Annotated in this window: 46 protein-coding genes and 4 pseudogenes; 13 read left to right on the forward strand and 37 right to left on the reverse strand. The window is 67.3% G+C overall.

What is annotated here, in order from left to right:
* The 3 genes and pseudogenes from ACGFYP_RS33500 to ACGFYP_RS33510 all read left to right on the forward strand — a co-directional run.
* The coding region (locus ACGFYP_RS33500; protein ID WP_393501696.1) for a hypothetical protein at nucleotides 1-318 on the forward strand (318 nt) is incomplete at its 5' end.
* Between the two features lie 146 nt (nucleotides 319-464).
* Nucleotides 465-566, forward strand: a pseudogene (locus ACGFYP_RS33505) (transposase); the annotation flags it as partial.
* Between the two features lie 50 nt (nucleotides 567-616).
* Entirely contained in the window at nucleotides 617-817 is a 201-nt protein-coding gene (locus tag ACGFYP_RS33510) for a hypothetical protein (RefSeq protein ID WP_393501831.1), read from the forward strand.
* An 838-nt stretch (nucleotides 818-1,655) separates the two neighbouring features.
* On the opposite strand, the gene ACGFYP_RS33515 is transcribed toward ACGFYP_RS33510, so the two are convergent.
* Together ACGFYP_RS33515 and ACGFYP_RS33520 are read right to left on the reverse strand one after the other, a co-directional pair.
* Complete coding sequence (locus ACGFYP_RS33515; RefSeq protein WP_393501698.1) at nucleotides 1,656-2,264, reverse strand: GNAT family N-acetyltransferase; 609 nt, start codon at nucleotides 2,262-2,264, stop codon at nucleotides 1,656-1,658.
* 377 nt (nucleotides 2,265-2,641) lie between these two features.
* Nucleotides 2,642-2,878 carry a hypothetical protein gene (locus ACGFYP_RS33520; protein ID WP_393501701.1) on the reverse strand — a complete coding sequence of 79 codons (237 nt, stop codon included), beginning with the start codon at nucleotides 2,876-2,878 and terminating at the stop codon, nucleotides 2,642-2,644.
* Nucleotides 2,879-3,321: 443 nt separating this feature from the next.
* Between ACGFYP_RS33520 and ACGFYP_RS33525 the strand changes: the two genes are divergently transcribed.
* Complete coding sequence (locus tag ACGFYP_RS33525; protein ID WP_393501703.1) at nucleotides 3,322-3,525, forward strand: hypothetical protein; 204 nt, start codon at nucleotides 3,322-3,324, stop codon at nucleotides 3,523-3,525.
* 742 nt (nucleotides 3,526-4,267) lie between these two features.
* On the opposite strand, the gene ACGFYP_RS33530 is transcribed toward ACGFYP_RS33525, so the two are convergent.
* The 4 genes from ACGFYP_RS33530 to ACGFYP_RS33545 all read right to left on the reverse strand — a co-directional run bounded on the left by ACGFYP_RS33530 (nucleotide 4,268) and on the right by ACGFYP_RS33545 (nucleotide 8,443).
* Nucleotides 4,268-4,396, reverse strand: a complete 129-nt coding sequence (locus ACGFYP_RS33530; RefSeq protein WP_393501705.1) for a hypothetical protein — start codon at nucleotides 4,394-4,396, stop codon at nucleotides 4,268-4,270.
* A gap of 39 nt (nucleotides 4,397-4,435) precedes the next feature.
* On the reverse strand, nucleotides 4,436-4,894 hold the full coding sequence (locus tag ACGFYP_RS33535; RefSeq protein WP_393501707.1) for a hypothetical protein: 459 nt from the start codon (nucleotides 4,892-4,894) through the stop codon (nucleotides 4,436-4,438).
* 86 nt (nucleotides 4,895-4,980) lie between these two features.
* Entirely contained in the window at nucleotides 4,981-7,104 is a 2,124-nt protein-coding gene (locus ACGFYP_RS33540) for an FG-GAP-like repeat-containing protein (RefSeq protein ID WP_393501709.1), read from the reverse strand.
* 22 nt (nucleotides 7,105-7,126) lie between these two features.
* The gene (locus ACGFYP_RS33545) at nucleotides 7,127-8,443 is read right to left on the reverse strand and encodes a hypothetical protein (protein ID WP_393501711.1); all 1,317 of its coding nucleotides are present in this window, start codon (nucleotides 8,441-8,443) and stop codon (nucleotides 7,127-7,129) included.
* 1,321 nt (nucleotides 8,444-9,764) lie between these two features.
* On the opposite strand from ACGFYP_RS33545, the gene ACGFYP_RS33550 reads away from it, so the two are divergent.
* Nucleotides 9,765-10,298 (forward strand): hypothetical protein, encoded by a 534-nt coding sequence (locus ACGFYP_RS33550; RefSeq protein ID WP_393501713.1) that lies wholly within the window; start codon nucleotides 9,765-9,767, stop codon nucleotides 10,296-10,298.
* A 12-nt stretch (nucleotides 10,299-10,310) separates the two neighbouring features.
* On the opposite strand, the gene ACGFYP_RS33555 is transcribed toward ACGFYP_RS33550, so the two are convergent.
* The 4 genes and pseudogenes from ACGFYP_RS33555 to ACGFYP_RS33570 all read right to left on the reverse strand — a co-directional run.
* Entirely contained in the window at nucleotides 10,311-10,493 is a 183-nt protein-coding gene (locus ACGFYP_RS33555; protein WP_393501819.1) for a DUF6233 domain-containing protein, read from the reverse strand.
* A 25-nt stretch (nucleotides 10,494-10,518) separates the two neighbouring features.
* Nucleotides 10,519-10,623, reverse strand: coding sequence for a DUF6221 family protein (locus ACGFYP_RS33560; RefSeq protein WP_393501715.1), 105 nt, complete (start codon nucleotides 10,621-10,623; stop codon nucleotides 10,519-10,521).
* Nucleotides 10,620-10,775, reverse strand: coding sequence for a hypothetical protein (locus tag ACGFYP_RS33565; RefSeq protein WP_393501717.1), 156 nt, complete (start codon nucleotides 10,773-10,775; stop codon nucleotides 10,620-10,622). Before ACGFYP_RS33565 ends, ACGFYP_RS33560 begins: the two co-directional genes overlap by 4 nt.
* Before the next feature lie 33 nt (nucleotides 10,776-10,808).
* Nucleotides 10,809-10,994, reverse strand: a pseudogene (locus tag ACGFYP_RS33570) (transposase); the annotation flags it as partial.
* A gap of 521 nt (nucleotides 10,995-11,515) precedes the next feature.
* Between ACGFYP_RS33570 and ACGFYP_RS33575 the strand changes: the two are divergent.
* Nucleotides 11,516-12,123: pseudogene (locus tag ACGFYP_RS33575) on the forward strand (IS5 family transposase); the annotation flags it as partial.
* On the opposite strand, the gene ACGFYP_RS33580 reads toward ACGFYP_RS33575, so the two are convergent.
* Complete coding sequence (locus ACGFYP_RS33580; RefSeq protein ID WP_393501720.1) at nucleotides 12,023-13,063, reverse strand: MerR family transcriptional regulator; 1,041 nt, start codon at nucleotides 13,061-13,063, stop codon at nucleotides 12,023-12,025. The pseudogene ACGFYP_RS33575 and the gene ACGFYP_RS33580 overlap by 101 nt on opposite strands.
* Before the next feature lie 140 nt (nucleotides 13,064-13,203).
* Here ACGFYP_RS33580 and ACGFYP_RS33585 point away from each other — a divergent pair, with 140 nt between their 5' ends.
* On the forward strand, nucleotides 13,204-13,473 hold the full coding sequence (locus ACGFYP_RS33585) for a hypothetical protein (RefSeq protein WP_393501722.1): 270 nt from the start codon (nucleotides 13,204-13,206) through the stop codon (nucleotides 13,471-13,473).
* Between the two features lie 220 nt (nucleotides 13,474-13,693).
* Here ACGFYP_RS33585 and ACGFYP_RS33590 read toward each other — a convergent pair whose 3' ends face one another.
* The 3 genes from ACGFYP_RS33590 to ACGFYP_RS33600 all read right to left on the reverse strand — a co-directional run bounded on the left by ACGFYP_RS33590 (nucleotide 13,694) and on the right by ACGFYP_RS33600 (nucleotide 15,842).
* Entirely contained in the window at nucleotides 13,694-14,350 is a 657-nt protein-coding gene (locus tag ACGFYP_RS33590) for a DUF4328 domain-containing protein (protein WP_393501724.1), read from the reverse strand.
* A 102-nt stretch (nucleotides 14,351-14,452) separates the two neighbouring features.
* The gene (locus ACGFYP_RS33595; protein ID WP_393501821.1) at nucleotides 14,453-14,968 is read right to left on the reverse strand and encodes a Ku protein; all 516 of its coding nucleotides are present in this window, start codon (nucleotides 14,966-14,968) and stop codon (nucleotides 14,453-14,455) included.
* On the reverse strand, nucleotides 14,940-15,842 hold the full coding sequence (locus ACGFYP_RS33600; RefSeq protein WP_393501726.1) for a hypothetical protein: 903 nt from the start codon (nucleotides 15,840-15,842) through the stop codon (nucleotides 14,940-14,942). The genes ACGFYP_RS33595 and ACGFYP_RS33600 overlap by 29 nt, the downstream gene beginning before the upstream one ends.
* 454 nt (nucleotides 15,843-16,296) lie before the next feature.
* Between ACGFYP_RS33600 and ACGFYP_RS33605 the strand changes: the two genes are divergently transcribed.
* On the forward strand, nucleotides 16,297-16,866 hold the full coding sequence (locus ACGFYP_RS33605; protein ID WP_356549879.1) for a suppressor of fused domain protein: 570 nt from the start codon (nucleotides 16,297-16,299) through the stop codon (nucleotides 16,864-16,866).
* Nucleotides 16,867-16,889: 23 nt separating this feature from the next.
* Here ACGFYP_RS33605 and ACGFYP_RS33610 read toward each other — a convergent pair whose 3' ends face one another.
* The 6 genes from ACGFYP_RS33610 to ACGFYP_RS33635 all read right to left on the reverse strand — a co-directional run bounded on the left by ACGFYP_RS33610 (nucleotide 16,890) and on the right by ACGFYP_RS33635 (nucleotide 27,395).
* Complete coding sequence (locus tag ACGFYP_RS33610) at nucleotides 16,890-17,534, reverse strand: transposase (protein WP_393501729.1); 645 nt, start codon at nucleotides 17,532-17,534, stop codon at nucleotides 16,890-16,892.
* Nucleotides 17,535-17,681: 147 nt separating this feature from the next.
* Nucleotides 17,682-18,308: a hypothetical protein gene (locus ACGFYP_RS33615; protein WP_393501823.1), complete on the reverse strand. Its 627-nt coding sequence runs from the start codon at nucleotides 18,306-18,308 to the stop codon at nucleotides 17,682-17,684.
* Nucleotides 18,254-18,481, reverse strand: coding sequence for a hypothetical protein (locus tag ACGFYP_RS33620; protein WP_393501832.1), 228 nt, complete (start codon nucleotides 18,479-18,481; stop codon nucleotides 18,254-18,256). The genes ACGFYP_RS33615 and ACGFYP_RS33620 overlap by 55 nt, the downstream gene beginning before the upstream one ends.
* Before the next feature lie 291 nt (nucleotides 18,482-18,772).
* A complete protein-coding gene (locus ACGFYP_RS33625) occupies nucleotides 18,773-20,512 on the reverse strand; it encodes an FG-GAP repeat domain-containing protein (protein ID WP_393501731.1) in 1,740 nt (579 codons plus the stop codon).
* A 141-nt stretch (nucleotides 20,513-20,653) separates the two neighbouring features.
* The gene (locus ACGFYP_RS33630; protein ID WP_393501733.1) at nucleotides 20,654-22,813 is read right to left on the reverse strand and encodes an FG-GAP repeat domain-containing protein; all 2,160 of its coding nucleotides are present in this window, start codon (nucleotides 22,811-22,813) and stop codon (nucleotides 20,654-20,656) included.
* Between the two features lie 325 nt (nucleotides 22,814-23,138).
* Nucleotides 23,139-27,395, reverse strand: coding sequence for an FG-GAP-like repeat-containing protein (locus tag ACGFYP_RS33635; protein WP_393501735.1), 4,257 nt, complete (start codon nucleotides 27,393-27,395; stop codon nucleotides 23,139-23,141).
* Nucleotides 27,396-27,962: 567 nt separating this feature from the next.
* On the opposite strand from ACGFYP_RS33635, the gene ACGFYP_RS33640 reads away from it, so the two are divergent.
* Together ACGFYP_RS33640 and ACGFYP_RS33645 are read left to right on the forward strand one after the other, a co-directional pair.
* On the forward strand, nucleotides 27,963-34,739 hold the full coding sequence (locus ACGFYP_RS33640) for a polymorphic toxin-type HINT domain-containing protein (RefSeq protein WP_393501737.1): 6,777 nt from the start codon (nucleotides 27,963-27,965) through the stop codon (nucleotides 34,737-34,739).
* Nucleotides 34,684-35,130, forward strand: a complete 447-nt coding sequence (locus ACGFYP_RS33645; protein ID WP_393501739.1) for a DUF5958 family protein — start codon at nucleotides 34,684-34,686, stop codon at nucleotides 35,128-35,130. Before ACGFYP_RS33640 ends, ACGFYP_RS33645 begins: the two co-directional genes overlap by 56 nt.
* A 135-nt stretch (nucleotides 35,131-35,265) precedes the next feature.
* Here ACGFYP_RS33645 and ACGFYP_RS33650 read toward each other — a convergent pair.
* A pseudogene (locus ACGFYP_RS33650) lies at nucleotides 35,266-36,021 on the reverse strand (tyrosine-type recombinase/integrase); the annotation flags it as partial.
* A 57-nt stretch (nucleotides 36,022-36,078) separates the two neighbouring features.
* Here ACGFYP_RS33650 and ACGFYP_RS33655 point away from each other — a divergent pair.
* From ACGFYP_RS33655 to ACGFYP_RS33665, 3 genes are all read left to right on the forward strand, one after another.
* Nucleotides 36,079-37,230, forward strand: a complete 1,152-nt coding sequence (locus tag ACGFYP_RS33655; protein ID WP_393501741.1) for a HEAT repeat domain-containing protein — start codon at nucleotides 36,079-36,081, stop codon at nucleotides 37,228-37,230.
* Nucleotides 37,231-37,951: 721 nt separating this feature from the next.
* A complete protein-coding gene (locus ACGFYP_RS33660; protein ID WP_393501743.1) occupies nucleotides 37,952-38,500 on the forward strand; it encodes a competence protein CoiA in 549 nt (182 codons plus the stop codon).
* A 1,354-nt stretch (nucleotides 38,501-39,854) separates the two neighbouring features.
* The gene (locus ACGFYP_RS33665) at nucleotides 39,855-40,421 is read left to right on the forward strand and encodes a hypothetical protein (RefSeq protein WP_393501745.1); all 567 of its coding nucleotides are present in this window, start codon (nucleotides 39,855-39,857) and stop codon (nucleotides 40,419-40,421) included.
* 414 nt (nucleotides 40,422-40,835) lie between these two features.
* Here the strand turns inward: ACGFYP_RS33665 and ACGFYP_RS33670 are convergent, their stop codons facing one another.
* The 16 genes from ACGFYP_RS33670 to ACGFYP_RS33745 all read right to left on the reverse strand — a co-directional run bounded on the left by ACGFYP_RS33670 (nucleotide 40,836) and on the right by ACGFYP_RS33745 (nucleotide 57,033).
* Nucleotides 40,836-44,501 (reverse strand): LysM peptidoglycan-binding domain-containing protein, encoded by a 3,666-nt coding sequence (locus ACGFYP_RS33670; protein WP_393501747.1) that lies wholly within the window; start codon nucleotides 44,499-44,501, stop codon nucleotides 40,836-40,838.
* An 8-nt stretch (nucleotides 44,502-44,509) separates the two neighbouring features.
* Nucleotides 44,510-44,971: a TadE/TadG family type IV pilus assembly protein gene (locus tag ACGFYP_RS33675; protein WP_393501749.1), complete on the reverse strand. Its 462-nt coding sequence runs from the start codon at nucleotides 44,969-44,971 to the stop codon at nucleotides 44,510-44,512.
* The gene (locus ACGFYP_RS33680) at nucleotides 44,968-45,429 is read right to left on the reverse strand and encodes a TadE/TadG family type IV pilus assembly protein (protein ID WP_393501751.1); all 462 of its coding nucleotides are present in this window, start codon (nucleotides 45,427-45,429) and stop codon (nucleotides 44,968-44,970) included. The genes ACGFYP_RS33675 and ACGFYP_RS33680 overlap by 4 nt, the downstream gene beginning before the upstream one ends.
* Nucleotides 45,426-45,836, reverse strand: coding sequence for a TadE family protein (locus ACGFYP_RS33685; protein ID WP_393501753.1), 411 nt, complete (start codon nucleotides 45,834-45,836; stop codon nucleotides 45,426-45,428). The genes ACGFYP_RS33680 and ACGFYP_RS33685 overlap by 4 nt, the downstream gene beginning before the upstream one ends.
* A 54-nt stretch (nucleotides 45,837-45,890) precedes the next feature.
* Nucleotides 45,891-46,079, reverse strand: a complete 189-nt coding sequence (locus ACGFYP_RS33690; RefSeq protein ID WP_393501755.1) for a hypothetical protein — start codon at nucleotides 46,077-46,079, stop codon at nucleotides 45,891-45,893.
* A 15-nt stretch (nucleotides 46,080-46,094) separates the two neighbouring features.
* Nucleotides 46,095-46,991 (reverse strand): type II secretion system F family protein, encoded by an 897-nt coding sequence (locus tag ACGFYP_RS33695; RefSeq protein ID WP_393501757.1) that lies wholly within the window; start codon nucleotides 46,989-46,991, stop codon nucleotides 46,095-46,097.
* Nucleotides 46,988-47,908, reverse strand: coding sequence for a type II secretion system F family protein (locus tag ACGFYP_RS33700; protein WP_393501759.1), 921 nt, complete (start codon nucleotides 47,906-47,908; stop codon nucleotides 46,988-46,990). The genes ACGFYP_RS33695 and ACGFYP_RS33700 overlap by 4 nt, the downstream gene beginning before the upstream one ends.
* Nucleotides 47,905-49,269: a CpaF family protein gene (locus ACGFYP_RS33705; RefSeq protein WP_393501761.1), complete on the reverse strand. Its 1,365-nt coding sequence runs from the start codon at nucleotides 49,267-49,269 to the stop codon at nucleotides 47,905-47,907. The genes ACGFYP_RS33700 and ACGFYP_RS33705 overlap by 4 nt, the downstream gene beginning before the upstream one ends.
* Nucleotides 49,270-49,465: 196 nt before the next feature.
* Nucleotides 49,466-50,332, reverse strand: coding sequence for a hypothetical protein (locus ACGFYP_RS33710; RefSeq protein ID WP_393501763.1), 867 nt, complete (start codon nucleotides 50,330-50,332; stop codon nucleotides 49,466-49,468).
* 1 nt (nucleotide 50,333) lies between these two features.
* Nucleotides 50,334-51,020 carry an SAF domain-containing protein gene (locus ACGFYP_RS33715; RefSeq protein ID WP_393501765.1) on the reverse strand — a complete coding sequence of 229 codons (687 nt, stop codon included), beginning with the start codon at nucleotides 51,018-51,020 and terminating at the stop codon, nucleotides 50,334-50,336.
* Nucleotides 51,021-51,055: 35 nt separating this feature from the next.
* Entirely contained in the window at nucleotides 51,056-51,496 is a 441-nt protein-coding gene (locus ACGFYP_RS33720; RefSeq protein ID WP_393501825.1) for an ATP/GTP-binding protein, read from the reverse strand.
* A 437-nt stretch (nucleotides 51,497-51,933) separates the two neighbouring features.
* Entirely contained in the window at nucleotides 51,934-52,545 is a 612-nt protein-coding gene (locus ACGFYP_RS33725) for a hypothetical protein (RefSeq protein ID WP_393501767.1), read from the reverse strand.
* Between the two features lie 360 nt (nucleotides 52,546-52,905).
* A complete protein-coding gene (locus ACGFYP_RS33730) occupies nucleotides 52,906-53,880 on the reverse strand; it encodes a replication-relaxation family protein (protein ID WP_393501769.1) in 975 nt (324 codons plus the stop codon).
* Nucleotides 53,880-56,207, reverse strand: a complete 2,328-nt coding sequence (locus ACGFYP_RS33735) for a hypothetical protein (protein ID WP_393501770.1) — start codon at nucleotides 56,205-56,207, stop codon at nucleotides 53,880-53,882. The genes ACGFYP_RS33730 and ACGFYP_RS33735 overlap by 1 nt, the downstream gene beginning before the upstream one ends.
* Nucleotides 56,207-56,707 (reverse strand): hypothetical protein, encoded by a 501-nt coding sequence (locus tag ACGFYP_RS33740; protein ID WP_393501772.1) that lies wholly within the window; start codon nucleotides 56,705-56,707, stop codon nucleotides 56,207-56,209. The genes ACGFYP_RS33735 and ACGFYP_RS33740 overlap by 1 nt, the downstream gene beginning before the upstream one ends.
* Nucleotides 56,707-57,033 carry a hypothetical protein gene (locus ACGFYP_RS33745; protein ID WP_393501774.1) on the reverse strand — a complete coding sequence of 109 codons (327 nt, stop codon included), beginning with the start codon at nucleotides 57,031-57,033 and terminating at the stop codon, nucleotides 56,707-56,709. The genes ACGFYP_RS33740 and ACGFYP_RS33745 overlap by 1 nt, the downstream gene beginning before the upstream one ends.
* Nucleotides 57,034-57,671 lie beyond the last annotated feature (638 nt).

Genomic DNA, 57,671 nt, shown 5'->3' on the forward strand with positions numbered 1-57,671 from the left:
GTCCTTTTCCCCCTGAACTTGCCCCGTCGGCGTTCGGGGGCTGCTGTTCGCGGTTGGTCAGGCTGCGGTGTTGAGGGGGCGTCCGCCCCAGCGGACTTCCGAGGTGACCGGCTGGCTGACCGTCAGGGCGCCAGCCAGCCCCTCCACGGGTCAGCTCCGTGGGAGAAGGACGGCCCTGACCCGCAGGGTCTGCGGCACGGCGACTTCGCCCGCCGCGACGACCTGATCGAGAAGCTGGAGGCATACGTCATCAGGCACAACGAGACCGCCAAGCCCTACCGATGGACCTACGAAGGCACCCCGCTCAAGGCCACCTGATCAACACCCCTCCACGAACTTCCGCAGGGCAGCACTAGGTCGGGGTTTCTGTCCGTGTCTCCTGCCATGATGATCACGATGTGGGGCGTGGGGATCTTTCGGATCAGCAGTGGTCGGCGTTGGCGTCGTTGCTGCCTGCGGCCGGTGTGAGGCGCAGGCCCCCGGCCCCGGCGGCTGCTGTGGACGGCGTGCGGTGGCGGGTGCGGACCGGAGTCCCTTGGCGTGACCTGCCGCGTGAGTACGGGCCCTGGCAGACCGCGTGCGGCCTGTTCCGGCGCTGGCAGCGACAGGGGGTGTGGTGCCGTTTTCTGACGATGTTGCAGGCACGGCCGATGCAGCCGGTCCCTCCTGGTGTGCCTCCGTCGCCATGCTGGAGGCGGGCGGCTACGAGGTCGTCCGACGGGACACCAGCCGCCGTGAACACGAGGTGAGCGTCGAGACCACCATCGACCGGATTGCGGTCGACCTCGCCAATTGGCTGGCCGCCCGCGCTGACTAACACCTAATCGTCGTTATTGCTCCAGGGCCGCGGCGCACCCGACTCCCAGTGCTTCCCCGAGTGGCGGCGCGGCAGTGAGCAGAAGAAGCCGCCCTGCGGGAGCATGGTCCAGCTGTCCGGCCCAGGGTGCCGACAGGGAGGGAGCCGCTCTCCGTCCGGTCCCGTCGACATGGCGGCGAGTAGGTCGGCTGCGGTTTCCCTGGTGGCGTCGGGGCGCTGGCTGTGCTCCCTGATGGAGTGGGCGATCTGAGTGATGCGGCAGGGCCATGCCTCCATGCCTCCTCTCCAGTGGCTGTTGCAGGGGCACTGAAGCTCCCCCTCCGGAGGCTTGGGGCACGGGGTGGCTAGTTCCGCTATCGCGGCCCATCTCAACTGGGCGTCCATATACACATCCTCTTCCTGAATCGTGCTTCGAGACGAAGCGTCAGTAGAGTACGGCGGCCCGTCACTCCGCCGTGGACCGCACGTTCGGCATGGTCTGCCTGACGCCCGTCACCGGCGGCCAACTCCCGCCTCGCAGCCCTCGTCGCGGTGGGTGAACATCCCGTAGCCGACCTCGAGGGAGAGCGGGTGGCCGACCGGACGCTCCGCGCGGGCTTCCACGCAGCCCTAAGAAGCTGCCGAGCCGACCGGCTACGGGATGACCAACCTGCCCGGCACCACCCCGATCACCGACCCGGTCCGGTGCGCCAAGATATGCTGGCGCGTCGAGCACGACTACGCGAACGCAAACACGGCCTAGTGCTGCGACCGGGAAGGTTTGCCGGTTGTGTGGTCAGTGTCCTGTGACAGCGAGGGTTAAGCCCGTGTCACCGACGTTTGAGCGAGACCGGCGGCACTACCCTTGTAGCGAATCGAGGTCCAGGATCATGTCGAGCGACCGCACACCATCCGCCCCGGTGAAGGAGCCGGCAGAGTGGAAGCCGTTCTTCTGGTAGTAGCGGATGGCGCGTGGGTTGTCGGCGAGAACGCCGCCCCAGAGGATGATCCTCTTCCTGCCAAAGCGCCGTGCGACGTCCGTGACGAGCGGGAAGACCTGCGTTCCCACCCCCCTCCCCTGGTAGTCGTCAGCCAGGGTGGGGCCGAACCGGCAATCGGTCGGTGCAAGGTGGATGTCGGCCTCGCGATAGCGCGCTATGTCTTCAGGGTGGAGATCGAGGCTGAACTCGAGTAGGCCGACGATCCTGCGGGACGGCACTTCCTCAAGCACAAGCCTGAGCTTGTCGTAGCGCGCGATCGCGTCACACAGCTCCTGCGCGGTTGCGAGGTCGTATCCATCGAACGTGCTCAGCCGCCTCGATTCACGCGACAAGCCCGCGAGAAAATCTGCCAGACGGTCCGCGTCGGTGCGGACGAGAGGGCGGAATACCACGTCCGGAGCGTCATTCAGCGCCAGGCGGCGTGTCAGGATCAACGGATCGTCGGCAACCTGCGTCAGCGTAAGCACCCCGGCATCCCCCACTACTCAGGCAGGTCAGACTTCGCTGCACGAACCTACTGTTGATCAATCTTCGGCGGCAACCACATGAGGAATCGATGGCACCAGTCGGTCAGGCCGCGGTTGGGAGGGGTCTGCCGCCCCCTGCTCCGGACCTCCTGCTGGTCCCGCCGGGCGTTCTCGCGGGCCCTGCTCCGCGGCCTGCTGCCGGGCCCGTTTGTCTCGCGGGACTGCTGTGCCTTCATTGCAGGCAGGCAGGCAGGTGCAGGGCCCGCCGTGCCGACCGAGCTCGGGGCTGAGACGGTAACCGCCCAGATATCGATGGCGCGTCGTGTCGTTAACGCGGCCGGTTCACAGCCCCAGGTTGGGCCCTGTGGTCCACGGAGTCAGCGGCCTTTGGGGAAGTGCGGCGGTGCCCAGCCGGGGTACGTGGCGCCCCACACGGTTTCGATGTCGGTGGTGTTGAGGATGTCGATGTAGCCGCTGCGGCGGATGTCGTTGGAGGCGATCTTCCCGCCGCCGAGGTAGATCGCGACGTGCCCGGCTCGCTTTCCGGTGTCCCAGTACATCAAGGCTCCGGGTGGGGGAGTGCGGTCGCGGTCGTGGCGCATGGAGGCGGTCATCTGCCGGTAGTGGTCGATGGGCAGTGGGGGACATGGTGCCGCGGGACGAGATTTCAGCCCGAGCCGGCGAGCTGCTCGACGAGGACCTGGGGGTGACGCTCGCGATCGTCCAGGAACGTGTGGGCCTCTCCTATGCCGCGGCCGCGCGCGCTGCCGCGGCTGCGAGGAGAGCGGATCGCCGACCTGCTGCACGCCGAACCGGACCTGACCCCCGAGGACGCCGCTGCCCGCCTCGGCTACCCGACCGCGGTACAGCGCACGGCCCTCGCCAGCGCCGCCACCGAGCTGCGGGCACGACAGGTCCAGGGGTACCTGCAGCGCGTCGCCGACGTCCTGGTCGGCGCCGACCAGGCCGAACAGCAGGACGTTCGCGTGCAGCGCCTGGAGGCCGATGTGCTTGCCGCAGCTGTGCTGCTGAGCGGATCCGGGACCCCCGCCCTCGTGTGGACGAGCGCTACGGCTGGCGAACCGCCGTCAGCCGACGCCACCCGATCGGCAAGGAAACCGGCACCCCGCCCGAGGGCGATGGCATCCGTTACCTGAATGAGGACCAGCAGCCCGAGCCGGCCGAGCTGCTCGCCCCGCTCACCCACGCCCGGCGCGGCTCCAGGCAGCCCAAGACGATCCACCCGCCGGTGCTGTCCTGAACGGATGAACTGGCACCAGGGACGCCAAGGCCCCCTCAGCCACCAGCAGTTGCACCACTGTCAGCACCCGGTACACGTCCCCGGAGAGCGCACAAGTGGCTAGACCGACTACACCGCCGCGAACACGCCGAACCCGGCGTCTTGCGGTCGCGAAGAGCGTCTCTGTCGCGTGCGTGAGGACCAGGTGGGCCGCAGTGGGGATCGGCGCGTCGTGTGTACGGGCGGATCGGGGAGGGAGCGAACCGCACCGGTGCCCACCGCGATGTGCACCGGTGCGCCGTCGGCACCCGCACGGGGGCGGCGAGGGAGCGGGCCCGGACAATGAGGGGCGGCGGCTGCTCCTGAGAGAGCATGCCCTGGACCGCGCGGACGCGGGCGCGGCGAAGGTGCGCGTTCGACTGATAGAGCTCAGGCGGCCGCCAGCTCGGCACGGGTCCTGTGGATGAACTCGGTAACGGCGCGGTCGCTCTTCCACGGCGCCAGGGTGGTGAAGTCGCGGAGATAGCCGTGGGCCCTGGCCGAGGACACCGTACGGAGGACCTCGAGGGTTCGTGAGCCTGGCTGTGTACGCGACTTACGGGTCTGGCTCGCTTTCCGTGAAGGGACACGCTGGGTGACAGGTCTAGGGCGAGTCGGCCTTGGGGAAGTTGCCCGGAATTGGCCCGTACGGGGCGGCCCCAGCGGCACGGGCTGGGGCCGCCGACGTCCTCGGCGGGCACCAGCGTCGTATCGACGGCCGTGCTCACGGAATCTCCACCGCGGCCGTCTTCGAACGGGGCGAGGAGGCCAGCGTCCAGCGGGTGCGGTCGTAGCCCTCGGCGTCCTGCCACCCCGCCCAGAGCACGCAGACGAGATGGTTCCGAGCGGTCATCCCGCACCGCCGTGGGCGAGGGGAGAGCGAGCCGTCCCTCTATGCCGGCCACATTTGAAAGGTGTACTGCTCCGTTCCCTCACGGCCGTCCGACGGCGTGCTTGAGTCTGCCTCGGCGGCCATCTGGCTGGCTGCGTCTCGGCCGGAAAAAGAAATGCGTGACCTGTACGTCCCTTTCGGGATGGAGATGTCCCAGGCGCCCCGCGTCCGTTCCGAGATGACCAATAGACCGGTGGGAATTTCCATTGGCATTTCCTCATAGCCCTCGCAGTCGTCAAGGAGGGGCGGTTCTGCCGTCCAGGTTTCGATCACGAGTTCCACTTTGAATCGGGTCTGGGCGCAGACGACGCAGACTTCCAATCCGTTTCCCGCGGCTGCTCTGGCGCGCGCGGGTTTAATAAGCGCATCATCGCGAACGTCGAAATCTGCATCATACAGATCGAATCCTCCGTAATCAGGCATCACGAGGGTTCGGTAATTGCTCAGGCGCTGCGCCATCGCTTGCCTCCGACGGGACTGTGGACGGGTTGCCGTGGGCGGTCCGGGATATGCCGGCCCGGACCGCCATCAACAACGAGGAGATCCTAGCTGATCACAGTGATCGAACCCCAGCCGCCGGTTCCGACGATTGTCGATGGTCCGTTCACGGGGTTTCCATCGGCATCTCGGGCGCCGCTGTAGAAGAGGAGCTTCCCGTCACTGGTCGTGGCCCACAGATCCGGTAGGCCGTTGTTGTCGGCGTCGTCTCCGGAAGCGATGAGTGGACGACCGGCCGTGGTCCAGCCGGCGGTGCCGAATAGCGTGCGGTTGCCGAATGTGTTTGCCGCTCCTCGGTAGCGCCACAGTTTGCCGTCGGCGGTGTTACGGGCCAGGAGGTCGGCGGTCGTGTTGCCGTCGGTGTCGCCTGGTGCGGTCAACGTGTAGGTGCTCCAGCCGCTGCCGACCTTGGTGGCTGGTTTGACGCCCGGCCTCTTGGTGGGGTCGCCGGCATAGAGCCACAGGTTTCCGTTGTAGTTGGCGGCTAGGTCGGGGTAGGAGTCTCCGGTCAGGTCGCCCACCGATACGAGTTGGGCTGTGCTGGGGAGGATGCTGCCGAGCGCACCGTTGAGTCCGGTAGGGGAGCCGAGGGTGCCGTCGCCGCGGCCGGGGTAGATTCGGATTTCGCCCCCCACAAGAGCGACGACGTCCTCTTTTCCGTCCCCGGTCCAGTCGCCACGGTGGCTGATAGACGCTCCGCTCCAGCCGCCGGTTCCGATGGTGAGGCGGGTGCCGAAGGTTCCGTCGCCGCGACCCGGGTACATGTGCAGTTTTCCGGCGGAATCAACAGCGATCAGGTCTGCCTTGCCGTCACCGTTCATGTCGTTCGAGCGAGGCTGGGGGCTGGGATCTGGATTCCGCGGCGGGGGAAGCGAGGGGTCGCCGTCGACTGCCACGTAGAAAGCATCGTTATCGAGAACTCGGTTGAGGGTGTAGAACTGCGTGTTGAGTTCCCTACCGACCTTCTGATTGTCGTCTGCGTCTATCAGTCGAGCCGAGTATCGATTGTCTTTCTTTGAAGCCCCCTCGTAGGTGGAGGCGAAAGGGTATTCGTCACAGTTCAACTTTTTGCCGTCGTAGGGGCCCCACACGTCTACGCATGTGTCGTTGGCCGCTTTACGGTTCTTTTCGATGATGTCCGGGTCTAGGACTCGGTGAAGCGGTTCCTTCTCTCCTGGAATGACCTTCGGGTAGGTGGCCGGGAAGGTGCGTTCCGGGTGGTGGAGAGCGTCATAGATGTGCCGAGCTGTCTCCCAGCCCAGCGGGTCGTCGAGGCGCGGCCGGAAAGTCATCCGCGCCTCGGTGAAAACCGTTCCCTTGTACTTTCCGGCGACTGGGCCGGCGTAGTCGAAGCGGAAGTTGGAGCGGAAGGCGTTGACGTCCTGATAGGTCAGTGATGAACTTGGCGAAGAAACGCTGAGTGACGCCAGCGTGAGGGCATTGACGCGCTGTTGGTTCCCTTGGCTGTACAGAGGGCCCTTGTCGGGAGATGTGTACTTCAAGGTCCAAGCTGGCTGGGTGTGCCAGTCGCCTAGAAGGCCGTCCCGGTCATTCTGTTGGGGTCCGGTGACTTTAGGGTCGGGGTCGCTGTTGGCAGGGTCTACCGAATGCGAGAACGTTTGGTAGATGCGCCATTTGGTGGCATCTTCGTCATCGTCAGCTTGGACTCGGATGTCTTCGATGCTTGCGAGGTAGTCAACTCGCCGGTCCCCGTCGTAGGAGAACCCGAGGATCCATGCGTCGAACAACAGCCTGCCGATGGTCTTCTTTCCGTCGGTGCTGCGCAGGACGAGGTCATAGGGGCGGTGCATGCAGGTTTCGAATCTGCTCTTGATCCAGCCTGTCGCGCTCTTGGCTGCAGTTGCGTTTCCTTCCCGGGCGCATTCCGTCCGCAGGTCTGCGTCGTCAGCGGTGGCAGTGACGCTCTGTTTGGCCCTGGATGCGCCGGGCTCACTGCGGCTGCTCTGGTAGTCAGCGAGCGGTTGCGGCGTGCTGAGGTGTTCCAGTTGCTCCGAGGGGACGCTGCCGGCGTCGACGAACTGGTAGGTGTTCGGCTGGACGGGCTTGGGGGGTAGAGGTGCGCTGGCGTGAGCGTTCGTGGTCGCGGCGGCGAGCAGGACGGTCGCGGCCGTGAGCAGAGTTCTCCGCAGGAGGGTGAACCGGGCCATCATGATGGGAGCCCTTCTTAGGGGGTTACGCGAACGGTCGCTGGAGGCCAAGGGTGGCGTGCAGGAGTTGTCCGCTGGCCGGGTCATAGACGGCGGTGAGACCGCGGTACTGGGCGTCGCTCTTTCCTGCTCGGGCTTCGGCGGTGCTGGTGGCCACCCGCAGCGGGAGATTCGCCCCCCACGTCTGGCTCAGGTGGGTGCCGGCCATCTGGTCGTAGGCAGCCGTGGTAATCGTCCGGGTCTCAATCTGGTGCTCGGCGACGTGGAAGCGTGCTGCGGCCAGGCGCTTGACCTGGTCGGAGGCGAGTCGGACGCCTGCGGTCTTGGCGGCAGCCCGAGCGGAGGCGTTATTAGCGGAGGCGGCAGAACGCTGTGCCGCAGAGGCGTTCTGGTTGCACAGCAGCCGTGCCTGTACGCATCGCACGAGGCCGGGAACATCCCTGATGCACCGGGTTGGGTCGCTGGCCATGCATCGGGCCAGGGCCCTTTGGTCGACTCCGTTGAGGACCGCGGCATTCGGGATCGACAGGGGCGGCTGAGCCAGGCGGGCAGAGGAGGTACCTGCCGGCTTGGAGACCTGCCATGAGATGGCTTTCGGGCTCCCTGTCAGGGTGGCGTTGAAGCAGAACGGCGGGGGGTTGTTGCTGTCGCAGGTCGTTACTTGGGTGGAGACTTTGGCGCGGTCGAATCGCAACCACTGACCGTCCGGAGCGAGGTACTGGAACCGGTCTTCCATCTCCCCGATGGTGGTATTCCGGAGGTTGTTCGTTTCCAGCTGTACGCTGAACGAATCGGTGTACCCCTGGCTCTGCAGGGAGGTGCGGCCTACAGGGTTGAAGTCGTACAGCACGTCCCATTGGGTCGTCCGACCGGAGCGCAGCACCATGTAGCTGTGTTGGAGCCCGTCTGCACTGGCCGGTCCTCTTGCCGGGGCGATGGCGTGTTCCTGGTAGGTCTGTGCGCCATACTCCGCCCAGTACGGCTCGTAAGTGCGGCCCACCTGGCCTGCCTTGGTCGATCGCAGGCCCATCTCGATCCCGGTGCCGTCGACGGGCGTCATATCGACGTAGTTCCGCACCCAGTCCCCGATGGCAGCTCCGCTGTCAAATGTGACGGGCGCGTTCTTCCAAGTAGCAAAAGCTCCGTCTATCTGGCCACTGTCGTTCATGCATATACGCGCGGCTGCTGTTTGGTTGCCGGGATAAAGGCAAAGCGGCGGAGTATCTGCTGTTGCGGGCTGCACAGTTACCGTGCTGATCGCGATCAGGGCGGATCCCAGGACCGCGAATGATCTTAAGAGTTGCATGTCATCTCTCCCGTTCTCATCGACGATGTCGATCATGGATGGCAGGAGTCTGTGTAGTCGAAAAAGTGCTACAGAGCCATCGAGTTAAGGGGGCGGGCAGGCATTCAGCCATCGGCAGATCCGCTGCTGGCAGGCTTCAGCGAGCAGTGAGCTCGCTGCCTGGATGTCACGCTCGGGCCGTGCGTGCCCTGTGGGATTTGGTCGCCCCGTGCCCGTGTCGTCTCCGGCGCTGCGCTGGAGGTGTGCTGATCATGGTCTGTATCAGGTGAAAGAAAATGGCGTGATCAGATTCCTGCTGCCACGGTCCGGCATCCGGCGAGCTCGGGATTTCAGGCCAGGTGGCCGCATTGTTCCCGCGATGCACGAGTAGGACCGCTGCGGCTTGGCGACGGCCTCCGACCGAGCGAACACCTCGACAACGACGGCCGGGGACGTCGGATGGAGATCTACCCCGTCGACCAGTCCCAGGTGGATGAGAAGCGCCGGCGCCCGTCGGTGTCCCAGCGCACGATCACGGTCCGGTACATCTGGAAGACCTCGTCGACGCCTACGCCGACCAGAACGACGAACTGATGGACGAGATCTGGGACGACGTGATCACCGACCTCGACTCCGACTACAACGCCTACGCGTATGTCGCCTCGGACGGCATCGGCGCCTGACTGGCGTTCAGGGAGCTGTACACCCCAGGGACTTCACACCGTACGCCCGAGGCGCGTGCCGGGCCCAGGGCCGCCGGCCCCCAGCGGAGGAAGCTCCTGGCGGCTGTGTCGAGACGCTAGAGGGCGAAGGGGGCCCTGCCCCGTCCCACGATGGGCGCTCCTCGCCGGGGCTGTAGCGAACCAGGGCGTCGGCGTCGACTTCGTCGACGTTTCGGCTGCGGTAGTGGTCCTCGAAGAGCCCTTGATGGACGGGCCTTCGCCGTACCGAGACCAGTCGGTGCTCGACGAGCTTGCTGAGCCGGCCCGCGGGTCGACGCGCAGCGTCACCGGCCCGTGCGGGGTACGGGAAGCGCGCCAGAGGAATCCGTCGTCTCAGCGGAAGGCCGGGTTCCGGCCGCCACGCTGCAGCACCCTCAGGGTGAGGCGCAGGTGGTACGGGCCGGGCGGAACCCAGCGGCGCTCGGGCGTACCCGCATGCTAGGCCCGCACCCAGCCGGCAGTCGCGAAAGCGAGCGGGCGACGCCTACGGGAAAGGGCTGTACCCGCGGGCGACGGCCGCTCGCTCTCCTCGCCCCTGCCCAGGCCTGCCCCCGGCACACCAGCCTGACCCGCAGTCGGACGGTTCAGCGCAGTTCGGCGTCTCCTGAATCCGGGTCCGGGCCCCTCAAGTCCTGCTGTTGATTCAGACTGTTGTAATGCTCCAGATGACAGAGCCGTTCGCAGCGACGGTGGCCGCTGTTGCGCCCGTGTTGATCCTCGTCGGAAGCGTCGAACTGAGCAGTGTGGCAAAGCGCGGGCTCTTAGAAGCAGAGCGGGCCGAGGAGCCGATGGTGCGCGCTCATGAGTTGATCCAGAACACCACCGAGTCCCGCCCGGCCGATCGGGACGAAGTGGAACGACTCGCACGAGAGGGCGAGGTCAAGGAACCATCAGCGGAGGCGGTGGGCTACTTCGTCGCAATTCTCGGGTGGGTCCTTCTCTGTCTTGCGATGGTCATAGCTTTCACGCACAGCCTGCTCTACCTGGCCTCCGTGGGCCCGAAGCCCAGGGACCAGGCCTCCTTCATGTTCTGGACGATGACTCTCGGCTTCGTCTGGGTGGCCGGGGTGCCCCTGGCTCTCCTCGGATGGCGCGTCCAGCAGGGCCTCGCAGCTTACGAAAGGAAGAAGAGCGAGGTAGAGGCGTTTCTTGAGCACAGTGCCCCCGCCAGGCAAGTCGATGACGTCTGACTCGGATCGCGTTCAGTCGAGGATGCCGAGCTCGGTGTCCGGGCGGCACATCTCACAGGCGCGTATCCCGCCGTCGGTCAGCGCTTCGCGGGCCTGCTCCTGGCCGAGAGGACGTTTCTGCGGGCCGGCGAGCGCGCAGTCGCCGATGTGGACGCTGTTCGCGACCGGGCGCCCGCCCACGCGCAGATAGGAGATGACCTAGGGACTGTCTCCTTGAAAGCTATGGGCGCCATTCCTGCTGGTAGGCGGGGTGTTCGGCGTATGACTGGCCAAGGACTCGCAGCGCGTATGCCAGTCCGTCCGAGCGGGAGTCCGAGGGGGTCATGGCTTGTAGTCGTTCGCCAGTTGCTCGATCAGATCGAGCATGGGGAGGTGGCTGTCGAGAAGAGCCTCGCCGCCCAGGGTGCCGGCCACATACGCGTAAGCGTGGTTGTCGTCATTGATGCGTGCGATGAGGAACTCCACAAGATCGTCCATGCGGCCATCCTCGCGGGCAGCGCGCTTGGGCAGTCAAGCGGCGGTCCAGATGAGGATGGCGGCGAGGTGAAGTGCGGCCTGGTAGGCGATGGCGAGCTTGTCCGTTCGCATGGCCAGGCCGCGCCACTGCTTGAGTCGGTTGATGCATCGTTCGACCGAGTTGCGCTGTTTGTATGCCTCGGCATCGAAGGCCGGTGGGCGGCCTCCGTCGCGTCCTCGCATCTGAAAGGTGTTTGATGGTCTATCTTAGAGATCTTTCCAGGTGCTCCGACTACCCGGGTCGGCCGGACGCTCTGAACGTCGGGTGGCTAGCCCTATCCCGCCCATTCTTCAGGCGAGGGGCTGTCCCTGGGGGGGTTGTCGAGAAGCTCAAAGAGCTAGCCTTGCGAGGGGACGGGCGTACGCGAGGCTATAAGGCATGCCCTTTCTGTCTGACACGGGAGCCACGCTTCTTTGAAAGTGTAGACGGGCAATTTGTTCTTGGTTCTGCTGAGATTCACGTTCGCTCCGGAGATTGCGTCTACATCGCCCCCAACTTGATCATTCATTACATCGAGAAGCACTCTTATCTCCCGCCGCAAGAGTTTCTTGAAGCGCTTGGTGTGGATTGATGTAGTTTCGCTTGAAGATCAGGTGTCGGGGTGATAGTTGACATGGGCGGCGCGATTTCGTTGATCTCTTCTGATTGCACCGCGCGCTCACCGAGCTAAGAGCTCGTAACACGATCTTGTTGAACGGCCCTGGTCGGCCGTGACCGGTGTGACTATTCGGCCGTTCGGGATGGTGTGGGTACCCGGCCGTGGATCGTGGACGATGACCTGTGGGCGCTGATCGAGCCGTTGCTGCCGCCCTGGCCCAAGAATGCTCCCGGCCCGCGGCCGGTGCCGGACCGGCAGTGCTTGCAGGGCATCTTGTACGTGCTGATCAACGACATCGCCTGGCAACTGCTGCCGCTGGAGCTGGGGTTCGGTTCGGGCCAGACGTGCTGGCGGCGGCTGGACCGATGGCAGCAGGCCGGGGCCTTCGACCGATTGCACCGGATCCTGCTCGCCGAACTGAACGCGGCCGGCGAACTGGACTGGTCCAGAGCATGCGTCGACGGCTCCCACGTCCGCGCGAAAAAGGGGGCGCCGACACCGGTCCGTCGCCGGTCGACCGGCGGAAAACGGGCAGCAAGCACCATCTGATCTGCGACGGACGCGGCACCCCGTTCAAGGTCATCACCACCGCTGCCAACGTCAACGACGTCACCCAGACCCTGGCCCTGGTCGACGGCATCCCGCCCGTCGCCGGACGCCCGGGCCGACCCCGCCCACGCCCCCACGCCCTGCTCGGCGACAAGAGCTACATCGTGCTGCCCGTGACCGCAACGCCGTGACGGACCAGTCGAGTGCCGGTGTCAGAGGCTCCGGGGCCGGCCAGTCGTTGATGACGGCGAGCAGGTGGAAGTACCGGTCTCGGCGCGGATCCTTCGCGGCCTCCAAACGCGGCAGCAACCAAAGGTGGGGTTCGGTGTCGCCGGGGCGGCCGAGGGTGCGCGCACACCCGGCGGTGAGTTCCCTGACCACAGGGTCGGCCTGCGGCGCTTCCGGGGTGATCCCCGACTCGACGGCGGCTGCGGCGAGGTCACGGACGACGGCGACGACATCCGGGCGCGGTGGGGTGGATCCGCTCTCGGAGAGGCCTGCCGCGTACCTCTCCGTCGCTCCCCGCACACGGTCGCGGAAGTCCGGGTCCAGCGCCAGCTCCGCCAGCTGCACCCATGCCTCGACCTGTGCGTCTGTGGGGTTCTCGGGCAGTTCCGGTGTCATGGAGCGCCGGGCCGCGGCGTGCCAGCCCGGACCGCCGTCCAGCCCCTCGAAGACGGTGTCGAGAAAACAATCGATCAGTCGTCGACGTTCGGCTTGGGAGAGCCGGGCCAACTGGTGCATGCGTTCCATCTCGTCACAGGTGGGTCTGCGCCTGGCCGCGGCCACCAGCACCGCCCGCTGCAGCCGCAGGGCGGCGATCCGCACTTCCAGCGCGGCCGCGTGCTGCTCCGCGACGTCGCCGAGTGTCAGCTCTCGCTCCACGACCCGCCGAATCACGTCGAGGCCGAGTCCGAGTTCGCGCAGCGTCCGCACCAGGGCCAGTCGGGCGACGGCGTCAGGACCATAGCGGCGATAGCCGGCGCGGGTGCGGTCGGCCGGCACCACGATCCCGCGATCGGAAGAGAAGCGGATGGCCTTGACCGTCAGCCCCGTGCGTCGAGCCAGTTCACCGATTGAGCAGAGGGTGCCGTCGTCCATGACCTCACCTTCACATCTCCCCTTACGGGAGACTCAAGCCCACTCCCGCGGCCCGTAGATCGCGCCCTCCTAGTCTCGGTGAACTGCCCACGCCGGACGCCACCGCGCCGGACGGCGAGCCGGAGCCGGGCCACTCCACGGTGAGCACCGGCGGGAAGGTGAAGGTCCCCGCCTACATCACCAACGAGTCGCTCGACCGGCTGCGGAACACGGTCGTCGCCCTGCAGGGCGACGACCGCCCGGCGAGGCCGGCACGGTCCGCAACGCTCACCTCGTTCGTCCAGGCCGCGATCACCGCCGCGGTGAAACAGGCGAAGGAGAAGCACAACGGCGGCCGCGCCTTCCCCCGTACGGCGCAAGGAGCTGAAGACCGGCCCGCCAATCGACTGAGAGAGACCTGGTCTTCTTGAAGGTGGTCTTCATACGCGGTCGGTCGCCCGCACGCGGAGGAACCGTGTCCGGAATACCGCATCACGGTGGCGACCTGCTGACGAGCGGTCCAGACAGGCGAGCCCAGCAGCCGCCAGACTCCGCTCGTCGGCCCGGCCGTTCAGTTCCAGCAGACTTGTCGAGACCTCCCGTCGCGGTCGCGGCACTGCCTCTTACTGCGCCACCTGGCGTGATTTCCCACTACGCGGCCGGAATCATGCCAGTGGCCTTGAGGTGCTGCATCGCGGTCAGGCGTCGGACGAAGAAGATGGCGAGGACGGCTGCGACGATGTCCAGGCCATAGCCCAGGAGGGACCACCAGGTCGCGGTGGTGTACGCCTCGACGGTCTCCGCCCGCTTGGACAACTGCGCGGCAATCCGGTCCACCACGACAGCCGCGACCCAGCAGGTCCACCAGCTGTTGAGCAGCACCATCTCCTTGGCACCGTCGGCGGCGTACGGCTGCCGGCGGCTGGCCCGCCAGATGTCGGCGGCGATCCCCCGGGGAATCCACAGGTTGCCGATCGGGATGAACCAGCCGCCGATGGCCCAGCCCTTGCCACGGCCCTGCAGATCGCCGGCCCACACCTCGGCGTTCATCCGCAGCCGGTGGAACCAGATGATGAAGACGATCCCCGTCGCCACGTACAGCGTGAACGCCATGCTGTACGCCATGTTCAGGTCGAGCTGTCCGAACCTGGCCGGATCGGAGAAGTCCATGGCGTCGGCCGACAGACTGCGGCCATCGATCACGCCGAGCAACAGGTCGAAGGCGATGTTGCCCGCGAGCAGGGCTATGACGGCGTACGACAAGCCGTTCGGATTGCGGAGCTTGAGCATGGTCGAGCGAACCCCCACGGGTGATCGGCTCCCCTCCCCGAGGAGCCGGCGCGGCCGCGCGGCCGTCGCAAACGGGACCGTACGCGAACGGAACCGTCCCGTCCATGGGGAAACCCCTGGTCAGCCGCCCGTCAGCCGCGTACCTTCACCGCGAGCGGAGCGTCCGGAACTGGTCCCAACTCGCCGTCGACGTCCGGGCGTCCCACAGCTTCTGCACCGTCGCCCGTCCAGCAGCGCAATCGCCTCGGCGAGCTCCTGCTCAGTCAGGTCGACCGCGTCCGGCGCGAGCCCGTTGGGGTCGCGGACCTCGTCGTCCCAGCGCATCGCGTGGAGCAGCAGCACGTCACCGTATGGACGGACCAGGCCGAGGCGCTCGCAGCCGCGGAGCGCGAACCTGGCGACGGCCACCTTCTCGTTGCGGCCGAGCGCCTGCCGCAGCAGAGCGTACGGTTTCGCGGCGACGGGGCCGTCTGCGGTGATGCAGTAGCTGGACTCGCCGATGCGTCGGAAGCCGATCGAGTCCCACGGCACGAAGGAGACGATCTCGCGGTCTCCAGCTTGCAGGGCACGGTGGTGTTGACTGAACCAGTCGGCGGAATACGACAGGTCAGGCGTCGTGCAGTACTCGGCGGGCAGCCAGGCGGAATGCGGTTTTGGCTAGATCGAAACGCCCCGCCGCTGTTACGGACTTAAGCGCGGCGCCCTGCTGCAGCGTCCCTCTGCGGGCCAGGAGGTCAACAGGGGAGCGGAGGTGCAGTTCTCGCGAGGCCTCCACGTACGCGTTCACGGCACGAGTCAGTGCTACGTCGTACGCGGCTGCCAAGTCGGCTGGTGGCATGGGGCGACCAGCGCGCTCCCATGCCGCCTGCAGCTTCCGCCCGGTGTGGTTGGCCTGAACGAGGCCGACGTTCACCTCGTAGCGCCACTGGAACCAGTCGTCGCAGTCGCCTACTACCGACGACGACACGGCGCGGTATGCCGTCTCATTGGCCGCCAGGGCGGAGATCAGCGTTCCCGCCAGGGCTCGCTGGCGGTCGTCCCATGTTGGGTCGCCTTCGTGCAGTCTGGCAAGGTCCTCGGTGACAAGGGTGGTTATGTGGTGCGCGTAAATCACCGCGCCCATCGCAGTCTTGACTTCTTTGGCTGCCTGTTCGACCTCGTCGGGACCCTCGACCATCACCTGGGCGAAGGCCGCGGTGGTCGTCCCCCCATCGCCGCCCACCCACTCGGTTCCGTCCCGCCGAGCGCGAGCCACGTTCCCCTCGAAAGCGAGGATCGCTTCTTGGAACCGGCTGTAGACATCTCGACGGGCCTGACGGGCCTGCTGGTCCATCACGGTGCGGTGCTGACCTGCGGTAACGTGCTCGGCAGAAGCAAGAGCCGCGTCCGCCTGGGCGTGGGCCGCGCGAGCTTGCGTCCGGGCGGCGATGATCGGCCCGACCCACCCCACGATCACGCCGATCAAGGCGCCACCTGCCGCAATGAGCGCGGCCATCACTCCGGAATCCATCCACATTCCCCTACGTCATTCCCGTACCGCTGTTCCCATCAAGACACGATGAAGCCGACGCCCGGTCAACCGGGCACGGCGAGACGGGCGCAGAAGGCGCCGCCATCAGGGCCCCCCGCCGCTCGCGTGCCGCACCCACACCCCACAGCACGCCCGCCCCTCTCTCGCCGTCCTCCTGGGGATGCCCGACAGGTAGAGGATCAATCGCTTCCGCAGTCTCAAGTACCCCTGCAAACACGCACCTTCAGTCGCCCCACCACAGGCTGGACGATGGCGACGGCGCCACTGAACGGGCAATGAGGCCGAAAGCAACCCCTCGCTGTCAGGACGGAGACGGCGCCTGGCTCTCTTCACGAGAAGGGGTTCTGGCTCAACTTCTGTGGACCTGTTGCGGAGCGTTACTGGTGACGGCCCCGGTGGCGTGCACCGGAGAGCGATCGTGCAGTCTGGGCACATGGCCAGTCGCGTTGAGAAGTACCTCGCCCACCTTGATCGACTTTCCGGAGGAAGGGAGCCCCGTTTCTTCCCTGTCGAGTCGACCAAGCAGGGGCTGCGGGGCGTGACGGAGATCGTTTACGACGACCTGCCGGACGGGCTTCTCACCACGCTCACCTACGGCTTGTCTCTGGCAGAACATCCGGAATGGCAGCACGGCTCGCCGGAACTCTGCCTCAGCGTGAACTCGACCAACGTGATCTGGGCCCACGCGGTGGGCTTCCTTGCCGAGCAGCTCCGTGGCACCTGCCCATTCAGCTATGGCAGCACCATCAACTTCGGTGAGCGAATCGTGCCCGAGTCGGAGATGACGGCATTCTGCGTGTTCGCGCCGTTGGTCCTCGACAGAGCCGACTACCTGGGCATTGACGTTGGCGTTCCAGGACACGAGGGTCACGACGTGATCAACATCCAGGGGATGTACCCCATCCATGAGGTGGAGCGGCAGTTCATCAACGAGCACGGGCTTGAAGCCTTCTGGAAGAGCGGGTGGGAGCCCACTGACGTGCTGCGTAGCCCCGCGATCTGATCTGGATGCCTTGATGGGCGACATCACGCGAGCAGCACTCGTTTGCGTAGAAGTGGGAACCCAGCACGGCCGAACATCTGACGCTTGAGCATCTTGATCCGGTTGACATGGCCCTCGACAGTGCCCGAGCTCCAGGGCAGGGTCAGGCCGGCAGTGACGGCGTTGAGGTCGCGGTCGATGCCGGCGGCGAGGGTGTGAAGGCTGGGCAAATCGTCCCGCCGGACGGCATCGAGCCAGTCCGGCAGGCGCTCGCCCTGGCGTTCGGTGAGCATGGTCGCGAAGAAGCGGACGTGCCGGGTGAGCGCGTCGAGTTCGGGGCAGTGAGCGCGGACGGTCTTGAGCTGGAGCTGTTCGGGCTCGGTGAGCGTTTCCGGACGCCGGAGGATCCATCCGGCGACCGTCCGGGGCGAGGGCGGCCGGGCGGTCGCCGACCGTGGCGAAGTGCGCTTGTCGTGGAGGTAGGCGCGGACGCGCTGGTAGCTGCCCTTGTAGCCGAGCGGCACGATCTCCTCCCACAGTTTCCAGGCATTGGCGCAGCCCTCGTTCCATCGGTCGTCGAGGTATGGCTTGTAGTCGTCCAGGACGGAGGGCCGGTTCTGCCACTGGCCGGTGAAGAGTTCCTCCGGCGTCGCAGCGTTGGCGAGCTGCTTGACGGTGCGGTAGGTCATGCCGAGCTGGCGCTGGATCGAGCGGCGGCTGTGGCCGGCCTCCAGCAGTGCGTGGACGGCAGCGTGCCGGGCCCGGGTGCGGTCGGCGAACCGGTGTCCTCGCGGCCAGGGCGACCGTCCGGGTCCTCGACAGGGGCAGGCTCGGGTTCAGGGACCGCGGGAACCAAGGATCGGAGGCAGCTGCGGTGCTGGGCGACGCTCCGCTCGGCGGCTTCGCTCAGGTTGTGCCAGAGGTGCCACCGGTCCGCGACCTGGATGGCCTGCGGGGCACCGACGGTGGCGCCTTCGGCGAAGAACGGCGCCCGATCCCGGCATACGACCTCGACGCCGGGCCGTTCGGTGAGCCAGGCTAGCCAGGCTAGATGCCTCCCTGTCGGGCAGCAGATCCACGGGGCGGCGGGTTTCGATGTCGACAAGGACGGTGCCGTAGTGGCGGCCATTGCGCGTGGCGTACTCGTCGACGCCGACCACACGCGGGGCGGGCACCTCGGGCTCGGGGAGGGCGTCGACCAGCCGCAGGACTGTGCTGCGGCTTACAGACACCCCGAGGACGGAGGCCAGGCGGGCGCCGGCTCGGCCAGCCAGGGCGAGGCCGATCGCGGCCAGGATCGAACGCAGCCGCTCGGTCCGCTGACCGTGTCGGCGGGTCAGGCCGGGTATCTGCTCGACGAAGGTGCGGCGTGCGCAGCCCGAGTTTCCGCAGACGAACCGGCGGACCCTCAGCCGGAGAACAACGCTTCGCCCGGCGCTCGCCACATCAGCGGGAAACCGCAGGTAGGAGCCATGGACCCGGTTCGACCAGACCCCGCACCCCGGGCACTCGGCGCCGTCCTGGTGCAGCGCGCGTCGACGCGTACTAACGCGATGTCCACGTCCACCGACAGCACCGCGACATCCGCGATCGACGGGAACAACAGCTCCTCCAGCTGGAGCGCGACCTCTTCCACGGCCCCGAACTGTCGGCCCAACCGCCCCGAGCACGGCTCACTTTCGGGCGACTTCGCGTACCACCCGGAGACGTCCACCCACTACTCAGAGTGGCCTGTCACAGAAGTTGAGCCAGAACCACGACTCGTGATTAAAGCCAAACACCCGCTTCCCGCTGGCGACAGCATGGTGTGCGGAGCCGACAGAAAGTGCAGAGGGCGGAGCGGCCGCTAGAACCGGCGAGGCATTCCCTCATGGTGTCCATGAAGTCGTAGGCCCCGGAACAAGGTTCCTGGGGCCCACGGCAAGTGTCAGAAGAGGCGGTTGTAGGTGTTCCAGCCGCCGCCGATCCTTGTGCGGGTAGTGAAGGGGGTGGTGGCGTTGCCGGTGCCCTTGTACAGCCAGAGCACGCCGGTGGTGTCGCGGGCGATGGCGTCGGTCTTGCCGTCGTCGGTCAGGTCCCCGGTGTGAACCAGCTGGTTGTACGCGTTCCAGCCGCCGCCGACCTTGGTGCGTGCCGTGTACGGGGTGCCGGCGTTTCCGGTGGCCTTGTAGAGCCAGAGCGTGCCGGTGGTGTCTCGGGCGAGGAGGTCGGCCTTGGCGTCGCCGTTCAGGTCGGCGCCGGCCGCGGTCTGGTTGTAGATCCCCCAGCCGCCGCCGACCTTGACGCGGGTCTTGAACCGGGCGCCGCTGGTGAGGGTGCCGGTGCCCTGGTAGAGCCAGAGGACGCCGGTCTTGTCGCGGGCGAGGAGGTCCATGTGGCCGTCGCGGTTGAGGTCGCCGGCGCCGGTGAGCTGGTCGTAGATGTTCCAGCCGCCGCCGATCCGGACGCGGGGCGCGAACGTACGGCTGCCGATTCCGGCTTCCCGGTCGTAGTACCAGAGGGTGCCGGAGGCGTCGCGGGCGACGAGGTCGCCGTGGCCGCGGGTGAGGGCGGACGGCTGGACGAGGCCGAGGTAGTAGGGGGTCTGCTTGAGCGGGGAGAGCGAGGTGACGGTGGTGTACGTCTGCCAGCCGGTGCCGCTCTGACGACGGGTGTCGAGGGGAGTGGCGGCCTTGCCGGTTCCGCCGTACTGCCACAGCGCGCCGGTGGCGTCGCGGGCGAGCAGGCCGTGGCGGGGGAGGACGGGGCGGCCCTGGGCTGCGAACGGGGTGCTGGTCTGGTGCACGTCGGTGTACTGGGTGCCGAAGTCGTAGATGTCGTACCTGGTCGTGGCCTGGAGGAGCTGGGCGTACTGCCCGGGGGTGCTTGTGAGGTCGTAGGTGATGGTGTGGTCACCGGGCTCGAGCTGGCAGATCAGGTTCTGTGTGCCTGAGAGCAGCGTGGGGTCGTGGACCTTGCATGTGGCTCCGGGTGCGGTCGTCACACCGTCGACGCGGATGGGCGGCGAGATACGGGTGAGCTGGCCCTGTGCCGTTTCGAAGCGGAGAAGGAGTCTGCCGGGGTCCTTGGCGTGGACGCGGAGCGTTTGACGTGCTGCTCCTCCGTCGGGGAGAGGCGGCAGGTCGAAGTCGACCGTGTTGAGAGCCGCGTGGGCGGCGGTCTTGACGACGACCTTGGCGGTGCCGTGCGTGTCGTCGGCGGGGCGGGCTCCGGCTGTTCGTGCGGCTTCGATCCCGGCGGCGAGGTCGCCGCCCTTGGGGACGTACGCGAAGCCCCAGTGGACCGTGGTCAGGTTGGTGGCGTCCTCGGGTATCACGAAGCCGGCGAACAGGCCGGAGGGGCCGCAGACGTAGACGGCTGTGAGCCCGGCGACCTCCTTGCAGTCGTTCGCGTGCGCGCTGAATCCTGCGGGGACGCCTGCGCCGTCGCCGGCCTCTCCGGTCAACGGCTTCATGGAGAAGGCGATCACGGTCTTGCCATCGGGGGTACCGGACTCCACCTCGGGTGCGAGTCGGGGCGCGGTCCCGGGGGCGGCGCTCTGGTCGTGTGCGGAGAGGCGCACCGGGGTGTCCTCGGCGGCGGCCGGGCCGGAGTTTGTGAGGGTTGCCGCGGTGAGCAGGCCGGTGGCGGCGCTGAGGGCGGCGATGCTGCGGGCAGCTCGTCTCATGAGGTCCTTCAGGATGTTGTGTGTGGACGGTTGTTGTCGAACTCGTGGGGGTGGCACCGCCGCCGGAGTGCGAAGGCCTGCCCCGAGACCGTTGTGCGAATCGGTCCCGGGGCGGCCGGACTATCTGGATGCGCCGTCGGATCAGGCGACGGAGGTGGGCTTGTTGTTGGGCATGGTGGTGGTTTGCCGTGGGGCGAGGGGGGCCTTCCAGCTTCCCGTGCCCTTGTAGAGGTATGTCTTGGTGTCGTCCGAGTTCGTCGCGAACAGGTCAGGGCGGCCGTCGCGGTCGGCGTCGCCGATGCCGACGATGTGGCTGTAGGCGTTCCAGCCTGCGCCGATCCTGGTGCGGGTGGCGAAGGTGCCGTCTCCCTTGCCGAGGTAGAGCCACAGGACGCCGGCGGTGTCGCGGGCGAGGAGGTCGCCGGCGGGGGCTCCGGCGATGTCGCCGGTGGCGGTGAGCTGGTTGTAGATGCCCCAGCCCGTGCCGATCTTCACGCGGGAGGTGTAGGGCGTCCGCCAGTCGCCGGTGCCCTTGTAGAACCACAGGGCGCCGGTGGTGTCGGTGGCGACGAGGTCGGGCTTGCCGTCGCTGTTGAGGTCGCTGCCGGCGGCGATCTTCGTGTAGACGCCCCAGCCCGCACCGACCCTGGCGCGGTTGGCGAAGGTGCCGTCCCCCTTGCCGAGGTAGAGCCACAGGACACCGGCACCGTCGCGGGCGAGGAGGTCCGCATGGTCGGCTCCGGCGAGATTGCCAGCGGCCTCGATCTGGTTGTAGACACCCCAGCCGCCACCGAGGGCCTGCTGTTCCGCCGACCCCATCCAGGGCCTGAGCTGGGGGTCGTAGTGTGAATCGGCGCGCCACAGTCGGCCCGCCCCGTCGCGCACGACAACGTCCGGAGTGCCGTTGTCGTTGTAGTCGTGCGGGGCGGGCTTGCGTACGACTGTGAATGTGCCGGAGGTGGCCAGGGCGGGGCCGATTCCGTTCATGGGCTCGGCGGCGATCTGCCAGGTGTACTCGCCGTTGAACGCCGTCTGGTCGTGGTTTCCGAGATCGCCCGACCAGTCGAAGGGTATGAGCCCGTCGTCCGGCTGGAAGTACTTCCGGTATATCGACTTCCCCGTGCGGACGTGCCGCAGAGTGACGGTGGCCAGGACATTGTCCCGGGACAGCCGCCACTCGAACCGGACCTTGCCGGGGGCCTGGTCGAGGTCGATCGTGGCGGGGACCTTGGTGTCCAGCAGGGCTACCTTGGTGGATTCGCCGCTGCTCGCGACGAGCGTGGCGGCCGGAGTTCCGTCGGCGCCGGGCGCGATCCGGTAGAGGCCCTCGCCCTGGTCGACCGTACCGCCACGCACGATCTGAGCGCCGTCGGGTGCGGCGGCGCCAGAGATGGTGTGGTCGAGGAGCTTGCGGGTGGTGCCGTCCTGCAGGCTGCGCGCGGTCAGAGCGTTGAGAGAGTTCGGCTCCCAGGCGGACAGGCCGCTACGGGTGCCGTAGGTGATCCAGCCTCCGATGACGGCGATCTCGACATCGCGCGCCTCAGCGGTGCCGACGACGAAGGTCTGGGAGGCCTTCGTCGCGCGGTCGATCACCACCACCGTGGCGTTGTCCGACCAGTCGTATTCGACCCAGGCCAGGTGATTCGCCGAGACAGTGGCGTCTCCATAGGCCTGAGGGAGTTCGTGCGTCTCGCTCACCGTGTTGGTGGCGAGGTCGATCAACGCCACGTGCGGCGTGGAGGTCGTGTCCGTCTCGGTGCGGTAGGTCAGCAGGGCGTGGTCGGCCGTGCCTGCCGTGACCTTGACGGCCCAGGTGTTGTCCGGCAGCCCGGCCGTCACCGTGCCCGTTCCCGTGGCCGCGGTATGCATGCGGAGGGGGCGCGCCTCGAACATGCTGCGGGTGTAGGTGAAAAGGGCCTGGCCTGCGGCACCCGCGTACACGTCACCGTCTTCGACGGGCACCGTGAGCCGGGTCTGTCCGGTCGCCATGTCGAGGAGCTTGGCTTCGGTCTCGCCGCCGAAGGCGATGAGATCGCCTGAGCCGGTGCTCGCGTACTCGCCGGCCCCGGTCAACTCCCGTGCGGGAGAGCCGTCTGCCGGAACCCACTGCCGCGTGGAGACGGTGTTGTCCCCGCCGATCGGTCCTTCATGGGTCACGGTCAGGTAGCCGGTTGCGGTCGCGCCGGCGACATAACTGTTCCCGGGGATGCGAGCGGCCTTCGTGGCGAACTCCCCGACCTTCGCCATGTCGGCCGGGGCGGCGATCGACGAGGCGGACAGCACAGTGGAGCCGAGAGTCACGGTGGCAACGGTGACGACCGCGGCGGCAAGGCAACGACGACCCGGACGTGCGTGGGACAAGACGTTCACTCCTCAGGGAAGGGCCGGCCGCGCAACGCGCGGCCGCAGATCAGACAGACGAGCAGCGAAGAAGGTTGTAAGCGCTTTCGGAACCTTTGCCAGGTCCCCCGGGGAGGCCTGGCCGCGCTCTGGCCGGGCACCGGTGCCCCGCAGTCCGACAGGCGCGCGCCGGGCCTTGCAGGCGGTTGGCTGAGATGCAGCGGGGATGAGGTCGGGTCGCCGGAATGCCCGGCGACCCGACCCGAGGCCTTGCTAGCGGTTTGCCCTAGTTGTAGTGGCGGAGGAAGGTGCCACGTGACCAGACCCATCCGCTTGGGGCGCTCCACCCGGTAGTTGCGCCGTGGAAGCCGTCGCCGGACTCCTTGGCCAGGTGGGTGAACATGCCGACGGAGCCGTTGCTGTAGCCGAACATGCTCCCGATGTCGTCGCGCCCGTCTCCGTTGTAGTCGCCGGGGACGATCTTCATCTGGGAGTAGCTCCAGTCGCCGATCTTGCCGACCCAGCCCTCTGTCACGGTGCCGAACTTGCCGTCGCGAGCGGTGGAACCGGAGAGGAACATGGCGTCGTGGCCGTCGGCGTAGTCGTACCAGAACATGACGTCGTCAATGCCGTCCGCGTTGAAGTCGCCGGAGTGCAGGTAGGTGCGGTCCCAGTCTCCCCACGTGGTCGCGTTCCCCGACCAGGACGTGACGCTGCCCGCGAATCCGCCGTACGGCAGGGCGAGGAACGTGTGCATCTTCAGGTCGCCGTTGCTGTAGCCGTACAGGGCGGCGATGTCGTCCCGGCCGTCTCCGTTGTAGTCGCCGGTGGCGAACTTGCTGTCCTTGACGTCCCACCAGCCTGGGTTGAGCTGGTAGGAGGGGAACGGTGGATTGAAGCCGCCGTTGACGTTCGCGGTGAAAGTGAACAGCGTGTCATTTCCGGCCGAGTAGGAGTACCAGGCCATCAGGTCGTCCCGGCCGTCTCCGTTGAAGTCGCCCGACTGCATGGTCATGGAGGGGGAGTAGAAGCCGCCCTTCTGGGAGGACCAGGACTGGATGAAGGGCGTGTCGAAGCCGCCATCGGACTTCCCGAGTGCGGTGAACAGCTTGACCACACCGCCGCCGTAGTCGTATAGGGCGGCCATGTCGCCTCGTCCGTCTCCGTTGTAGTCGCCGGTGGCGAACTTCATCGAGTTGACGTTCCAGCTGCCGGGCAGCGACTCGTACGACTTAGTGGGGCCCGCGAAGGAGCCGTCGGAGTTGGCCAGGAAGGTGTTCAACGACGACTTGTTGTCGGGTGCGACGTACCAGGCCGCCATGTCACTGCGCCCGTCGCCGTTGTAGTCGTGGCGGATGCCGCTGCCATTGGACCAGAGGGACTCACCCTTGGCGTTGTAGACGACGAGATTGCCGCGGTCCTGGAGCAGGGCGTATCCCTCGCCTGTGTGACCGGCGGGGAGGGGGGAAGTCCACAGGGGGGTGCTGTCGGAGGAGACCGCGATGGCGCCGTTGGCGAGGACGCGTGCGGTGGCTCCGGGGTGTCCTGCGGTGCCACTGGACCAGAGGGTCTTGTTGGCGTTGGAGGAGACGACGAGGTTTCCGTCGGCCTGCATGGTGAGCTTGGCACTGTTGGAGGTGACGGACTGCCCGCTCGTGAGGCTGGTGCCGGGGGCGATCTTCCGGCCGCCGTTGACTCCGTCGATGAGGAACGCGGCGCCGATGCCCGTGTAGTCGTTGCCGGTCTTGACGCCGGGCCACCCGGTGAAGGTGTTGTCCTTCTTGCGGGCCCACAGGTCGGGGATGCCGTCGCCGTCCATGTTGCCGTCGCCGTTGCCGTCACCGTCGAGGTCGCCGGAGGAGCCGATGACGGGGTAAAGGTCCTGAGGCATGGTGCCATTGGCGATCTTCACGCGGCTGGCGGCGCTGCCCCAGGTGGCCGCGTCGAGTTTGCCCGTGGGATCCTTCGCGCCGTAGGAGCGGTAGAGGTCACCGGTGGTGTTCTCGCGGAGGATCATGTCCGGGACAGTGTCGCCATTGAGGTCCCCGGGGACGATGACGGTGAACTTGTCCCAGTCGGCTTCTCCGACCAGGATCACCTTCTTACGAACGTGATCGAGTTTGCCGGAGCTGTCTCCGTGGTAGAGCCAGAGTTGCTTGCCTTGCTTGACCAGGAGGTCTGGCTTCTGGTCGTTGTTGAGGTCCCCGCCCGTTGCGATCTGTTCGGCGTTGTGCCAATGGTCGTCGCCGGTCCAGCCTTCTTCACCCTTACAAGGTCCGTTCCCTGGAAGAGGGACGGGGCACCTGACGGTGAGTTCGCGATATCCATCGGCAGCGTTGGGGTTGATGGTCCCTCTGCCGTTGTTGGGGTAGACGCGGAGCTTGTTCTTTTCGTCGTTCGCGTTGTACTCAAGGGAGATGAGGTCGTTGTAGCCGTCCTCGCCCATCCAGTCGGCGCTGAAGGTGATCTGACGGCCGGGGAACGTGGCGCCGCCACTGGTAGCCGTATAGAAGGCCCGGCCGCCCTGGCCGGTGTAGGTGAGAAGGGTGCCGTTGATGTCGGTGTTCCAGATGTCCTTGAAGCCGTCACCGTTCAGGTCGCCAGGCTCGTCCCGTTCAGTGGATCGAACGGCGTAGAAGAGGTAGGTGCCGGTGTCGGAGCGGTTGCCCGCTGCGTCCACGCTGTAGGCGTAGACCGTGTGCGGACCGTAGGAGGGCACGGTGAAGGTGGCCACCGCAGTCTTTGCGACGGGATCAACGGGTGCTTCCGTCACTTCAGGGTCGGTGTCGGTCCACCAGTAGTACGCGGTGACGTCGGTGACGGTGTTGGGGGCGAGGCGGAACTTTGCTTCTGCCCGGGCCGGTCCTGTCGTTGTGGGCCAGCCGTCCTTCCCGCTCGGGTACTTGCCGTCCTCGGAGGTGATGACGGGCGGTTGACTCGGCCGGTTGCGGTCGATGGTGAACTTGCAGGTGGCGCTGGGGTCTGATTCGACCCCGTCGGCGTCCTTGGCCACGACCCTCCACGTGTACTCGCCACTGGGAGTGTTAGCCGCGGGGAGGGGGAGTGTTGCTACGCGCTTGTTGATGGCCGGCACGCTGGTGTCGACGACCGGGACGGTGCTGTCCTTCTTGAAGACCTGGAACCGTGCGGTGAGGTTGCCGGGGTTCTTGTCCTCGATCGTCGCGTGGAGGCTGATGGTCGTGTTGCCGACAAGGCCGCCGGCGGTGCAGCTCGTGCGAGGGGAGGTTCCCAGGCTGTAGGGCTTTTTGGGCTTGTAGTTGAAGACGATCTCGAGGGTGGCGGTCTTCGGATCGAACCGCTTCCAGCCGAAGGTGTCGGTCTCGTCAGCGGCGTACAGGCCGAGGGTGACGTCAGACTTGCCGGCCTTGGCTGCGGTGCGGACCGCGCTGGTGGCGTCGAATTCGAGGTTTCCGGCGGCGCAGCCGTCGGCGCTGCTCCAGCCCTTGGAGTCGTTCACCGTGCTCAGCGGCTTCGTCCCGATCTGGCCGGGCTGGTTTCTCCAGGTTGTCTTCTTGGAGATGCCGGTGACTTCCCAGAGCTCGACGGGCCGGGGCTCGCAGGACCATGACCAGGTGTTGCGGATGTGGAAGGTCGCGCTCTTGACCTCGGCGTTGGCGGCGTCGCTGGTGTCGAGCTGGAAGAAGGAGCGGGATATGCGGTCCTTGCCTCCGGTCTGGGACTCGTAGCCGACGCGGACGTCTCCCTTGGCGTCCCAGTAGGAGTTGTCGGGGTGGGCCTGGTAGACGCGGGTCCAGTGCTGCCACTCGCCCCACGCCCACTCCGGGTCGATGTAGACCGGGTACGTGGTCTCGGTACCGGTGAGGAGTTCTTGGTCCGGGGTGATGGTCAGAGTGTCCCCGCTGACCGCAGTGCCCATCTCGGCACCCACAGAACCCGCGCCGGGCTCGAACACATCGGCGGGAGCAGGGGTCTCCTCCGTGGCCTGGAGCGTCCGCGCGGCGGCGCCGGCCTGGGGGCTGGGGGTGGTGGAGTCCCACATGAGAGGCGCGGGACTGGTGAACACGGGCTGACCAGCTGGATCGGTGGCCGTCAGCATGCCCGTCTCGGCATCCTTGGTCACGTCTACGCCGACGGTGTCCATGGTGAACCGCAGCTCATCCAGCTCCGGGTTCTGGGCGGCTGCGGCGGTCTTGACCACCAGCAGCTGCGAGAAGCTCTCGACCTCGGCCTTCAGCTGCAGGTCGACACCGGGCAACACCTCCGCGTACGTGGCGACGTTGGCTTCGAGTGTCGGCCGGGGCAGCGGCCTGGACCAGGTCAGGGACAGTGTGCGGCCGTCCTTGACGCCCGTCAGCATCGGGCCCGTACCGCCACCAGAGAACTTCACCGCAACCGAGGTGGCCTTCGGTATCACAGAACCGTCGGTGTCGAATTCGAGGGACGGGTCGGCCGCGACCCACGCTTCGTCACGCCACAGCCGCACCACCGTGCCATGCCGCTTGACCGAGAACGAGCCGTCGGGCAGTGCCCACGTGTCACTCGCCTCCGTGCGGGCTGACATCAACTCCACAGGTTGGCCGGAGGTTTGGGCATCGAGGAGCGCCTTGTCCTCCTCGGTCATCCTCCCTTCCGCCACAGGATCGGACTCCAGGACGCCAGCCGCCATGGCCTGGCGAGATGTGGCCTGTGCCGGCCAGAAAGGCGCCACCGGCGCCATGAGGCCAGCAGCGACAACGCCGCACAGCAGGCGGGATCTCCACCTGAGTGAAGCGGCCCCGCCCCTTCGTGATATGGACACGATCGAACTCCCCTTTCCCGTGTCCCGGATTTACGGAAGGACTCTATAGCGATTCAATTCGGCGCTCCTCGGCAAAGGCCGGTGGTCGGTGCAGGAGATGTGAATACGGGGTAAATGCGGACACGGTAAGGGTGGCGCAGGAGTGCCACACAGCTGCTTGACCTGGGCCTATGAGGGACACGGAAGCCTCACATGTGCGCGAGAGGCGCTAAACGGACAAGCGCTTTCTAAGTGGATTCATGTGGCATGAAATGTGCTCTGGTATACCTGGCAAGTGCTGATCCCTGTTATCGTGCGGCGAAATTTCTAGAGTTGCGCGAGGGGTGGGGCGTGAGCCGTTTCGGCACGCGTGGATGGGCGGGGGCTTTGGCTCTCGCCGTGACGGTGAGTTTGTTGCCCAGTGCGGTGGCGACTGCGACGGTCAGTGCGGACAGAAAGGGCGTGGAGCTTCCCGAGCTGAAGCAGCCACCGACGGTGGCCGTGCAGAGGATGACTCCCGGAGGCTCGAAGAAGCGCGTCGACGACGCGCGTGCCGACTGGAAGACGCCGACGGTCACATGGCCTGCCCCGGGCAGCGCCACCGTCGACCTGGCAGCGGACGATGCCGCCGCTGCTCCGAAGCGCGCCGGGTCTCTGCCGGTCGCCGTCAAGGCTGCCCCGTCGCAGGCGCGCAAGGTCGGCGACCCGCTGGGCCAGGTGAACGTCTCTGTTGCGGGCAAGGAAGCCGCCCGCAAGGCGGGCGTGGACGGCATCCTGCTCTCGGTCACCCCCGCCGGCGCCGCTTCCACCGCCGGCAAGGTGCAGGTCCAAGTGGACTACAAGGCCTTCCGCGGCGCCTACGGTGGCGACTGGGCCGCCCGCCTGCGCCTGGTCCAGCTCCCCTCCTGCGCCCTCACCACCCCGGACAAGCCCGCTTGCCGCAAGGGCAAGCCGCTCGAGACGGACAACGACACCAAGACAGGCACCCTGTCGACGTCCGTCGCTCTGCCCGGAACCACGAACACCGCCGCGGGTGCCAGCCGCTCCGCAGCCGCGCCTTCGGGCATGACGGTCCTGGCGGCCACGGCGGGGGACTCGGGTCCGACGGGCGACTATAAGGCGACCTCGCTGCAGGCCTCGGGTTCGTGGAGTGCCGGTGGGTCCACCGGCGCCTTCACCTGGTCCTACCCGATCGGGATCCCGGCGGTACCCACCGGGCAGCAGCCCAGCATCTCACTCGACTACAACTCGCAGGCGGTCGACGGCCGGACGGGTGCGTCGAACAGCCAGTCCAGCTGGATCGGCGACGGCTGGGAGTGGGAACCTGGGTTCATCGAGCGGCGCTACAAGCCGTGCAACGACGACAAGGACGGCGGCACCAACACCACCAAGGTCGGCGACCTGTGCTGGTACAACGACAACGCCACCCTGTCGCTCAACGGCAAGAACACCGAGCTGGTCTACGACAGCGCCAAGGGCTGGCACCCCGCCAACGATTCCGGCGAGAAGGTCGAGAAGCTCACCGGGGCGTCCAACCCGGACAAGGGCACGGCCGGTGTCGATGGTGCGGGTGAGCACTGGAAGATCACCACGACCGACGGCACCCAGTACTACTTCGGTCTGAACAAGCTTCCAGGCTGGAGCGACCACGGCACGGAGGCTGACGACCCGGTCACGAACTCCACCTGGACCGCGCCGGTCTTCGGCAACCAGGCCGGCGAGCCCTGCTACAACGCCTCGTTCGCCGCCGCATGGTGCCAGCAGGCATGGCGCTGGCAGCTCGACTACGTGGTCGACCCCCGCGGCAACGCGATGGCCTACTACTGGAAGACCGAGTCCAATAACTACGGGCGCAACGTCTCCGAGACCACGGGAGACGCGACGGTCACCTCGTACGTCCGAGGCGGTCACCTCGACCACATCGACTACGGTCTGCGCTCCGACACTGTCTACACCGCCAAGGCGATGGGCCAGGTTTCCTTCGCTGTCGACCAGCGGTGCCTGACCAACTGCGGCACCTTCGACGAGGCCAACGCCAAGAACTGGCCTGACGTACCCTTCGACCAGTTCTGCAGGGACGGGGCCACCGAGTGCAAACTCCAGTACTCGCCCACCTTCTGGTCCCGCATGAGGCTCACAGGCATCTCCACCAAGGTCCTCACGGGCGGTGCCTACAAGGAGGTTGACTCCTGGGCGCTCAAGCAGGGCTTCCCGCCGGCCGGTGACGGCATCTCCACACCGATGTGGCTCGAATCCATTACCCGCACCGGCAAGGCCGGCGGTTCGTCCCAGCTGCCCGCAGTCACCTTCAGCGGCGTCCAGAAGCCCAACCGGGTCGACAAGGTGGGCGACGGGCTTGCCCCGTTCATCCGGCTGCGGATGTCGCAGATCACCACGGAGACCGGCGGCACGATCGGGATCGACTACTACGACCCCGAGTGCACCGCCAGCAGCCTGCCGCCCACCGACGCGTCGAACACCACCCGCTGCTACCCGGTCAAGTGGGCCTTCGAGGGGGAGACAGCCAAGCTCGACTGGTTCAACTCCTACGCGGTTCAGCGCGTGATCGAGGGCGATAACCTGGTCGAGTCCCCCGACGTGGTCACCGAGTACGCGTACCTCAACGGAGCCGAGTGGGCCAAGGGAACGGACGAGTTCACCAAGGCCGAGGACCGCACCTACTCGGTCGCCCGCGGCTACCACCTGGTCCAGACCCGCAAGGGCGCAGGCCTCGACGCCAAGACTCTGACCGAGTCCCGCTACTTCCGGGGCATCGACGGTGCCGCGGTGAAGGACTCCGCAGACGTCTCGGTCACCGACCGCGAACAGTTCGCGGGCAAGCTCCGCGAGACCGCCACGTACAACGGAGACGGTGGCGACCTCGTCAGCGCCACTTCCTACACCCCCTGGCGCTCGGCCAAGACCGCAAGCCGAACCCGCTCGGACGCTGACCTGCCGGACCTGGAGGCCTACCTCACCGGTACCCAGGCCGAGGAGACCCGCACTACGGTCACCGGCGGTGAACGGACGACCAAGACCACCCGCCAATTTGACGAGTACGGCTTGGTCGACTGGACGAGCTCCCTGGGCGACACCGACAAGACCGGCGACGAGCAATGCGTCACCACCACCTACGCCCGAAACACGGCGAAGTGGATGCTGTCGACCGTCGCACGAGCGGAGACGGTGGCCGTGGCCTGCGGTGAGGCGGTGAGCCGCCCGGGCGACGTGATCGACGACGTGCGCACCCACTACGACGGTGCCGCCTTCGGCACTGCGCCGGTGCGAGGTCTGGTCACCAAGGTCGAGCGCATCAACGGCAACGGCGTCGGCTATGGCACGGTCGGCTCCACGCCCACCATCTGTGGGTTGACCAAGGACCAGCTCTGCTACGACGTCTACGGCCGGTCCCTGGCTGCCGCCGATGCCTACGGCAAGGTGACTCAGACGGCCTACAGTCCCGCCACTGGGGAAGTACCGACCAGCGCGACTGTCACCAACCCGCTCGGTCACACGGTGATCACGGACCTCGAACCGCTGCGGGGCCAGCCGGTCAAGGTCACGGACGCCAACAACAAGGTCACCACCTCCACCTACGACGCCCTCGGCCGCGTGACGAAGGTCTGGCTCCCCACCCGCCCGCAGACCACGTACCCCAACGCGCCGAACTACGACTTCGGCTACCTGGTACGGAACAACGGACCCAACGTCGTCACGACCAAGACCCTCGACCACAACTCCGTATACAAGACCGGCTACGCCTTCTACGACGGCCTCCTGCGCTCCCGCCAGACCCAGGAAACTTCTCCCGACAAAGCTGGGCGCCTTGTCTCCGAGACCTTCTACAACACCCGCGGCGAGCCGGCACGCAGCTCGGGCCGGTACTTCGCGACCGGTGCCGCGGAGCCAGTCCTCGTCACAGGCCAGGAGACGAAGTACCCGTCGTCGACGGAGACCGTCTTCGATGGAGCCGGTCGGACCACGGCCGTCATCGGGAAGCGGTTCGGTGACGAGACGAAGCGCACCACCACCATCTACGCGGGTGACACCACGACCGTGATACCGCCCCAGGGTGGGACGGCCACCACGGCAGTCGCGGACGCATTGGGCAGGACCACCGAACTCAAGCAGTACACCAACACCGACCGCACAGCCTCACAATCGACCACCTACGCCTACAACAAGCACGGCCGCCTCCAGCAGGTGACCGACCCCTCGGGTGCCAAGTGGACCTACGGCTACGACATCCGCGGCCGTCAGGACTCCAGCACCGACCCGGACAAGGGCACCACCACCACCGTCTACGACGCCGGCGACCGGCCCACCGACATCACCGACGCCCGTGGCATCACGCTCCACTCCGACTACGACGCCCTGGGACGCAAGACCGCACTGAAGAAGGGAAGCACCACCCTCGCGTCCTGGACCTTCGACACCGTAGCCAAGGGCCTGGCGACCTCATCCACCCGCCACAGCGGCGGTTCGGCATACGTCAACGAGATCCTCGGCTACAACGACCTGTACCAGCCTGAGGGTCTTTCCGTCACCATCCCCGACAGCGAAGGCGCCCTGGCCGGCACCTACGAGTGGTGGAACTACTACGACGCCAACACCGGTCTCCTCAAGGGCACCGACCACCCGGAGCTCGGTGACCTGCCCTACGAGTACGTCAACTATTCCTACGGCACGACCGGTCTCCTCTACTCCGCCTACGCGGACAGCGACCCGCTGATCTCCTCCACCACGTACGACCACTACGGCCGCAACACCCGCCTCGAATACGGCGAGTTCGCACAACACCTCTTCATCACCAACGAATTCGACGACCACACCAGCAGCCTCACCCGCACCTACACCGACCGCGAGGTCGCGCCCCAGCGCATCGAGGACACCCGCTACACCTACGACCCGGCCGGCAACGTCACCTCCATCGCCACCGCCTACGGCCAGGACGCCACCCGCACCACCGACACCCAGTGCTTCACCCTCGACGCCCTGCGCCGGATCACCGAAGCCTGGACCAACACCGGCGAGAGCTGCGCAACCAGCCCGTCCACATCCGTAGTCGGCGGAGCGGACTCTTATTGGACCAGCTACACCTACGACGCCGTCGGCAACCGCAAGACAGAGACCCGACACAAGACACCCTCCGGGCCGTCCGCCGACACACTTCGCACGTACGCCGCTCCCGCGCCGGGCACCCACAACCTGCCCACCGTCACCCAGACCGGCACCGAAGCCCGCACCGACACCTACACCTATGACGAGGCGGGCAACACCAAGAGCCGCAAGTTCGGCAACGACTCCTCCGAAACGCTGGTGTGGGACGACGAAGGCCACCTCAAGTCCCTGACCAAGGTCACCGACACCACCAACTACCTCTACGGGACCGACGGCCAGCGGCTGATACGGCGCGACTCCACCGGCACCACTCTGTACCTGCCGACGGGCAACGAACTCCACCTCGACAAGGCCGGCAAGGTCACCGGCACCCGCTACTACAGCCCCACCGGTACCGCCATCGCCATGCGCACGGGAGGCAAGCTCACCTTCACCCTCACCGACCACCACAACACAACAACCACCCAGATCACCGCCGACGCCGCACAGAGCGTCACCCGCCGCAAGTCCACCATCTTCGGAGCACCCCGCGGCACCCAGCCCACCAGCTGGATCGGTGACAAGGCCTTCGTCGGTGGCACCAAGGACACCGACACCGGCCTCACTCATCTCGGCGCACGCGAATACGACCCGGTCATCGGACGATTCATCAGCGTCGACCCGATCATGGACCTGACTGACTCCCAGCAGATCCACGGCTACACCTACAGCAACAACAACCCCGTCACCCTGACCGACCCCACTGGACTCCGGCCAGAAGGCGCCTGCGGCGGCAACCAATCCACCTGCGGCAACGGCACCAAGGACGGCACTTGGGTCGACAACGAGTGGACCCCCGGCGGTAAACAAGAGGAACCACTCACCGACAATGACAAGAATGCTTTTGCCAACGAGGAGAACCAGGTCCTAAGCAACATCTCGGACAAGGTCTCTCAGTACTTTGGCGGCACGGACGAAGCCGCCAGGTGGATGGAAGCATTCTGGAGTCGGTACCGCGCGGGTCACACGTACGATTCCAATAGAGCCCGCGCAATCCATGCTTATGCGACAGCAAATAGTGTCTGCCACCAGCTAGATTGCCCTGAGTCGCTCAAGAACTACTTTATGGACAGCCAGCTCGATGCTGTCGTCGGCGAATACGGCATCAGTGACGGCGGCGGAATGGGAGGAGGGCCTGGGGTACTGGGCTCGTCATCCAAGGGGAAGAAGACGTCAGTTAGCCCTTGCAATAATTGCTTCCTGGCTGGCACCGATGTCCTCATGGCCGACGGCACGGCGAAAGACATCGAAGACGTACGTGTCGGCGACGAAGTAGCAGCCACAGACCCCGAGACAGGCAAGTCCGCCAAGCGCAAGGTCACCCGCCTCATCGTCACGGACGAGGACAAGCACTTCAACGAACTGACCATCACCACCCCCGAGGGCGAAGCCAAGCTCACGGCAACCCACGAGCACCCCTTCTGGTCACCCTCAGAGAAGCGTTGGATACCTGCCAGCGGCCTCCGGCCCGGCACAACGCTCCTCACCGCCCCAGGTAAAATCGCCACAGTCGCAGGGAACCGTGCGTACACCGCACACGCCCGGACGTACAACTTCACTGTGGACGACTTCCACACGTACTATGTGCTGGCGGGCGAGACTCCGGTCCTGGTTCACAACTCCAACGGGTGGTGTGGACCTGGCCTGAGAACGGCATCGGAAGCTGGTATCAGCCCGAACGATGCCAAGCGAATTCAAAATGCCGCCGACAAGGCAGGGCAGCCAATCATCGTGGTCGGGAGCCGCGCAAACGGAACTCCCAACCCGACGTCAGACTGGGACTACATCCTGTCTGGCCCGTCCAGAACTCGTCACAGCGTCAAGAATTCGCTGCCAAGAGGGACGGGTGATGGTGAAGGGAGCGGACGCGGTCGAGACTTCTGGCAAAGCTATAATCCGAACCGCCCCGACTATGCAGAGCTGGATCGGAATAGGCCGTACGTGGTATTCGAGCCCCGGAGCAGGTGAGGACTTGAGAGCGTCAGAGCGCGTCATCAACGAGGTCGCTCAAGGGCTCCGCGCCCTGGACGATGCTGTGGCCTGGTTCTCCTCGCTGGAACAGGCTCAGCAGAAGGCGGTACTGCACGAGGTTGTTCGTTACGCCATGCAAGCCCATGCAACGGTGAACGACGCGCGTGAGGGGCTACCGCAATCAGGCGTCAAGCCGACCATGACCCCGGCAGTGCTGATTGTCCGGGAACCGATTCTCGAACAGATGGGGAAGATCATAAATCTGCCCCCCGGTGAGTACGTGAAAGCATTTCGCGTCCTCGTGTCTACGTTCGCAGTAGCTGACACGCGACGAAGAGAAACGGAGTGCCGAGGAACTTGTAGCCACGCCTGGCACAACCTGTCGTAAGCGCCGACGCCACAGGCGTACCGAGGGGTAGATTGCCAGAGGTTTCAGGTTCACTTGGGCGCACACTGGGAGCCCCCGCCGAGTCGGTAATCGGCGGGGGCTCTCGGGCGTTTGACGGCAACGCTGACGGCAACGTCAGCGGACGAGCGTTGCGGCAGGCAGCTCGTCAGGGGGTTCCTCGGCGTGGCCGAGGACGCCGCTCAGGGAGTCGATGGCTTGGCGTTGGAGGCGGAGCCGGACGTGGGCGTAGACGCCGGCGGTGACGCCGATGTGGGCGTGTCCGAGGAGTTCCTTGATGACGACGAGGTCCACGCCCTGCTCCAGGAGAAGGGTCGCCGTCGAGTGTCGGAGGTCGTGGAAGCGGATGCGGCGGAGTCCGGCCCGGTCGAGGAAGCTACGGAAGCGACGGGTGAGGTTGGCAGGGTCGAGAGGTCCACCGGTCGGCGTGGTGAAGACCAGGCCACTGCCCATCCGGCCCGAGCCGACAGTCTGGCGCTCCATGTCCTGCCGCTCCTTGTGTTCCTTGAGGGAATGGAGGCATTCGGTCGGGAGGGCGATGCGGCGTTCGGACGCTCGGGTCTTGGTGGGCAGATGTGTGAGACCGCCGGTGCGGGTGCGCTGGAGCGAGTGCCGGATGCTGGCCGTTCCGGTGGTGAGGTCGAGGTCTTCCCAGTGGAGGCCGAGGAGTTCGCCCCTGCGGAGGCCAGTGCGGAGGGCGAGTTCATACAGCGCGTGGAGCCGGTCGGTGCGGGCGGCGTCGAGGAACTGGCGGGCCTCGGCTGCGGTGAAGGGCCGGAAACGCGTCGGCCGGGGTGCGGTGGTCTTGACGCTGCGGGCGACGTTGCGGGGCAGCTCGTCTTCGCGGACGGCGTGTTCCAGTGCCGACTTGACGCGATCAACATGGCACGCGGTCTGATCGCCTCCTGGCGGGGAGATCACACTCACCTAGTGCGGCTCCTCGCCGAGTGTCTGCTGCCGCGCGACTCCTACACGTCGGCGGCAGCGGCCGAGGCCCTCGGGTCCCTGGGCCAGCTGGCCGAGCCGGCCCGCGAAACCCTCGCCGCCTACGTCACCACCCACCGCACCACACACAGGCCCCATGCGTGGGCGAGCCCGCACCCCGAGCTGCGCCGAGCGCTTCAGCAGGCCGTTCTGGCGCTGGCCCAGCTCGGAGACGAGCGGGCCTTGCCCGGGCTGCTGACCGCGCTGGACACCGGTGTTGATGCCTGGCGCGCCGCGAATGCGGCAGGACATCTGCCCCAAGCCGCCGCCGAACTCACGCCCCGACTCGTCCGCCTCCTCGCCGCTGTCGACCACTCACGGGAGTGGCCCGATGTCAGCCCCCCGGCTCTCGCCTCCACCCTCGCCAAACTGGGAGAGCCGGCGGCCGTACCTGCCCTCGCCGACGCCGTCCAGGCCGCCGTTCGGCATAAGCAGTGGCGCACCGTGGAGCCCGTCCTGAAGGCACTCGCCTCGTTCGGCACCCGCGCCGCCTCCGCCCTCGACACCGTCCGGCCCCTCACCGAGGCGGACAACGCGGATGTCCGTACGGCCGCGGCAGCCGCCGTCTGGGAAATCGAGCACCGCCCCGAAGGTGTCGTGCCGCTGCTGGAACGCCTCCTTGACCACCAGCGGAACTTCGCCGCCATCGGCCTCGCCGGCCGGATCGGACCTCCCGCCGCTCCCGTCCTGCCGCGCCTGCGACAGATACTGAACGAGCAGACGGAGATGAACGCACGGAACGAGCAAGACGATGCGGCCGTACTGAACGTGGGGAACGCGTGGACTCTCGTCCACACCGCATCAGCACTGTGGGACATCGCCGGAGACAGCGAGGCCAGCACCGTTGTGGCGGCGCTGCTGAATGCCTGGAAGGACAACGACTCCACCGCGCCCGATGTCCTCGCCTGCCTGAACCGCATGGGCCAGGCCGCACACCCTGCCCTGCCCCGGATCCAGACGGCGCTTGCGCAACTACACCGAGGCAACGACCGTTGGAGTAAAGCAGTCGCTTCCGACCTGGAGATCGAGCGCATCTGCCGTTCCCTCGTGGCGCGTCTGCGAGACCTCCCGGAACCTGCGCCGGCCAGGGAGGAATAGGCACCACCGCGTCGGTGTGCAGGGCGTGAGCCAGCCCCGCACGCCGACGAGGGCTTAAGAGGGGGAACTTTTCGTGATCAACTTCTTGTCGATCAAATGCCCGCCCTAGGCTTCGAGGAGCGAACTCACCCCACCCAACGAGAGGGCATCCCCATGTCCAAGCGCTCCGCCATGCCCGCGAACGGTTCCGGTCGTTCCTCGAACTTCGAATAGGCGGGCTCCACTTGACCATCCAGCGTGTCCCCGGATGGCTCATCGGACTCGTCACGACCCTCCTCGGGGTGGGGCGCACCTTGTGGAGCCAGCAGTAGCGGAGCGAGCGGTGGAGTGTCTTCCGCATTCGCCGCGGTGGTCGGCGATGGCGAGGTAGATGACGTGGTGGCGACGGCGGCCAGGTCGCCGCTCCAGCCGCACGGGCAGTGCGCCCGGTACCGCCAGCCCGACCAGCCGCGGTAGCGGATGACCCTGAACCTGCGGTTCCCGGCGGGCCCCTCTTCAGCCATTTCGCCGTCGGTGATCAGGGAACGTACAGCTTCCAAGGCAGCGGTGCCGGGGGTGTATTCGCCGCGCCACTCCACCCGGCGGTGTCGTCGAGGGCCCGCTGGGTCGGGGATCCCGGCGGCTTCCAGAAGACCATCAAGTCGTAGTCGGCGCAGGGGCGTGAGGGGCGTGAGCCCGTCTTGGGCTGGGGCGCTGGTGGTGGGGCGCATGAGGGGGGCTGATGGGGTACACCGCCGTACACCCGTTATGGGGCAGGCTGGACGCGTCGCTGGACGATCTCGGATGCGGTCGCGCCTGGACAGACGTCCATCGCGTCAAGGAGCTGGAGCTGGCGTGTCCGGAGTGCCGGGGACGGGTCTTTGCCCGGGTCTCCCAGCGCAGCGCTCGGCACTTCTACCACCAGGTGAGACCCAAGGACTGCGAGCTGGCGAACGAGTCGCCTGAACACCATTTGTTGAAGCTGGAGCTGGCCATGGCGGCCCGGGCGGCGGGTTGGCGGGCGGATCTGGAAGTCAGCAGCGAGACCCGTAACTGGCGCGCCGACGTGATGGTCTTCGACGAGCACGGCCGTCCCTTCATGGCGTTGGAGGCGCAGCTGTCGCCGATGACGCCTCAGGACGCCCGGATGCGTACGGACCGCTACGCGCAGGACGGGGTGGCGGTGTGCTGGGTCGCCTTGCAGGAGCGGCCGTGGGAGCGCGTCGTGCCTTCGCTGCGGGTCCGCTTCTCAATGTGGACACCAACGCCACCCTCACCCGCGGCCGCGTGATCCCGAACTCCGGGGTGCCGAGCGTAGAGCCGGGCCGGGCATAGGTGTCCGCGGGCATGTGGAGCGCCGAGCCGGGCCCGCTACGAGAAACTGCGGTGGCGCGGCGGGTGTCTTCGCCTTCCGCCGGGCTAACCTCCCCTGACCCTGCGCCCCGCGAGGGTGGCGAACGTACGACGGTGCTTCAGCGCTGGACGGGAGCCGTCACCCACGCCCGCCCCGTGCCGGGATCCACAAATGCTCACTGACGCATCGTCAGCACGGACTCGGCGTGCCAGCTCCGGCCCCGCGCTGGACGCGGTGGAGCGACCAGCGTCCGTAGCGTAAGCGCATAAAGCATATGAGGGGTTCCCCGTCTCGACATGCGTCCCGGCCGTCCGGCGTGCACGGTGGATGTGTGGCCCAGTGTCCGCATTGGTCGTGCATCCGCCACGCCGACGCGGCGGGCGGCCCGTTGACGGTTGACGGCAAATCCCCGGCTTGACGTACGGACCGGCCGGCGATGTCCTCGAATTGCCGCGACGGGCAGGAATGGATCCCGGCGAAACGCAGATTCGACGACCGAGCCCTAATCCACAGGAAACAGGGTTCTTACGGTGACCCGCACGTAGGAGTTTGAAGATGGCGAAAAGCGATGAGTTTACCGTGAGCGTGAGCCCCACCACCGAATTCCGAGCCCATCCGCCCTCTGTCCGTAAGTCGTTGCATGTAGTGCACCGTACGGGGCGGGTTGAGCAGAGCGAGCTCACCTGGGTGGAGCTACCGGCAAGGGCGCCCGGACGAGGGCCGGAAGTGCGCCCAGTCAGCAACCCCACGGATGCCGACAGTGCCGAGGGAGGGGCATCCTGATGCTGCAATTCGTCAACAAATACACGACGACCGTGCAAGTGACCATTATGTGGTACACGCCGGGTTGCGATGACGGTAACTGGACGAAGAAGGGGTGGTGGGTTCTCAACCCCGGACAGAGTGCGATTGTGCACGGGGAAGACTTGGCAGACATCAATCGATACTGGTGCTATTTCGCGAGCGGATGGGATGGAACCTCATTTTGGTCTGGCCCAATCAGTCGCCACGTCATTTTCCCTCCATTCGTGTGGTGCGAATTCAGGTCAAACACGACTTCCGTCCCAGTCGGCTATAGGATCTTGGACTGCGACGATATCGACGACTTGATTGTTGAGTTGGTCCCCTGACCCAGCGAAGGGTTGGCAGGACGTCTTCGCGGAAGATCTCCCCGATCTGGTCGTCGGACAGAAGACGCGCAGGCTCCGATCCGTGCTGCTGGCCGGCGGGCTCCATAGACGTCGTTTCTTATGGCGGTTCCTGGGGCCACGGGCCATGCGGGGATACTGCTGTGGTGCTGTTGACATGGATCGCTGAGGTGGCGGACGAGCCCCTGGTACTGGAGCCGGCTGACCGTCGGGTGGAGTGGGAGACCAACACCTGGTGGTTGAGTGCGGAGGACGAGGACAGGAGGTCGTTGTCCGTCTCCGCGGTGGTGGCCGCCTTCGAGTGGACTGCCTCAGCCATCCAGGTCCGTATCCGCGAGCTGGGCTTTCCCGGGGTGGCGACGTTCTACGTGTGGCATGACGAGCAGGCCGGGCAGCTTCGGTGCTCGACGGGATCGGTTCCGGCGGATGCGTTGCCGTTCGGTGGCGCCTACGTACTTTCTGACGACCTCGGGCCGATCATCGAGGGGTTCCTGGTCGACGGTGAGCCGGGCGTCACGGCCTGGTCGGGCCTGGAAGGCGTGCAGAACTCCTCGGAGCAGACCGTAGCCGAGCCGGAGGTGGTGCCCCCACGGGAGGAGGAGCTGCACGGGGCAGCGCTGGAATTCCAGGACGACCTTCAGTTCCAAACCGGGGTGAGCGGGAACTCGGTGAGGGTCGCTGGGAGACGAGACGGGTCGAGTTGCCTGTAGGTAACTGCAGTGGCTCGCAGACGGATTCCAGTGACCTCTGGGCACGTGCCGTTCAGCCGACCGACGCGGGTGGCCCGACGACGGAGTGATTCGGTGGGCGTAGCCGGTGACTCGACCGGGCCTCGGTCCACTGGTCACCACCAGATCCGGGTGGGTCGCCGTGTCCGGGCGCGGCCCCGGATCTGGCCTCTGCAGTGGGTGACCTGCTGGTTTCCGGCTGGGTCACTGTTTGGGCCACTCTCCAGATAGTGTCCCGGACGGTGACCCTGCGCCTGCCGACACCCGCTTCGCTGGCTGAGGGAGGGGCCGGCGGGATGGGGACGGGCGGGACCTCGTAGGGAGTTCGAGCGGTCCTCACAACGCACTGTGGGGTGGACCGGTGCGGTCCACCCCACAGTCCGACTTCCGGATTGGTCAGCGGCGAGTGACCTGGGCCATGCGGATGGTCTCGGCGGTCTCTTCCTCCATGGCCCATCCGTTGTCAACGAGGAGGGTCTCAAGACGCCGGATCGCGTCCTCGAGGCCGGAGTGGTCACCCAGGAGCGCGAGGGCTCGGAGGCGGTGACGCCACAGTTCTTCGCGTTCGCGGGCGACCTCGAGACCACGGCCGGCGGCCCAGAGGGCGCCGCGTCCGTTCCCGGCCTCGAGGTGCCAGTTGGCCAGCATGCTGGCGCTGTTGACCACCGTGTCGTTGATTTCCTCCACGATCGGCTCGGCCCAGCTGTAGTACGTGGACCTGACGCCTGAGAACGGGCGGCCACGGACCAGCTCGAGTGCGCGATGTAGCAGGACCACCCCTTGGGCGCGCGGGACCTGGAGCGCGATGTCGTGGAGGAGCTGGAACTGGATCCAGTCGCACTCCACTCCGACCAGGCGGTGGCCGTCGGCGTGCTTGGCCATACGGCGGAAGAAGGGCTCGCCTTCATCGTCGAGGCCGAGCCACCGCCGGACATCGCGGAGACGGGTGTTGCGAGTCTTGGGGTTGGTCAGTCCGCCACGCGGTGAGAGGACCTCGTCGACCTGGGGAGCGGTGGCACCGGGGTGGAGGACGAGGAAGGCGGCCAGCTCCAGTGCGCGGGTGTGCCGGTTGGAGTCGACGGTGCCGCGGGCTCCGGTGACCTCCACGGTTCCAAGGATCTTGACCAGGGGCCGGTCTTCGGGGAAGTCGATGCCCGGGTCCTCTGCCGGCGTTGCAGGGCCGGCGGCCTTGCCGGCTTCGGCGGGGGACTGGGGTGTGACGTCGCCCTGGACAGAGGAAGGGGCGGGGAGCCGGATGCTGATCTGGGGCAGGGCTCGTGAGGCATGCCGGACGGCATGTCCGGGCGTGGCCGAGGAGGGCGGGATGGGTACCACGGAGGTGTTCGTGCCCTCGGCACCGGCTGTCTTCACGTCGGCTGCGCCAGCAGGGGCGCTGGTGTCCCCGGCCACCTTCGTTGTGTTCTCTTCGGCGAGGGGGAATTGCTGGGGCAGCTCGGCGGCCGCGGCGTTGCGGGGCGCGGATTCCTGATCGGGATCTGTTCCGGCGCCGGAACCTTCCGTACGGGCAGGCTCTGCTTCGTCGTCCTCGCCAGCGTCCTCGGGGTCGTCGTCGAGGTCGGCGAGGACGGCCAGCAGGCTGGGGGAGGCTCCGCTCGGAACGGAGTCCGAGCCAGGCGCAGGGGCGGTGGGAGCTGGGGGAGTGGCGATGAGTCCGGGGATGGTGCCGGGCAGCAGCGTGCTCAGAGGAACCGGCTCGGCTGGTGGGATGTCGGTGGGGGAGTCCGCCGTCAGCGCGAGTTCGAGGACGTCGGCGTACTCCTCGTCGGTGCACATCGACAGCACACAGTGCAGTGGGGTGTTCGGTACCGGGAGGGCGGGGCTGTCGGTGTCGATCTCCCACACCCCGCCGCTGGTGGCGCGGGCCGGCTGGGCGCTGCTGGTGATGACGACGGTGGAGGACAGCGGCTCGTCGGCCAGGATTCCGGCGAGCTGTTCCATGGCCTCGGCGGAGGGACATGTCTCCAGATCGGCAAGGATAACCAGGGGATCGAACTCCTCGGCGTCGTCCGAGACACGGGCGTGGAACAGGTCGGGGAGGCCCGAGGTGGTCAGGAGCCGTTGCTGGTCGGCGTGGTGGCCGCGGGCCGCAGTGGCGGCCGTGTCCAGGTTCTCGTGTGGATGGACGCGCTGGGAGTCGAGCATGGACAGGCCCGGGGCGGTGTCCTCGCCAGCTACGAGGATGTCGATCTGATCGCTCAGCGGTGACAGGGCGAGCGAGATGCCCAGAGTGCGCAGCAACTGGGTGCGCCGACTGCCGGTCAGGTGCAGTGCGCCGAACTCCTCCACGTCGACCAGGAGGATGCCGCCAGTGGTGTCCTCGCCCAGGGGTACGAGCCCCGGGTAGGGCGCGGGGACGTCGCTGAGCGACTCTTCGTCCAGGAGGTCGGCGGAGTCGGCAGGGCACCACCACACACCGGGATGGCCCTCGACAGCCGTGAAGGGAACCACTGGCTCGATGGCGCTCGGCTCCGCGCCGCCTTCGCTGTCTGCTTCGGTGGCGGACAGATGCAGCAGGACACCCTCGGTGCCCAGCTGGACGGCGGCTACAGGCGGCAGAGCCTGTTCCTGGGCAGCGAGCTGGTCGGCGAGAGTCCGCAGAACAGCGTCCAGCAGCCGCAGTTCCGTACTGGAGTCCACGCTCCGCAGGGCTTGTTCGGCCGCTGCGGTGCGGCCGGTCGGCATCGCGATGCGCTGGCCGTCGCCGCGCCGGCGCCTCTGCAGAGCCCTCCGACGCCGGAGCATCATCACCACACCGCCAGCCACCAGAGCACCGCCCGCCGCGTACATGACGGTGCTCACGGAGGAGTCCTCGTCGCTGTGCCGTACAGCGGGCGCGGGTGTGCTTGTGGCGCTGGGCGGGGGAGCGGTAGTGCTCGGAGCCTGAGCAGTGTGAGAAGGAGGCGGGGTCGCGGACGCCAGTTCGTTCTGGTCGGCCTCGGCATCCACGTCGGAGGTGTTCTGCTGCGGCGTCTCGGCGTTCTGCGTGTTGTCCGGCTTGGCGGGTGTCTTCGGTTTGGCAGCGGGCTGGTCTGCGGGCGGTGCCTTGGCGGTCTTGGGCTCGGGGAGATCCAGTACCTGGCCGGGGAAGATGAGATTGGGGTTGTCGAACGTGCCACCGTCCGGGGTCGGTTCGTCCTTGTTCGCCTCGTAGATGGCTGGCCAGTCGCTGGCGTCACCGTGTTCGTCGGCGATCGACCAGAGGCTGTCGCCCTTGTGGACGGTGACGCGGTCAGGCCGGTCCGTGCTGTCTTCCCCCGTGGAGGTAGCGGTCTCGTCCGCAGTCTCAGCGACCTTGTTCTTCCCGTCGTCGTGCTGCGGTGAGGCCTTTGTAGTGTTGCTGCTCGCACGGACTCCGGGAGCGGTGCTGGAGGCCGGGGCGACGGGCCGGGCGTCGGCGGGCAGCTTGATGACCGCGCCGTTTGGGAGGTACTGGTCGCCGGCAACCAGCTGTGGAATCTCCGGGTTGAGCGCGGCGATGTCCTTCCACCGTGTACCGGCACCGAGGTACTCCTCGGCCAGATCCCACGGCAGCTCGGTCGTGGAAGTCACCGTGTGCTTGGGCCAGTCGGCGGCTGAGGCGTGGGCTGCCGACGCGGCGCTAGAGGATTCCGCCGTCGTGGTGCTGTCGCCCGCGGTGTGGGTCGCGGCCGCGGCGACAGTGGGGAGGGTGGCGGCCGACGCGGCGGTGGGGGCGAGCAGAACGATGCCGCCGATGAGGAACGAGGCGAGCGACTGCAGTCCACTCAGCCCCTTGATCCGCGGTGCCGAGCGCCGCCGGAGCACGGCCATGAGCTCCAGGAGGACCGAGAACGTGAACGCCGCCCATCCCGCCCAGCCGATGCAGGTCAGGGTGACCAGGAACAGCGTGCCGTCGTCCTGCTCCAGCAGGCTGAAGCCGCCCACGAGTTCGGTGGGCTGGTGACCCACCTTCAGCAGCAGATACGGGACACCTGCGACCAAGGCCGCGAGAAGAGCGAGGCCGAGCAGGGCCCGCAGCACGGCACCGATGGCGCGCAGCGGGGCGGGGATGCGGTGGGCCATGTGGTTGCTCAGCCTCCAGCTTGGGTCTGCAGATGGGCTTGCGCGGTGCCGGTCACGGTGATCGTTCCCTTGCCCACGAACTGCGCGAAGAACGTGTTGTAGGTGTCGGTCACGGCGACGGTGATGGTCTGCCCGCCGTCGGTGACCGTCACGTTGCCCTGGACGCCTGCGGCGGCGAGATAGTCCTGGGCCGCGCCGACGGCAGCATCCGGGTCGATCGTGATGGCGATGCCCTCGATCGCCTGGGCCGGGTCGAGCTGCTGTCCGGCTGCGCGGGCAGCTTCCTGAGCGAGAGAGGTGGCCCGGTTGGCCGCGTTCAGTGCACCGCCGCCGTCGACGAGGAGTCCCATCACCATCAGGATCGCGAGCGTCGACAGGGCGAAGTACAGGGACAGCGAGCCGCGGTCGAGGTTTCCTCCGCCCCGGGGGGCGCGCAGCCGAGCGGTGAAACGCTGGACGTGGGATCTCAATTCCGGCCCCTGTAGCTGTCGATGGGGCTTGTCCAGGACGCGGTGAGTGTCTTGGATCCGGGCAGGCCTGGCAGTCCGATGTCGGAGAGATTCGCTGTGCAGGCGATCGTGGCGGTCACGTTCGCCTCTACGCCGAGGTCGAGGGCGTAGCCGGTCGTGTCGACGACCACGCTGGATGTCCGGCACGTGATGCCCTCCCCCTCGAGGCTTCGATTTGCCGCCGCCTGAGCTTCGGCCTGCGCGCTGCTGGCGTCCCGCTCGAGTGAGGCAGCGCGGGCCGCAGCGCGGGCGGCGGCGTCCACGGCGCCGTCGGCGTCTGTCACCCGGCCGAAGGCGACCATCAGCAGAAGCAGCCCGATCATCACCGGCGCGAGGACCGCCGTCTCCAGGGCGTAGGAGCCCCGGTCGCGGCGGAGTGTGTACGCGAGGCGCTCACCGTAGGTGCGGCGGTTGCTCACGGATTTGTCCACCCCTCGACGGGAGCCTCGGCGTGCTGGACGACCTCCAGAGTGAGGCCGGGAACGAGGGTGGCGACGTGACCGCGGACGGTGATGCGGATCTCCTCTGTCGTACTGCCGGCCGAGGACACAGACGCGCCCTGCACGCTGCCGCCGAAACGGCTCAGGAACGTCTGCGCCTGGGCGACGCCGTCACCCTCGCTGACGCCGACCTGCCGGCCGGTCTCCACGCCCTGCCGTGCGGCGGACTGGGCGACCTTGCGGGCATGGAAGTACAGGCCGACCTGGATCGCGGTGAAGACCAGAGCCAACATGACAACGGCCAGGACGGCGAACTCCACGTTGGCGAATCCGTGGTCGCCCCGCCGCCGACGGCGCCGGATGAAGCCTCCCAGGCTCCTCAGCATCCGGTATTTCACGCCTGTGTTCTCCCCTCGTCATCGTCTGTAACCGGGTGCAGATCAGCCCCCGTTGATGATGCCGATCTTCTCCAGGAGCTTGGTGCGGACGGCTACGACCACGAGACCGGCGGCGAGGAGCAGCGCACCGGCCATCATCGCGAGCTCGAGGGTGGACTGCCCGGCGTCCCGGCCGGTCTTGAGTGCTTCGTAGCGGCCGCGGATCCACACGGTCAGTGTCTGGATGTCCATGCGAGGGGTTCTCCTTCAGCTTCCGAGGATGGTGATCGTGATGGGGATCATCACGAAGACGAGCATGAGGATGACGCTGAAGGTGACCGGCAGGATCATCGCGGCGCTCGCAGCATTGGCCTGGGATTTCGCATCGGACAGCAGGGCGATGCGCAGCTGCCGGGCCTGGGCCTGGAGGGTCGTGTAGACGGCGGCGCCGTCACCGGCCAGTGCAAGGGTGTCGGCTGGCCGGGTCAGTTCGGGGATGTCGAGTTCGTCGCCGAGCTGCTTGAGGGCGTCCCAGACGGTGACGCCGGCGAGGTCGGCTTCGTGGAAGACCTGCCGCATGCGCACGAAGATGAAGCCGTCGCCGACCTCGGCGGTCTGGGTTAGGGCTTGAGCGGCGCCTGAGTTGGCGATGCGGGCGAGCGCGACGCGTTCCAGGTAGGAGGCGGCGGCGTGCCGGACGATCAGGCGGGCGGCGGCCGCGTCCCGGGCGACTTCCTTGCCGGGCCAGAACCAGAACAGTGCGGCCAGGACCAGAGAGAGGACGACGGGTACCTCAAAGGGCCACGGTGCTCCGGCCAGGGCGCTCATGCCCTGGAACAGCTGGGGCAGTACGAGGCCGTACACGGCGAACAGGAAGCGTTTGCCGAGGTGTTCGGCCGGGCTTTTTCCCAGGAGGTTCAGGTCTTTGACGGGCAGTCTGAGGCGGCCTCCGAACTCGGCGAACAGCCGGGTGCCGACCCGCTCCTGCAGGTTTGTGCTCCCCTTGGGTGCCGCCGATGGGAGCAGGGGGCCGTTGGTCTTGCTGACGTCCAGACGGTCCAGCGCGGAGGCGAGGTCGCGTGGGGCGGGCATTGCGGCGCGGACAGCCAGCCCGATCAGAGCGCCTGCGGCAGCCGCAGGAACGACGGCCTCCAGGGGGATCATCGGGTTCCTCCCGTGACTTCTGAGAGCTGCGCGGTTGGGAGCGGGTCGATCAGCCGCGGGTCGGGCTTGGTGCGGGCGATGCGGCGAAGCCAGGACAGGGTCCAGGCGAAGAAGCCGCCGAGGACGGCCAGGACGATCTGCCCGAGCGGGGACTGGTACCAGGCGGACCAGGCCTCGTTGAGCATGCAGCCGACGACGACCAGGCAGATGACGATCGACACCATGCGGCTCGACTTGCGGACTTTCGCACGGTCGGCCTCGATGTCGCGGGCGTCGGCCGCCTGCTGGTGGATGGTGACCGCCAGGGCCTCGAGCGCGTCGGACAGACCTGGGCCCTTGTAGACGGCGTGGGACTGGAAGAGGAGTACGACGTGGTCGCTGACGCCGTCGGCGAGCTCGTCGGCGAACAGGGCGAACGCGTTGTGGGCGTCCATGCCGGAGCGCAGCCGGTCAGCGAGAGCCCGCACGCTCAAAGCGATCGGTGCTGGGGCTGCCTTGGCGGAGGCGCGGATGGTCTGGGGCAGGCTGATTCCGGCCTGGTGGACACCGGCCAGGTGGTTGAGCCACTGCCCGAGTGCTTCAAGGCGCTCGATCCGCTGGATCGCCGCGGTGCCGGGGAACAGGATGTAGGGCAGGCCGAGGACGGCGGCACCTGCGAGGAGGCCGTGGACGGGCCAGCCGGTCCACGCCCACACGACCAGCGCGACGATGCCCGCGGTAGCGACCAGGTGCCGCCAGCGGTGCTGCCACTTCTCCGGCAGCTCCGCCTTGGCACGCTGGATCCGTCCCGCCGTGCGGGACTTCGGCTTGGCCAGGTCAGGAACCCGGCCGCGGATCTCACGGATGGCGGCGGCGAGCGCGAGGAGTGTGAGGGCTGCGCAGCAGGCCGCGGCCAGGGCGAGCTGGGAGATCGTCATCGGCGGCCTGCCCTCTGCAGTGGGCCGAACCAGGCGCCCAAGGGGTTCTCGGTCAGCCACTGCCTGTTGAACAGGCCGGTGAGCTCCAGGTCGTCGATGAACGTCGGCATGTTCTTGAAGACGGCGCGGATCTCCCCGGCCTGGGGGGCGAACAGCTCGGTGGTGACGGGCCGGCCGCCTTCGCCTACGACGTCCTGGACCTCGTAGATGGTGCTCACAAAGCGGTGCTTGCGGCCGCCGATCGCGGTCTCGTCCAGGTAGGTGAGGTAGACGACAACGTCGATGGACGCGGCGATGAGGTGGTGCGCGGCCTCCGTCTGCATGCCGGCCTCGGTGCACAGCTGGACCAGGCGGCTGATGATGGCGTGGGGACGGCGTACGTGCAGGGTGCACATCGAGCCGGAGCCGCCGGAGGACATCGCGTTCAGCATCGGCACGATCTCGGTGGAGCGGACCTCGCCCACAATGACGCGGGTGCCGTTGTAGCGCAGGGCGGTGGGGAAGATGTCGTCGATGGTGACTTCGCCGGCCTTGTCGCCGCCGCGGATCTCACCGTTGGACTGACGGGCTTCGAACGCGAACGTGATGGGGCCGGGCTTCGGGCCGGGCTCGTCCAGATAGAGCTCGCGGTCCGACTCCAGCGTCACCAGGCGTTCGGCGGGCGGGATCTCACGGCCCAGCGCCCGCAGCAGGGACGTCTTACCGGCGCCCATGTCGCCGACGACCAGGATGTTCATCTTGGCGTGGACGCACGCAGTCAGGAACCGCTCCAGAATCGGATTGAGCGAGCCCCACTGGACGAGTTCGGCGATGCCGTGCTGGCGGATGCGGTGCCGTCGGATGACGACGGAGGGCCGGGTCGTCAGCAGGGAAGCGGTGACGCGGGAGCCGTCAGGCATGCGGAAGCCGACCATCGGTGTCGCCTGCGTGAGCGAGCGTTCGCCGTGGCCGGACAGTTGGGCCATACGGTTGACCCAGGCGATCAGCTCTTCGTGACTGTCAGCGACCTTCTCGATCGTGCGGCGCGGCCTGTCGTGGTACTCCACATGGGCACGCAGACCGTCGACCATCACGTCCTCGACGCCGCCCTCGTCGAGCAGCGACTGCAGCCGCCCGCCCCGGTACATGGAATCGAAGACCGCGATGCCGACCGCAGATTCCTGCTCAGCAGTGAGCGGAGTGTTGCCCTGGGCGTACTTGGTAGCCCAGTCCGCGACCGCGTTGCGGACCAACTTCTTGGCCAGCGCGCGGCGGTTGTCCTCCTCAAGCAGCTTGTCCGGGTCCTCGGCACTGAGCTGCTTGGACACGGAGGCCTGCAGGTTCTCGATCACCTCCCAGCCGACCGGGATCTCGCCGGGCAAGCCGGCAAGCCGCGGCACCGCCGCCGGACCCACTGCCGCCGCAGGCGAAGCAGCGGCAGGTACCTCAGTTGCAGGGGCCGGTACAGGGGCGGTGGGGTACGTCGGGCGGGACTGTCCGATCCGACTGACAAGCAGGCTGGCGATGTCCTCGCGGCCCATAGCCGGCTGCCCGTTCACGCCGGGCCGCTGGTGAGCGTCAGCCACGTGCCCCTCCCCTCTCACCCAGCCGCGCGAGGACCCCGGCCAGCACCGGGTTGGCCGGACGCGGGAACTGCTGCTGGATACGACGGTGAGACGCGGCCGCTTCGAGATGCTCGGTCGCGGAGCGGGCATGCCGCAGCAGCGGACTGCGCCCGTACCCCCGGGGAGGACGACCACCGTTGGTGAAATAGCCGGCCGTGCCCGGATCGAAGGGCAGAGCCGCCAGGACCGGGACCTTGAGGACTTCGGCCACCCGGTGAGCCCGGTGGGGGCCGTCCTCGATGAGCAGCAGACCGAGCGCGCCGGGACCGCTGCCGCGTTCCGCCAACTCGGTGCGCAGCGGGTCGATCAGGTGCCGGGCCAGGGTCAGCGACTGCTCAGTGCCGCGGACGACGAGAAGGACCATGTCGGCCTTGTGCAGCAGCGGCGCCGGCGTCAGCGTGGTGTGAAGTCGGCCGGACTCGAGCGCCAGACGGCCAGCGTCAATGAAGACGTCGTATCCCGCCTCCTCGGACAGGACATGCATGACCTCCGACAGCGCGGGCCAGGTCCGGCCGAGCGCGGCGGCCTGCGCAGGATCGGTCAGACCGGGCAGGAGTTTGCGGTGCCCCGCCTCGTCCATCGGCCACAGGTGAGACGCGAAGGCCTGCGCGAGAGCGTCCGGCCCGGTGCGCTCGGCGGCCGCCAGGTGATACAGGCCGTACCCGGCACTGGCCGCGCCCTCCAGGAAGCCGGCGCGGACCGTCCCACCGGACGGGTCGCACTCGGCGAGCAGCGACAGACGCTTCGAGGCAAGGGTGAGCGCGAGCGCGGTCGTGGTGACACCGCAGGACTTTGCGGAGACAAGTGCGGTAACGGGCATGTCAGCTCCGGGGTTCGCGCACGAGAGCGATACGGCCCTGCGCGGCGCGGGTGGCCAGCAGCGGACCGTCGGTCGGGGCCACGGCGAGGTTGACCACGACGTTGCCGGAGGCGTCCGGGCGGGACACGGTCACGACCACGGCGTTGATCGTCGACGGCGGAGCTTCGGCCTCCTTGCTGGTCTGCTGCTCACCCTGGGCGGGCGTGGTGACCGCGAGGACCTTGTCGCCCGGGGCGAGGGTTCCCGCCGGTGCCTGGCCCCGCTTGACCTGCACCCCGACCTGCTGCCTGTCGTCGCCCAGTCCGGTACCGCCCGCCAGCTGGGAAGTGGTGAGCAGGCCGCCCTTGCGCAGGTCGACAGCCGGCCGCTTCCCGAGCACGGACTCCCTCTGCGAGGCGGGCACCGGCGTGAGCGCGGCATCGGCGGACATCTCGGCCACGACCAGGTCGGCCGATGTGAGGGCCTGCCCGGCCGGGACATCGCGGGCGATGGCGAGGACCCGAGTGCGGTCGCTGGCCGAGGTGACGGCAGCGGCCGCACCCAGACCGGCGACAACGGCCAGGACGACACACAGCGCGGCCACCGACCAGCGGCGCTCCCGCTTGACCGGCGTGGTCGTGGTGATGGGGACATCGGGGCGGGCCGGAGCAGCAGGACGGGGCACCGGCGGCGCCACGGGGGATTCCATACGGGTTGGGCCTCTCGGATGTACAGAGCGGAGAGCTAATTGAGGACCTGGACTTCGACGACGCTGATGTCCACAGCGCTGTTACGGATCTCGGTGAGTTGGCCCGCCGGGCCGCTCGTCGCCTGCCAGTCGACCGTCCAGGTCGACGTCGCGGTCACGTGGAACTTGCCCGTGCTGGTTGTGGAGGAAGGGGTGCTGTAGCGGTAGCCGCAGTCCGGCGACGGCTTCTTGCCGTACTCCGCCTTGTAGGGCGTGCCCGCCGTCGTGCAGGTGACGGTCTTCCCATCGCCCATCTGCCAGACGATCTTCGACACCCTCGCGGTGGCCGTGACCGTGACGCCGCCTGCCGATGCGCTGGCCGAGTTCGGGCCGTAGGTCTCCGGCCCGCGCTCCGTCCACAGATAGACCGGCATGCCGACCACACCCCTACCACTCGGCTTGGGGGTGATACCGATCGCGGGGCCACGCAGGATCATCTGGTCCACGGCCCGCTGCGCCAAGACGGCCGGATCAACCGTCGCGGCTGGCGGTGTGGCTGCCCAGACGTTCCGAGCAACCGTGAAGTCGGGGCCGTTGCTGTAGGTGCATCGTTCTTCGTAGACCGCTCCGTCGCCGGGCTCGTGGCCTTCCCAGTCCAGGCTCCCGGCGGGTGGCTGAGGGTCGAGCTTCTTGTACGTGCACACGGGCTGAGTAGCAGGCTCGTCCTGGACGCTGTCTCCTCCGCCCTCACCACCGTTGGGCGGCGACCCGCTGCCACCGACGTTGCCCCCTCCGCTCCCGGGGACGTCTACCTCGACCTCACACATGTACAAGCCGCAGTCCGCCCCGCCCGAGCCAGGGGGCGTGTCTGCGTAGGCCGGAGCAGCGAAGGCCAACATGGTCATCGCAGCAGCAGCTACCCCCCGAGTGCTACTCAGCATGACTTGCCCTGGGGTTCGTCTCGAATGACGCGCCACCCTTCGGGCCAGCGTTCGAGCGTGCTCTTGATGACGTACTTGGTGAGGCGGCTCGTCGGCAGCGTGACGGGCTTCTTGGTGCTGACCTCGACGACCTGCCAGCGCGAAATGTCCAGGCAGCTGGAAAGAATCACGTGCGGGATCTTGCGGTTGATGTCCGTCTTGGTGGCGGTAGGGTTCCCGACTCCTACCTCTCCGACGTGGAGCCGGCCTCGTTCGTGGGCGCGCTTTGCGTCCAACTCGGCGTTACTCAGAGCCGCTGAGGCGGCGAACTGCTTGAGGTTCGCCCCCTTGCCGCTCTTGTCCGCGTAGAGCTTCTCCATCTCCTGCCAGTAAGCCTTGTACGTGGCGATTGCGTCTTGCTTTGCCTTCTCGGTGGGGTCAGGCGGAGTGGTTGCTGACTTGGTTGCTAAGGGCGCCGACTGAGTCGGCAGATTGTCGTCGGGTGAGTCGCTCGTGGTACAGCCGGCGGCAGTCAGGACGGCGCCCACTGCAAGGATGAGCGCGGCATCTCGATGGCCGTTTCGGGTGCGAACCCAAACGCTTCCTACGCGTCCGCTGGTCTTCACTGCGCCTCCCCGTGAATATGCGGTCATCAGTCCTCACCTGCACGATGCGTGCACTGGCCGGTGCTCGGCGTGCACCCAGGTGGGAGTTTGGTCTGGTCCCATACGTTACGCAAAGATCGCTTCACCACACAGCTCGTTACAGAGGCCCCAGCCTCAACTGCCCGCCAAATCAACACAATTCCTCTGAGTGTTTTTCGCCACGAGACCGAGATTGGTCGGGTGGCCTCGGGATCTCCCTGACCATTTGAATGAGCGTCCCGCTGCACGAGTTCGGTGCTGTCCGAGCACTACGCGGGACGGAAGAGGCCAGTAGCGACGAAGAGTTGGGCCTCAAAGGGAGCGAGGGGAGGTGTCTCTGCGTCACTGCACGACCTGGTTTGCGCTGCTGATCACGTCGGCTGGCGGGACGCTGAGCAGGATGTCACCGGCGGTGGGATCGCCGAGGAGCGGGGTGACGATCGGCGCGAACGGGCCGTGGGATTTCAGCTGCTCGAGGGTGGTGATGCCGACGGCGAGTTGGGGGGTGCGCCGGACCCGGGTATCGGCGGCGGCCAGGGCCCGCAGGTCTTCGATCCGCCGGGACAGCACCGCGTTGCTGGCTCCGGTGAGGACGATGAGGAGGCGGGGGACGGCTGGGTAGCGGTCGCGCCACGCCTCGCGTCCCGCCACGGTGGTGGGGGAGCGGTGACCGGGCAGTGGGGCGGGCACGTAGGTGGCGTAGCGGGCGTAGGAGGTGAGTTTCCGGCCCAGACGTCCGACCTGCATGGTGGCCCGGTCGATCTCGAGGAAGTAGGTGAGGAGCCGGCGGCCGGTGGGTGTGGTGCGGGTGTAGCGCAGGACGGCGTCGGGGATGAGCAGGGCGTCTTCTCCGAGCCGGTTCTCGCCGTCGCGTACGCGGTGGACGAGTTCGGGTTCCCAGTCCAGCGGTCCGCACTCATCGCCGAGGGCTTGAGACCAGGTGGTGAAGGCGAGACCGGTTTCGACGACGGTCAGAGTGTGTTCCTGGAGCTGGGAGGCGGCGGTCTCGGGGCTGATGCGGTAGGCCCGTCCGGTGACTTCCCGGCTGGCCTCGACGATGTCCGCGCCGCGGGGGGTGACGAACCACAGCAGTTCGGCGCCGCCCATCCTCCCGGCCCGGCGGGTGGTGCAGTCCACCAGCCCCAGGCCACGGAGTTGGTTCAGGACGCGCCGCAGGTAGACGGGCCGGTGCGTGTGGGGAGTCAGCATCCGGTGAAGCTGGCCGGTGGCGACCAGGCGGTGCTGGTAGAGGACGGGCAGCAGCTGCTGGCCGAGGCGGGGCAGGCCGGTGGGGGCGGGGGACAGGGTGGTGGGCATCAGCCGATCTCGCTTCCGCTGGCCGCGGCCCGGTGTCCGGTCGTGTGAATGGTGGTGGTCCGGGCCGGTCGCGTTCTCGGGCCGGGCCGGGGGTTGGTGAGTTCGGCGAGGATCCGGTCGTCCAGGCCGGGCCGGCTGCCGGTGTCGTCGCCCTCGAGGTCACGCAGGATCTCGCCGACCGTGCGCCGCCGCAGGTTGCTGTTCACGGCCTTGTCCAGTTCGGGCAGGAGCTCGGGGTGGTGGTAGTCGGCGAGGGCCTGGTGCAGGGCGACGCCGGCGACCCGGAACGGGGTGGTGCGCTCGCCGTGCAGCATCGTGGACATCACGTAGTTCCACTTCGGCAGAGACAGCAGCGTCTGGGGGGAGATCGGCTCCATCCGCTTGGTGACGAACGCCGCCTCGTCGCTGTCGGCCGCCGATGCGGACAACAGCGACTGGTTCTGCATTAGCGCCATTCGCGTCTCGCCGCTCAGCCGCATGGCCATCTGGGTCATCCCCATCAGCCTCAGTTCGTACTTGCGCAGCTGCTCCAGGATCGCGGCGACGTAGCCGCGCGAGGCCCCGTCGATGGCGGTCAGCTCGTCGCAGAACGCGAACATCGTCGCCAGCTGGTCCTGGTCGATGCCCTCACGGGAGCAGCCGGCCAGGAACAGGTCGAACAGCAGCAGCGATGTGATGACCTGGTCCGACGAACCTGTGCCCGAGCAGCGCAGCAGGACGATCTTCGAGGTGTCCATGGCGTGCCGCACGTCGTAGCTCGAGCGGGGCTGGCCCAGGAAGGCCCTGAGTGAGTCCGATGTCTCCAGCTGCTCCAGCGTCTGGGTGACCACCGGCACTGCGCTCCCTTCGTACTTGGGGAATGTGGTGCGCCAGAACCGGTTCAGCCTGATCGGTAGATACTCCAGCACGCTCTGGCGCCACTCCTCATCGGTGAGCAGCCTCGTGATGGAGAAGAGGGTGGGCTGCAGATCCGGGCGCCCTCGGCGGCACATCTCCAGCGCCAGGTATGCCAGCACCTGCACGGCGTGGGACAGGATCGCCCTCGCGCGCGGCGCCCCGTCGCCCCAGCCCTGCGCTGAGGCGAGCCCGCCCACGACCGCCCCGATCACGTCCTGGACCTGCGCGGCGCTGCGATGCTCCATCGACAGCGGATTCCACGACCCGACCCGTGCCGCAGGGTGCTTCACGCTCAGGTCGATCACCCACAGCCGGTCGCGCAGCGCCGGATGCGCCAGATACGGCATCGCCCGCTTCACCGCCGCGCCGTGCGGGTCGAGGAACCACATCCCCAGCCCCCCGTACGCCAGAGCGATGGCCTGCAACAGCGCCAGCTCGCTCTTGCCGAACCCGGACTTCCCGAACGACGCACCGAACAGCACGTCCTTCTGCGGCACAGCGGCGAGACGCACCCGGCCGTCCGCACCCAGGACCCGCCCCAACGGGACCACGCCCGGCTGTCCGGTCCACTCCGGCAGCCGCGGCGGCGCCGACGGCACCACCCCGCCGGTACGCACCACGTTCGCCGCCTCGCAGTGCACCGAGGCCGGTTTCAGCAGCGCAGCGATCTCCCGGACCGTCACCCACTGCCTCTTCGAAGGGGCGAACTCGCCGGTGCGGTACCGCCGGTCGAAGGAGTGCCGACGCCACCACACATTGCTGTACGGCCGCCAACCCGTACGCCGCGGCCCCACCGGCCGCCACCAGTTCTCCCCGCTCCAGGCATCCATGACCGCCATCACCTGGTGCAACAGAGCCTGCGCCCGCGCCGGATGCCGCGCCTGGACCCGGATGAGGACCTGCACCGCGAAGACCTGTCCGTCCACTCCGGGCAGGAATTTCCCCACGCCGTCGGCCAGGTCCGTCTGCCGCGGCCGCGGCCCAGACCTGCCCCGTGACTGACCGGCCCCGAGCTGCTTCCCGCCGTTCAGCCCCTGCATCACCTGCCCGAGAATCGGACCCGCCCGGCCGCCGCCCTGACCGCCCCCGAGCTGCTCCCCGTATGCCGACGGGCCTCGCTTCGCTGCCCGCCGCATCAGCCGACGCCGCCACCGCGCCACCTTCCGGCCGGACACCGGCACCAGATCCACGATCAGTTCCGCCTGCTCGCCCCGGTCGCTGTCGACGTGCGCGCACGTGGCCGCCATCATCTGCAGCGGATCGGGATCGAGACTGGCCGCCATGAGCCGTCGGTGGTCCGGACGGGCGAGCACCAGCTCCGCCCGCGCCACATAGGTCCCGCGCCCCGGCTCCGCGTCCCGATTCGTCTCGGGATGCCAGCCAGGGGCCGGGGGAGCGATGACCTTTTTCTCCATGACTACCTGGCTCATCAGATCTCCTGCTCGTCGTCCGTTACGCCGAGCGGCGCGATGTTGGCGAACCGGATCGGCCGCACCTCGCCGACGCCACGGTCCGCCTCCACGACATCCACGTCCGGGAACGACTGCAGGCGCAGCAGACCAGCGGACTGCGCAGGGCCTTCGAGCCGGGTCGCCAACTTCCCCTCAACGCTCCCGTGCTGTATTCGCACGGCCGAGGCCCTGCGCGGCAGCCATCCGGCCGCTGTCGGCACCCGGGCCAGGCGTGCCGCGTGCCGCCCGATTCCTTCCATCGACGGATCGAAGCCGGCCGACGGCACCAGGTCGACCACTGTCCGGCACTCAAGCGCGGCACGGGCCCGTCGCCGCCACCACACCCAGGCCGCCCCCCAGAGCCCAGTCGCGAGCAGCGCGGTCGACATCAGCAACCACAGATGCGCCCATACGCTCTTCAACGCCGAAGTGGCCACGGCGGTGAGATCCGTGAACGGGCCGAGCAGGACCTCGCCCATCACCAGCCCGCCTTCGACGAGGGAAAGCGCAGCTGGCGGAGATTCCGCAGCCTCGGATCTATCCCGCGTACCCGATCGGCGGCCGCGCACCAGACCAGGAGCGCCCCGCACGTCAGGAGCAACTGCGGCACCTCGGTCCAACACCGGTGCTCGGCCGCGGCCTGAGCCACTGTCTCGTCCATCAGCGGCAGGTTGTTCAGGTCGCCACCCCAGCACCAGCCCGGAAAACAACCGACGACGAAGACGAGGGCGAGGAGCCAGCCGATCCAGTTGACCAGCACATCGACTGCTGCGTCCCACCGCCCGAGCTGGTGATGTTCGTCCATTGCTGTCAGGTACTCCCCGCACGCCGGGGCGACCCTGGCGCCGCCCGTTCACTATCCGCAAGGACTCTCTGTCCTTAGAACGTGACCAGCCGCAGGGAAGGAATATGGAGGCGATGCCACGGTCACGGGGGTGCGCTCGTATAACTACGGCCAGGTGATGGGTAGCGCTCGCAACTGGCGATCAGCGCCCCGTCTCTGACTTCCTCCGAGCTCCGACCTGCTCTGATGCTCCACCAGACATGACCGGGGCCCTGTGCTCGTGACACTGCGGCCGGCACCGCTTACACACTGAGCTGAGACCTCAGGTGTCCCGGAACTCCTATACGGCCATCCTGACCTGCAAGAACACACTTCTCATGAGATCATCTTGCATAAATGCTCTGCACATATCGCCAGAGCACGCGTGGGACGGTGTGGATTTCGCAGCGCTCCGCTCGATTGAGTGAGCGCAGGCGGCCGCCCTTGAAGGAGACGACCGGCGCGCGTACGGCTACGGGATCACCAGGTCGGGAGACGGTCTGCCGGCTTGGGGTGAGGAGTCCCGCGTGCAGGGCCTCGTGCAGGGCGGGGACGATCTCCTCGGGCTTGAGGTTGACCGCGTCAAGGGCCTCGTGGGTCAGGGGGATCTCTTCGAGCAG

Origin of the sequence: Streptomyces sp. NPDC048370 (assembly GCF_043200825.1) — a bacterium.
GTDB lineage: Bacteria > Actinomycetota > Actinomycetes > Streptomycetales > Streptomycetaceae > Streptomyces.

Coding starts and splice junctions, on each gene's coding strand:
- ACGFYP_RS33720 (WP_393501825.1), bottom strand. CDS start 51,496: ATGATCCTGCGTGGCCCCGCGATCGGTATCACCCCCAAGCCGAGTGGT.
- ACGFYP_RS33520 (WP_393501701.1), bottom strand. CDS start 2,878: ATGACCGCCTCCATGCGCCACGACCGCGACCGCACTCCCCCACCCGGA.
- ACGFYP_RS33605 (WP_356549879.1), top strand. CDS start 16,297: ATGGCCAGTCGCGTTGAGAAGTACCTCGCCCACCTTGATCGACTTTCC.
- ACGFYP_RS33635 (WP_393501735.1), bottom strand. CDS start 27,395: ATGTCAGCCCGCACGGAGGCGAGTGACACGTGGGCACTGCCCGACGGC.
- ACGFYP_RS33690 (WP_393501755.1), bottom strand. CDS start 46,079: ATGGACATCCAGACACTGACCGTGTGGATCCGCGGCCGCTACGAAGCA.
- ACGFYP_RS33610 (WP_393501729.1), bottom strand. CDS start 17,534: ATGACCTACCGCACCGTCAAGCAGCTCGCCAACGCTGCGACGCCGGAG.
- ACGFYP_RS33550 (WP_393501713.1), top strand. CDS start 9,765: ATGCTCCAGATGACAGAGCCGTTCGCAGCGACGGTGGCCGCTGTTGCG.
- ACGFYP_RS33735 (WP_393501770.1), bottom strand. CDS start 56,207: ATGAGCCAGGTAGTCATGGAGAAAAAGGTCATCGCTCCCCCGGCCCCT.
- ACGFYP_RS33730 (WP_393501769.1), bottom strand. CDS start 53,880: ATGCCCACCACCCTGTCCCCCGCCCCCACCGGCCTGCCCCGCCTCGGC.
- ACGFYP_RS33565 (WP_393501717.1), bottom strand. CDS start 10,775: ATGGACGATCTTGTGGAGTTCCTCATCGCACGCATCAATGACGACAAC.
- ACGFYP_RS33580 (WP_393501720.1), bottom strand. CDS start 13,063: ATGGACGACGGCACCCTCTGCTCAATCGGTGAACTGGCTCGACGCACG.
- ACGFYP_RS33600 (WP_393501726.1), bottom strand. CDS start 15,842: ATGGATTCCGGAGTGATGGCCGCGCTCATTGCGGCAGGTGGCGCCTTG.
- ACGFYP_RS33715 (WP_393501765.1), bottom strand. CDS start 51,020: ATGGAATCCCCCGTGGCGCCGCCGGTGCCCCGTCCTGCTGCTCCGGCC.
- ACGFYP_RS33530 (WP_393501705.1), bottom strand. CDS start 4,396: ATGACCGCTCGGAACCATCTCGTCTGCGTGCTCTGGGCGGGGTGGCAG.
- ACGFYP_RS33545 (WP_393501711.1), bottom strand. CDS start 8,443: ATGATCGACATCGTCGATGAGAACGGGAGAGATGACATGCAACTCTTA.
- ACGFYP_RS33670 (WP_393501747.1), bottom strand. CDS start 44,501: ATGGCCCACCGCATCCCCGCCCCGCTGCGCGCCATCGGTGCCGTGCTG.
- ACGFYP_RS33645 (WP_393501739.1), top strand. CDS start 34,684: ATGCAGAGCTGGATCGGAATAGGCCGTACGTGGTATTCGAGCCCCGGA.
- ACGFYP_RS33740 (WP_393501772.1), bottom strand. CDS start 56,707: ATGGGCGAGGTCCTGCTCGGCCCGTTCACGGATCTCACCGCCGTGGCC.
- ACGFYP_RS33745 (WP_393501774.1), bottom strand. CDS start 57,033: ATGGACGAACATCACCAGCTCGGGCGGTGGGACGCAGCAGTCGATGTG.
- ACGFYP_RS33540 (WP_393501709.1), bottom strand. CDS start 7,104: ATGATGGCCCGGTTCACCCTCCTGCGGAGAACTCTGCTCACGGCCGCG.
- ACGFYP_RS33685 (WP_393501753.1), bottom strand. CDS start 45,836: ATGCTGAGGAGCCTGGGAGGCTTCATCCGGCGCCGTCGGCGGCGGGGC.
- ACGFYP_RS33560 (WP_393501715.1), bottom strand. CDS start 10,623: ATGACCCCCTCGGACTCCCGCTCGGACGGACTGGCATACGCGCTGCGA.
- ACGFYP_RS33700 (WP_393501759.1), bottom strand. CDS start 47,908: ATGACGATCTCCCAGCTCGCCCTGGCCGCGGCCTGCTGCGCAGCCCTC.
- ACGFYP_RS33710 (WP_393501763.1), bottom strand. CDS start 50,332: ATGCCCGTTACCGCACTTGTCTCCGCAAAGTCCTGCGGTGTCACCACG.
- ACGFYP_RS33625 (WP_393501731.1), bottom strand. CDS start 20,512: ATGAGACGAGCTGCCCGCAGCATCGCCGCCCTCAGCGCCGCCACCGGC.
- ACGFYP_RS33660 (WP_393501743.1), top strand. CDS start 37,952: ATGGGGTACACCGCCGTACACCCGTTATGGGGCAGGCTGGACGCGTCG.
- ACGFYP_RS33535 (WP_393501707.1), bottom strand. CDS start 4,894: ATGGCGCAGCGCCTGAGCAATTACCGAACCCTCGTGATGCCTGATTAC.
- ACGFYP_RS33695 (WP_393501757.1), bottom strand. CDS start 46,991: ATGATCCCCCTGGAGGCCGTCGTTCCTGCGGCTGCCGCAGGCGCTCTG.